This window comes from Luteimonas sp. A534, from assembly GCF_054072805.1.
On the sequence record NZ_JBSVRR010000004.1, the window covers coordinates 169668 to 224961 of the forward strand.

A 55294-nucleotide genomic window follows, 5' to 3' on the forward strand; every position below is an offset into this window, starting at 1 on the left:
TCGCGGGGTCGCCCAGCGCGAAACCGAGTTCGGCACCGACCTTGAAGTTGTCGGCCACCAGCCGCGTGCCTTCGGGCATGCCCTCGCGCACCTCGCGCACGCCATCGGCCAGCACGTCCCAGCCTGCGAAGTTCGACGGGTACCACTTCAGCGATGCGGTCCGTGCGCGCAGCTCGGGCACCGAGACCAGCGCGTAGTAACCGAGGACGGCTGCCAGCCCGGCGCCGGCGGTGGCCCAGGCCAGCACGCGCAGCCAGCGCGGCCAGCGCAGCAGCAAGGCGGGCAGCAACGGCAACAGCGCCACCAGGCCCGGCAGCGGCCAATGGAAGCTCACCCGCTCCGTGTCGGCGAAGAAGCCGAGCACGAAGAAACCGAGCACCACCAAGCCACCTGACAGCGCGATGAAGCGCACCGGCTCGGACTTCGCGAAGGCGCCGCGCCAGCCGGCCCACAGCAGGCCCGCGAACAGCAGCGGCGTGGCCAGCAGCGTCTGGATGGCGATGAACCAGGCGCCATCGGCCTGCCATGCCCAGGGGTGGCGATCAACCAGTTGGAAGCGCAGGCCGGCCTCCGCGTTCTCGAAGTTCCAGGCCAGCAGCGGGGTCCATGCCGCGGCACCGAAGGCGATGGCGATCCACAGCCGTGGATCACGCAGGGCCTGCCGCCCCTGCGGCAGTATCAACAGCGCAAGCGCGCCCACGCCGATCACCGCCGCGAAGCGATAGTGGCTGAGCGCGCCGATGGCCAGGCCCATGGCGAGCTGCAGCGCGGCGCCATAGCCGACCTTGCGCAGCAAACGCGTGCCGGCATCCAGGCACAACAGAGTGGCCACGACCATGGGCGCGTCCGGGAGCGCCATCAGCCCGAGCGTGCCCGACAACGGCAGCAGCAGTGCGGCGATGCCCGCCAGCCAGCCCATCCGCTCGCCGTACTCGCGCGCGGTGATGCGCACCACGAGCCACGGCACGAGCGACGCCAGCAGCAGGAACGGCATGCGCAGCGCCAACGCGTCGTCGCCGAAGACCGAGGTGCCGATGCGGATCAGCCACGCCGTCAGCCCCGGCAGGTCGGAGTAGGCCCAGGCCAGGTGCCTGCTCTCCTGCCAGTAAAAGGCTTCGTCCACGAACAGTGGCAGGCGCGCCGCCACCACTGCCTTGAGCAGCAGCAGCGCGCACCACAGGGCGACGAAGGTCGCACGCGCGTCGATCTTTTCCCGCATCCGGCAACGACCTCGTTACACTTCGATGGACCCTCACGGAGCACGGCATGACAGCCCAGTCCGCAAACCCGGACATGCTACCCGACACCCTGCGCAATGCCCTGCATGATGCGCAGGACCAGGTGAACTCACTGGTACTGGGCAAGGCGCAGGCGGTCCGGTTCGCCTTCACGGCGCTGCTCTCGGACGGCCACCTGTTGATCGAGGACCTGCCCGGACTGGGCAAGACCACGCTGGCGCATGCGCTGGCCGCGACGCTGGGCCTTGGCTTCCAGCGCGTGCAGTTCACATCCGACCTGCTGCCCTCCGACATCGTCGGCGTCTCGGTGTACGACGCGCAGGCCGCGCGCTTCACCTTCCATCCCGGCCCGGTGTTCGCGCACGTGCTGCTGGCCGACGAGATCAACCGCGCGCCGCCGCGCACGCAGAGCGCGCTGCTCGAAGCCATGGCCGAACACCAGGTCACCGTCGACGGCACCACGCACGCGCTGCCCGATCCGTTCTTCGTCATCGCCACCCAGAACCCGGTCGATCTTGCCGGCACCTATCCATTGCCCGACTCACAGCTCGACCGGTTCCTGCTCCGGCTGCAGCTGGGCTATCCGGACGCGGATGCCGAGCGCGCCCTGCTGGCCGGCATCGACCGCCGCGACCTGATCGCGCGCGCGATGCCGGTGCTTGGCGCCGACGAGGTGCTGCGCCTGCGCGAGGCGGTGATGGCAGTGCATGCCAGCGACGCGCTCGTGCGCTACGTGCAGGCGCTGCTCGAGCGCAGCCGCCACCACGCCGGGATCCGCGTCGGCCTGTCGCCGCGCGCCGGCATCGCCCTGCTGCGTGCGGCGCGTGCGCACGCGTTGCTGCTCGGGCGCGGCCACGTGCTGCCCGATGACGTGCAGACGCTGTTCGCCGCGGTCGCCGCGCATCGCCTCGTGGCCGATGCCGACGCCGGCGACGAAGCCGGACTGGCGCAGGCGATCCTGCACGCCGTCGCGGTCGACTGAACATGGTGCTCGGGTGGCTGGCCGGCCTGCGCGCGCGCCTGGGGTCGTTCGCTCGCCCGCGGCGCCCGGAGTCGCTGCCGGTCACCTTCGACCGCCGCCGCATCTACGTCCTGCCGACCGCCTTCGGCGCGTTCTTCGTCGCCCTGCTGGCGGTGATGCTGCTGGGCGCGCTGAACTACAACAACAACCCCGCCCTGCTGCTGGCCCTGCTGCTGGCCGGTGCCGGCAATACCAGTCTGTTTGCCGCGCACCTGCAGCTGTCCGCGCTGCGCGTGGTTGCCGTCGACGCCGAGCCGGTACCGGCGGGTGCGCCGTTGACGCTGCGCGTGCACCTGCGTGCGGATCCGGCGCGCGCGCGGCGCGGCCTGCGCGTGGCGGTGGGCGGCGTGGAGACCTTCGCCTCGCTGGTCGACGGCGCCGGCGAGGCGCGCCTGGCGCTGCCCACCCGGCAGCGCGGCTGGCTGCGGCCGGGACGCATCACGATCTCGACGACGCGACCGCTCGGCATCGCCCGCGCCTGGGCCTATGCCTGGCCCGTGGAACCGCTGCTGGTGTATCCGCGACCCGAGGCGGAGGCGCCGCCGCTGCCGCACGGTGCCGGGGATGCGCCCCAGGCGCGGCTGCATCCGGCGGGGGATGATGTGCACCACCTGCGCGCCTACCGCCGCGGCGACTCGCGGCGTGCGATCGCCTGGAAGCCGTCCGCGCGGCGCGGGGCATTGCTGGTGCGCGAGTACGAGCAGCCCCAGGGCGCCGACGTCGTGCTGGACTGGTCGCAGCTCACGCTTGCATACGAAGAACGCATCCGCCGCCTGGCGCGCTGGGTCGACGACGCCGAGCGCGAAGGTCGCCGTTATCGGCTGAAGCTGCCGCGGCAGGCCATCGGCCCCGGTCGCGGTGCCGCGCATCGCCACGCCTGCCTGCGCGCGCTGGCGCTGTTGCCCACAGCGACTGACTCGGAGCCCGGCCGTGGCTGAGGCACGCCGCAGCATGGCGCTGGATCCGCAGGCGCGGGCGTGGACCCTGGGCGCGGCCGCGACCTGCCTCCTGTCCCTGCTGCTGCAGTTGCCGGGGCCGCTGGCCGCCGGCCTCGCCGCGGTCGCAGTGCTGGTCGGCGCGCTGTCGTGGCGGCGACGCCTTCCCGGTGCGCTGCGCCTGGTGCTTTCGGTGGCGCTGGTCGCGCTGGTGCTGGTCCAGTCGGGTTTCGGTTTCGGCCGCGACACCGGCTGCGCGCTGCTGGCGGCCATGCTCGCGCTCAAGCCGATGGAGCTCAGCACGCTGCGCGACGGACGCAGCCTGCTCGGCTTTGCACTGTTCGCGCCGTTCGCGACCTTCCTGCTCGACCAGGGGCCGCTGAGCCTGGTGCTGGGACTTGGCGGCGCACTGGCGGCGCTGGCCGCGATGCTGCGCCTGGCCGAACTGGAAAGCGACGAGACCCGCACCCTGCCCGCGCGCGAGCGCCTGCGTCGCGTCGCGGCCATGGCCGCCATCGGCCTGCCGCTGGCGCTGGCCGCATTCTGGCTGTTTCCGCGCATGGCGACGCCGCTGTGGGGCGTGCCCGAGCGCGTGATCTCGTTGCCCGGCCTCTCGGACAGCATGGCGCCCGGCCAGTGGCTCGACATGATGAACGACGACAGCCCGGCGCTGCGCGTCAGCTTCGACGGCCCTGTCCCTCCGACATCGGAGATGTACTGGCGCGGGCCGGTGCTGTGGAACTACGACGGCCGCGAGTGGACGACTTCGCGCTGGTTCAGCGCGCTGCCGGCCGCCACCGTCGAGCACGGCGCGCGACGCTACAGCTACGAGGTCGAGGTCGAACCCACGGAGCGCCGCATGCTGGTCGCACTCGAGCTTCCGGTCGACGTGCCCGACGGGGTCGAGCGGACGTACGAACAGGTCCTGTCCACGCGACGCCCGCTGTCATCGGTCACGCGCTGGCGGATGACCTCGGCCGCGCCGGTCGTGTTCGAGCCCGAACTCCGGCCGTTCCTGCGCAGCGCGGCGCTGCGCCTGCCCGACGGCTTCAATCCACGCACGCTGGCCCTGGCGCAGGTCTGGCGCGCCGAGGCCGGCGAAGGCGCGGCAGCGGACGCGGCCATCGCCAACCGCGCGCTGGCGTGGATCCGCGCCGAGTTCGGCTACACGCTGGGCACGCCCCTGCCCGGGCGCCACGCCGTGGACGAATTCCTGTTCGACCAGAAGCAGGGCTTCTGCGAGCACTTCAGCCAGGCCTTCGTGGTGCTGATGCGCGCGTCCGGGATTCCGGCGCGCGTAGCCACCGGCTACGTCGGCGGCTACCGCAATCCGGTCGGCGACTACTGGATCGTGCGCAACTCCGACGCCCACGCCTGGGCCGAGATCTGGCTGCCGGAGCGCGGCTGGGTGCGCGTCGACCCGACCGCGGCCGTGGCGCCCGAGCGCATCTACGACACCCTCGCCGACCGCACCGGGCGCAGCCCGGCCGGTCTCCGGGCGCTGGCCCCGATGATGGACATCGGCGACTGGATGCGGCGCGGCTGGAACGACATGGTGCTGGGCTTCGATGCCGATCGCCAGCAAAGCATCCTGCACGCAGTGACCGGCCGCGACCTCGACGGCGTCCAGCTGGCGCTGCTGTTCGCACTCGTGGCATGCGTGGCCCTGGCCGGCATGCTCTGGCTGGTCGCGCGCGGCGAACGCGAACGCGATCCGGTGCTGCGCGCCTGGCACCGGCTCGGGGCGCGCTACCGGCGCCTCGGCCTGGGGCGGCAGCCGCACGAGACCGCGACCGCATGGGCGGCGCGCGTGGTGGAGCTGCGACCCCGGTCCGCCGCGCTCACGCCCCTCACCGCGCGCTTCAGCGATTGGCGCTACGCTCCCAAGCAGGAGGACGAAGCACGCGCGCTCCTGCGCGACCTGCGCGCGCATCGCCCCTGACACCGGCACGCCGGCATCGCATCGGCACCCCATCCAACGGAGACCTCCATGCGCATCCGCACCCTGCTTGCACTGGCCGCCACCGCGCTGCTGGCGGCCTGCGCCACCCACCCGCAACCGCTGCAGGGCGACTACGCGCCACTCACCCCGCACGACGCCGCCGAGGTCGACGCCACCGGCAGCCTGGTGCGCTGGGGCGGACGCATTGTCCAGGTCGAGCCGCGCGCGGACAGCACCTGCTTCGAGATGGTCTCCACGCGCCTGGACCACTTCGGCCGCCCGTACTGGGCCGACAGCGACACCGGCGGCCGCTTCATCGCCTGTCGCTCCGGGTTCTACGATCCCGCGGTGTTCGAGGCCAATCGCGAGGTGACGTTCACCGGTCGCCTGAGCGGGCATGAGAGCCGCAGCATCGGCGGCTACAGCTATCGCTTCCCGCTGCTCGACGCCGACGTCGTGTACCTCTGGCCCGAGCGCCAGCGCGTGTTCTTCACGCGCCCGGCCCCGTGGCCATGGTGGGGCTACTGGTAGGCGTCAGGCAGGCGTCCCGAAGCGTCCCAGCGGTGCACCGGCGAGCAGGTGCAGGTGGATCTGGAACACGGTCTGGCCGCCGTCCTCGTTGCAGTTCATGACGATGCGGTAGCCGTCTTCGGCCAGGCCTTCGCGCTTGGCATACGCCGCCGCGGCCAGCGCCAGGCGGCCGACGGTTTCTGCCTGGTCGCCCGACAGGTCGTTGAGCGTGGCGACGTCCTCTTTCGGCACGAACAGCACGTGCACCGGCGCCTGCGGCGCGATGTCGCGGAAAGCGATGAGGTGCTCGTCCTCGTAGACGATGTCGGCGGGGATTTCGCGCCGGATGATCTTGTGGAAGATGGTGCTCATGGACTCTCCTAGGCCATCTCGCCGCGGCTGCCGAAGGCATGCGACAGGGTGCCGCGGTCGACGTATTCGAGTTCGCCGCCCAGCGGCAGGCCGTGCGCGGGGCGGCTGGGGCGCACGCCGTGCTGGCGCGCGAGCTGTGCCAGGTAGTGCGCAGTGGCCTCGCCCTCGACGGTGGGGTTGGTGGCGATGATCAGTTCCTGCACCTCGCCCTGCGCCAGGCGCTCGCCCAGCAGGTGCAGGCCGAGCTCGCGCGGGCCGATGCCGTCGAGCGGACTGAGCCGACCCTGCAGCACGAAGTACAGGCCGCGGTACCCGGTGGCCTGCTCGATCGCGAGGCGGTCGGCGGGCGACTCCACGGCGCACAGCAGCTGCGCGTCGCGCGAAGCGCTGGCGCAGGTCGCGCACAGGGGGGTTTCGCTGAAATCGCGGCAGCGCTCGCAGTGGCCGATCTTCTCCACCGCTTCGCCCAGCACCTCGGCCAACCGCCGGCCGCCATCGCGCCCACGCTCGAGCACGTGGTAGGCCATGCGCTGGGCAGTCTTCTGGCCAACGCCGGGAAGGACCCGGAAGGCCTCGACCAACTGTTCGAGCAGGGGAACGCTCACCGTGTGACGGACGCCGGGCGATGCCGGATCAGAACGGCATCTTCATGCCGGGCGGCAGCGGCATGCCGGCGGTGGCCGCACCCATCTTCGCCTGCGACTCGGCGTCGATCTTGTTGCTCGCGTCGTTGAAGGCGGCGGCGATCAAGTCCTCCGCCATCTCAGGATCCGACAGCACGCTCGGGTCGATGCGCACCTTGCGGCACTCCTTGCGGCCGGTCAGGGTGACTTCGACCATGCCGCCGCCGGCGCTGCCGGTCACTTCGAGGTTGGCCAGCTCGGCCTGCGCCTTCTGCAGGTTTTCCTGCATCTTCTGCGCCTGCTGCATCATCTGGGCGATATTTCCGCGCATGTCAGTGCTCCTGTTCCTGTATGGGTCTGATCGAATCCGGGACTACGCGCGCGCCCTGCTCCATCAGGCGCTGCACATGCGGATCCTTGTTGAAGGTGTTTTCGGCCGCGCTCTGGCGCTCGTCGCGCACGCGCTCGTTGCGCGCATGCAGGGTGTCGCTCACCGCGATGCCCGCTTCGAAACGGATCTGCGGCGGCGTGCCCCATGCCGTGCCCAGCGCGTCGGCGAACTGCTGCACCAGGAAGGGCGCGCGCAGATGGTCGTCGGACTCGGGCAGCGACAGGCGCAGCACGTCGCCGCCAAGCGCAACGAAGGCGCAGCTGGCCGCGAGCTCGCGCACCGGTCCGCGCAGCTCGAGTCCCGCGATGAAGTCCGGCCACGAGCCGGCATCAACATCGACTGGCGCCAGCACGCTGGTACGCGACGCCGGTGGCGGGGCGACCGGTCGCTCCGGGACAACAGGGGCCGGCACGGCGTCCTGGCGCCGTGCTTCGACGGGCGGCACGGGCATATCCATGTTCGGCGAGGGAGACTCGAGCCACGGCGGCGCGTCCTCCACCGCGGTGGTCACCGCGGGTGCCGTGGGCGCCATCATTCGAGGTGGTGCAGCCTCCTGCACTCGCTGCGGGGCCCGGGCCGGAGGCGGGGGCTGCGGCGCAGCGGTCGGCGGCACCGGTGCGGCTCCCTCCAGCGCCGCACGCGCCGCGGCCGCGGCCGAGCGGCCACCACCCTGGCCGGCAGCCGTGGTGCTCGTTCCGCCACCGCTTCCAGCCGCCGCCCGGCCCTCGCCGGGCCGGAACGCGAGCATGCGCAGCAGGCTCATCTCGAAGCCCACCCGCGCGCTTGGCGCGAGGTTGATGTCGCGGCGTCCACCCACCGCCATCTGGTACCAGAGCTGCACCAGCTCGGGCCGCAGCGTGGCGGCCAAGTCCGTGACGTCGATGCCGTCGGCCTCGGTCCCGGCGCCCGGCACCAGCTGCTTTACCTGGATGCGGTGCAGCGCTTCAGCCAGCGCGTCGAGCACACCGGCCCAGTCGGGCGAAAACCCCGCGAGCACCTCGATCGTGGCCATCAGCGCATCGCCGTCATCGTGCGCCAGCGCCGCCAGCAGCGCCGCGACCTGGGTCCGGTCCACCGAACCGAGCATGGTCGCCACCGCCTGGTCGGTCAGCGCGACATTCGCGCCGGCGCCGCTGTAGCCGATGGCCTGGTCGAGGAGCGACAGGCCATCGCGCATGCTGCCGTCGGCGGCCTTGGCCAGCTGGCGCACCGCGCCGGGCTCGGCCGAGATGCCTTCGGCAACAAGGATCTTCGCGATCTGGCCGCGGATCTGCTCTTCCTCCAGGCGCTTGAGGTTGAACTGCAGGCAGCGCGACAGCACGGTCACCAGCAGCTTCTGCGGATCGGTGGTCGCGAACAGGAACTTGACGTGCTCCGGCGGCTCCTCGAGCGTCTTCAGCAGCGCGTTGAACGCCGCCTTCGACAGCATGTGCACCTCGTCGATCAGGTACACCTTGTAGCGGCCGCGCGAGGGCATGTACTGCGCGTTGTCGATCAGGTCGCGGACATTGTCGACGCCGGTGTTGGAGGCGGCGTCGATCTCGAGCAGGTCGATGTAGCGGCCGGCGTCGATCGCCTGGCAGGTCTCGCACTCGCCGCAGGGATCGCTCGAAGCCCCGCGCTCGCAGTTGAGGCTCTTGGCGAAGATGCGCGCGATCGTGGTCTTGCCGACGCCGCGGGTGCCGGTGAACAGGAAAGCGTGGTGGACGCGGCCGGAATCGAGCGCGTTGACCAGCGCGCGAACCACGTGTTCCTGGCCCACCAACTCGGCGAACCGCTTGGGGCGCCACTTGCGGGCGAGGACGAGATAGGACATGGCGCCATTCTGCCACGTGAAGATGTGGGCGATGGCTGCGGAGGCGGAGGGCGCGCGGGGTACTCCGCCGGCGGCCTGCGGCACGGCGTCGCAAGGCGGGCTGGGGGGTGCGCAGTGGGCATAAAGGCCCGCGCAGCGGGACAGCCCACGGAGCACCCACCAGCCCGCCGTCCCGCGCGCCCACCCGCGCCCTCCCGCGCCCTCCCGCGCCCTCCCGACGCCCCCGACACCGATGTTCCTTGTCGACGCAACCACGGGAAGGCTAGAATTGCGGGTCCCGTGCGGCCGCGCCAAGGCAGGCATGACGCACGGGCAGGTGCGGAGAGGTGTCCGAGTGGTTGAAGGAGCACGCCTGGAAAGTGTGTAAGCGTCTAAACCGCGCTTCGGGGGTTCGAATCCCCCTCTCTCCGCCAGTTCCAAAGCGCGCCACGCAACGGGCCCGCTCGCAGGTTTCCATGGTGGCCCCGTCGGCCCCTCGCGACGCTAGATCGAAAACCCCGCCAGGGCCGGAAGGCAGCAACGGTATCGATCGACGCGGGTGCCGAGGCAAGTTGGCGGGGCTGCCTCCATTCAGGGCGACAGCGCCTGATGCGGCACCGGCTCGGCCAGCGCGAACGCCTCGCCGGGACGGGCCACGCGGTGCCCGCGCGCGCGCAGGGCGTCGCCGTCGGCCTCGCTGGCGTAGTGGTAGAGCACGCAGCGGGCCAGCAGCTCCGGCGTGTATTCGCGCTCCAGGTCGTCGATGCCGGTGTGCGAGGGGTTGCCGTGCAGGCCGCAGTCGTGGGCGATGAGTTCGCCCTGGTCGGCGGCTGCCGCCAGCACCTCGGGGATCGGGCGGGTGTCGCCGGTCCAGGCCAGGCTGCCCCGCAGCCGCAGCCCGAAGGCGGTGCGCGGCCAGTGATGGCGCGCTTCGAACACTTCCAGGCGCACGCCGTCGTGCCAGAAGGCATCGCCCACCGGCACCACGCGGAACGCATCCCAGAAATTGGCGCCGCCCTCGGCGAGCGCATTGGGATACGCGGCCACGCGCCGGTGCAGCAGCGGCAGCACGTCCACCGGCACGTACAGTGGCATGCGGCCGCGACGCGCGGGGTCGAAATAGTTCGCCACGAACAGGCGCTCGAAGCCGGCGACGTGGTCGAGATGGACGTGGGTGATGAACAGTGCCGGCGGCGGCGCGCCATAGCGTGCGAGATAGGCGGTCAGGCCTTCCGCGCCGCAGTCGATGGCAAGCCACGGCACGCCATCGCGCTCGATGGTGGCCATCGGGGAACCCAGCGACACCGCCGACGCGCTGCCCACCCCCTGGAACCGCAGCGCCCAGGCCATGCTCAGATACCCCGCTCCCAATGCTTGTCGTAGCCACGGCGCAGGCGGGCGAAATCCTCGCGCACCTCGGCCTCGCTGCGCGCGCCGCGGACCTTGAGCAGGGAGCGCTCCAGGCGCGACAGGTTGCGTGCACGCCAGCCGGTGGCCGGGATCTGCATGCGGCTGCGGTCGAAATCGATCAGCCAGCCGCGGCCGGCGTCGTCATAAAGGATGTTGTGCGCATTGAGGTCGGCATGGTCGAGCCCTTCGCGATGGAAGCGCGCGACCAGGCGTCCGGTGTCTTCCCACGGCACTGTGGCCGGATCGCCGGCCGCCATGTCCGCAAGCGAGCGCACATCCATGAGGCGCTGCATCAGGATCGCCGCGCGATAGGTCGGCCCCTCGCGCACATAGGAGGCCGCGATGGGCTGCGGCACCGGGAGTTTGCGCTTGCCGAGCTCACGCAGCAGCCGGAACTCGGCGAAGCTGCGCACGCGTTCGACGCCGCGCCACAGATGGCGGTCGCGACTCACCGCCGCGGCCATGCCGCCCCGCAGGTAATGGCGCAGCACGCAGGGCCCGTGGCTGGTGTCCTGGATGAACCAGGCGCCGCCGCGGCCGCTGCCCGACACCGGGACGGCACGCGGCCCCCAGGCGTCGGGGTCGAACCAGCGGGGGTCGGCTTGCCGCAGCTGCGTCTGGTCGAACAGAATCGAGCCGATACCGCGCCCGCCAGGTCCGGCGCGGAACGGCGTCAGGCTCTCGGTGGCGTCGAATTGTGCCATCCGCCGGAGTCTAGCAAGCTTGTCCAAGTCCGATAACGATCCACCGCGTGCCATCTGCCTGCTGCGCCTGTCCGCGCTCGGCGACGTGACCCATGTCCTGCCCCTGGTGCACACGCTGCAGCGGGCCTGGCCGGACGTCGCGCTGACCTGGATCATCGGCAAGGGCGAGCAGCGCCTGCTTGAAGGCCTGCCCGGCGTGGAGTTCGTGGTCTACGACAAGAAGACCGGGCGCGAGGGCATGGGGGCACTGCGCCGGGAGCTTGCCGGGCGCGACTTCGACGCCCTGCTGCTGATGCAGCTCGCGCTGCGCGCCAACCTGCTCTCACGCACGGTGCGGGCGCGGCGGCGCATCGGCTACGACCGCGCGCGCTCCAAGGAGCTGCACGGGCTGTTCGTCAACGAGCGCATTCCCGCCGATGCCGGGAGCCATGTGCTGGACGTGCTCGGCGCGTTCGTGCGACCGCTGGGCCTGCGCCAGGACCGCATCGAGTGGAACCTGCCCGTGCCCGCGGACGCCCGCGCATGGGCGCGCGCGCAATGGCCCGACGACGGCCAGCCGACGCTGGTGGTCTCGCCCTGCTCCAGCCACGCCCTGCGCAACTGGAGCCCGGAGCGCAACGCCGCGGTCGCCGCACATGCCGTGACGCAGGGCTGGCGCGTGGTGCTGTGCGGCGGCCGCAGCGAACTGGAGCGGAACACCGCCGACGCCATCCTCGCCGCGGCCGGGGTGCCGCTGCTCGACCTGGTGGGCAAGGACACGCTGAAGCAGCTGCCGGCCCTGCTCGAACGCGCCGACCTGGTGATGACGCCCGACTCCGGGCCCACCCATATCGCCAACGCCATGGGCACGAAGGTGCTGGGGCTGCATGCGGCGACCGACCCTGCCCGCAGCGGCCCGTACTCCGACCGCCGCTACTGCGTGGACCGTTACGACGACGCCGCGCGCCGCTTCCTGGGCAAGCCGTCGGCCCGGCTGCGCTGGGGCACGAAGATCGAGCGCGAAGGGGTGATGGACCTCATCACCGTGGATGAGGCGATCGGCGCGTTCGAACGCTACCGCGCCGAGCATCCGGGCTGAAGGGCACGGGCCGCGGCACGGTGGCCGCCAATGCTCAGCCGCCGGCGCCGTAGTCCTGGTACGACTTTTCCTCGACGTAGCTCGAGCCAAGCGCGAGGTTGATCGCCTTCTTGATCCGCGCGCGCTCGTCGTTTTCCAGGTAGACGCTGCGCGCCAGGCGGACGAAATCGTCGTCGAAGGCCTGGGCCTTCTCCTTCAGGCGGACGTCGTCCTCGATCTCCCAGAGCCGCTCGTTGACCGCCTTCAGGTCCGCGCGCAGGCGGGCGATGTCGTTGCCGGCGGCCGGGTGCGCCATCCAGGTGTTCTCCAGCGCCGTGAGTTCGCGGCGGACGTTGGCCAGCTTGGCTTCGTCGCTCATGCGCTCGGACTTGATCTGCAGGATCGAGATCTTGTCGAGCAGCTCGCCAAAGGAGACGGGAACGATGATCTCGGACATGGATGCGGCCGCGGCGTCTTCGGGGCCGCACAGTGTAGCGGCTCGTCTTGTGGGCCCCGCCCCATCGCCGTATCATTGCGCCCCCGGCCCTCGTGGCCGGGACCACCGGAGAGGTGGCAGAGCGGTTGAATGTACCTGACTCGAAATCAGGCAGGCGTTTATAGCGCCTCGGGGGTTCGAATCCCCCCCTCTCCGCCAGTTTATGACTTAACGTATTGATCTTAAAGGCCATTCTTCGGAGTGGCCTTTTCGTTACTTACTTTATTCCCAACGTCCCGCACCTCGCGCTTCTAAGCAAGCCACGATTCGAGCCAGCTTCCAATTTCTCCCGCTGGGGTGCCGAGACGGAGGAAGTCCCTCTTGTCCCGGTGATGACGCGCGGAGACCGCGCCGGGGTCGAAGATCAGGTCGTAAGCAGTCGTAAGCTGCGATCACCGTGACCATGACCGCTAGCATGGCTGTTGATCCAGCAGGGCCGCCGACGCTGGATGCTACAGCGCCGCTGCCACACAGCACGGTCAAGAATGAACCGCTTGTAGTAGTTCGCCTTGGCCAGGTAGCTAAGGGCGAAGTGGAGGTTGCCCCACTTCGCATCGTCACCGCGAGCAAACGTACCAGGCCCGCGCGCGTGCAGGACTTCTTCTGCAAATTGCAATTGAAGTACCTACCGTCGCCGCTGGTAACCGTTTCCTTCCAATACTCTCCGATAATCGTTCCTAGCGTTATATCCTGCCGCACCTTCTGCCCATCGAAGAACGCGGCAAGGTGGAGGTGGCAGCCCTTCTTCAATCCTGAAATTGCAACGTCAGGACGAATTTTCAGACCTTCCCTATATCAGATCGAGCGGTTTCACCATCAAGCGAAATTGCCGCGCTGTCCAATTATGGTGTAGAAAACGCATTCGGAAGTTCCACTGCCAAGGAGCATGGCATGAAATATCTAGTCACGACTGTTGCATTGTTGCTATTCACGATTCCACCGGTCGTCTCCGCAAGCGACTCGGGTCTAATTTACGCCTCGTCAGACCCCTCCAGCGAACAGTTGTACGTGGAAATGCAGGGAGGAGTGAGCCTGCTGATAGACAAGACGACTGACCGCATCTACTTGAATCGGCCTGGTGAACCTGAGGCTTCACTAACGTTCGAGGAAGCAATAGCTGGCACCTCAGATATCCCGCAGGTTCGCGCGGCAAATCTTGTTAAATTGAGGAGCACACTCTCAGATCCTGATTTCCTTTTCACCATAACAGCCCCACGGGTCGCAGTTGACGACAGCATTTGGCAATTGCCAGAGCCCGATATGTGCGGCGATTTCATTTGCATAAGTCCGGATTCCGCAAAGTGGCATGAGGCAGACATCGAAGCTGGCTTCAACCCGGGGAATGGCGTCGGCAAACGCATGTGCGAACACTATTTGTGTCCTGTTCTACCGATGCCGTGTGAACTCGGACCTTGCGGTGTCAGTTCGTGGGAAAGTAACCTGCTCTTCTACTCAGGCTGGGGTGCCGGGTGGGGTGGCTCGGAAGGTGGCGGGTCGATCACCCAGCAGGAGTTGATTGCCCATGATCGCCACAGCTTTGAGAGATCGCGCCTCGACGCATGCGACAGGGCTAATCTAGCCACCGCTTCCTCGGCACTGGCGGGGACTGGAATGGTGGCTGCATGTGCTACATCTCCAAGCGGGGTCGGGCTTGCCCTTTGTCTAGCCGCCGGCGCGAGTTTCGGGCTCGCCATGGGTGAGCTGTCATCGACCAGTAAACAATGCAAAGCCGAGTATCCTGGCTTGGATAATTGGTGATTCCATGAATTTCTGGGTCCTAGCAATCCCCGCTGGATTTATTATCGGGGGCATCATCGCGGCCTACGTGCGATTGAGACGACCGGACTGGGCATGGCCCATCGCCTACATTGTGTTCGGCATGGTTTCGGTGATACTAGTCCAGCAGCTTGTGCGGGTGATGTCCGGATGAACTTTCCAGCAGCGCGTGTTTCTGAATCGACGAACTTTCGATTCCAGTCACTGACCGAAACTGGATTCTTTTCGTCATAGCTCGTTAGCCTCATCCTGCATTCAACCCTGGCGCTCTCGGGCGGACTTGACCTTCGGTGTGGGCGGTTCCAATGCTTGCAGATCAACAAGCCAACGGTACCCCGACATGCCTTGTCGGGGTACCGCTGGCCTTCTAGCTATCCCCAACCCTTTTAGCAGTCTTGGCCAGCCTTGTGCCGGTAGTGAGGATGTTCCAGTGGCTTGGCTCCCCACTTCGCGTTAGTCTCGCGGCCGCAGCTTTAGGTAGGCGACATCCTTGCGCTCAGCCTCACGCCTACTTTCCCCCGGAACGCGATGCGCCAGATACGCAAAGGCCCCCGCAAGGGGGTTTTCGCGTATCTGGCGGAGAGGGGGGCAGCTCGATTCAACCCTCCGATTCGACCCGAAGGCGCGCAGCGCCGAAGGGCGCCCGGCCGAAGGCCGGACAATCCCCGCAAGACGCCCCGGGCACCCACATGACCCCAGGGCTTTCCGCCATATCCACCCGACCAAAGGCCAATCCCCACACCCCCTCCACTCGCCGTATACCATCCTCTCCTCTCCTCGATCCGCGCAAAACATTCCACACCGCATGCCAGCTGACCTCTCCCGCCTGCCGCCTCCGTTCTCTCATGCAGCCCTTCTGGGAAACGCGGCAAGCGCATGATCGAGTTCGGCCATCTCACGCACGTCGGCCTGCGCCGCGAGCTCAACGAAGACACCTACTACGGCGACAGCGAGCTGGGCCTGTGGCTGGTGGCCGACGGCATGGGCGGTCATGAATATGGCGAGGTCGCCAGCGCGCTGGCGCGCGAGGCGATCGTGCGCGAGACCCGCCAGGGCACGTCGCTGGCGCAGGCGATCCGCATCGCCGACGAAGAGATCATCAGCGCCTCGCGCAAGCGCCAGGACGCCCTGCCCATGGGCACCACCGTGGTCGCCGCGCGCATCAGCGGCAACCGCTTCGAAGTGGCCTGGGTCGGCGACAGCCGCGTCTACATCTGGCGCGATGGCAAGCTGGCCCAGCTTTCGCAAGACCACAGCTACGTCCAAGAGCTCATTACCCAGGGCGCGATCAGCATCGACCAGGCCCGCAGCCACCCGCACCGCAACGTGGTGACCCAGGCGCTGGGCGTGACCGATCCCCAGGCGCTCAACGTCGAGACCATGTCCGGCGAGCTGGCGCCCGGGATGCAGCTGCTGCTGTGCAGCGACGGCCTGACCGAGGAAGTCGACGACCGCGGCATCGCCCGCGTGCTTGCGCACAACGAATGCAGCGCGCAGGAATGCGTCGACGGGCTGGTGGCCGCGGCACTCGACGGCGGCGGCTCTGACAACGTCACCGTGGTGCTGGTGCGCCGCCACTGAGCGCGGCGCGCTTCTGCCTCAGGCCGTGGTTGCGGCCTCCTCCACCGCCTCGTCCCACAAGGCCCGTCCCGCGCGGCTGCGGATCGCATCCACGCGTTCGCGGTGCGCCTCGAGTTCGGTCGCCGGCACCATCACGCGTGGGCGCGGACCGAGCGCCTCCGGACGCGGCCGGTCGAGTCGCGACGTGGCCGTTTCGGGCACGACAGGCCCGGCGAGGCCGAGCTCCGTCTGCCCGGCCGTCAGCGCCAGATAGACCTCGGCCAGCAGCTGGGCGTCGAGCAGCGCGCCGTGCAGCTGGCGGTGCGCGTTGTCCACACCCAGCCGGCGACACAGGGCATCCAGCGAGTTGCGCTGGCCCGGGTAGCGCTGGCGCGCCATTTCAAGCGAGTCGAGCACCGACGCGTGGTCGCGGATCTTGCCGGGACTGACGGGCAGCAGCGAAAACTCGTTGTCGAGGAAACCGACGTCGAAGGCCGCGTTGTGGATCACCAGTTCGGCGCCGGCGATGAACTCCAGGAACTCGTCGGCGATCGCCGCGAACTTCGGCTTGTCGGCGAGGAAGTCCAGCGTCAGGCCGGTGACCTCCTGCGCGCCGGGTTCGAACTCGCGCTCGGGATGGATATAGCGCTGCCAGGTCCGGCCGGTGGGCCGGCGCTCGACCAGTTCGACGCAGCCGATCTCGACGACGCGGTTGCCCTTGCGCCATTCCAGGCCGGTGGTTTCGGTGTCGAGGACGATCTGGCGCATCTGCATCTCTGGGGTGGCGTGACGGGGCGTAGCGGTCGGGAACGGGCTCAGCGGGCGGCGGCCTTGAACTTGATGGCTTCGTTGCGCGCGAGCTCGTCGACGCGCTCGTTGTCGGGGTCGCCGGAATGCCCCTTCACCCAGCGCCAGTCGATGACGTGGCGGCCGGTGGCGGCATGCAGGCGCTCCCAGAGGTCGCGGTTCTTCACCGGGTCGCCGCCGCTGGTCTTCCAGCCGCGCCTGACCCAGTTGCGCATCCATTCGGTGATGCCCTGGCGGACGTACTGCGAGTCGGTGTGCAGGGTGACCTCGCACGCCTCGGTCAGCGTCTCCAGCGCCACGATCGCCGCCATCAGCTCCATGCGGTTGTTGGTGCTCAGCGCTTCGCCGCCGACCAGCTCGCGCTCGCGCACGCCATAGCGCAGCAGCGCCGCCCAGCCGCCGGGACCGGGGTTGCCGAGACAGGCCCCGTCGGTATGCACCTCCACCGCCTTCATGCGGGAGCCGCTCCCGTCGCCACCGGCAGCAGGCGGTGCTGCCGCACCGGCGTCAGGGGCTGGCTGCGCCGCTCGGCGCGCACCAGGTAGGCGGCGCGCAGGCCGGTCCCATGCTGCAGTCGCGGATCGAGCACCGGTTCCCATCGCGGGCCCATGCCTTCCGACACCGCGTCGGGTTCCAGGCCCGCCCGGCGCAGCAGGCGACGCCAGGACAGGGGTTCAGCCGCACTCAGGCCGTGGCCCCGCCAGCGCCAGCGATAGGGAGACAGCGGATTGAGCGCGAACAGCAGGACGCGCCCGCCGGGCACCAGCACGCGCCCGACCTCGTCGAGCAGCTCGGCGCCGCGGGCGTCGGGGGTGGCCACGTGCTGCAGCACCACGGTGCCGAAGGCGCCGCTGGGCAGGGGCAGGGGCAGCCCACAGGCCACCTCGCCGGCGAAGCGTTCGCCACGCGCGTACAGGGCCAGGCCGCGGCCGCCCTCGGGGCGCGCCTGGGGCAGTGGCGCAAGCCACAGCCAGGGCTGCGCAGGGCGCTCCAGGAGCGCGTGCTCGACGACCTCGCGCTCGCTGCCGAGCAGCACTGCGCCTTCGCTGGACGCGAACCAGGCCTGGGCTGCGTCGGGTTGACCGGGGCGGGAACGGAGCGGCATGGTCGCCATTCTAGACGCCCAGCCCCCGACCGGGGTCCCGCATATGACCCCGACCCTGCTTGCACTGCCCGCATTCGCCGACAACTACATCTGGGTGCTGCCGCCCGGGGACGGGCGTGGCGCAATCGTGGTCGACCCCGGCGACGCGGCACCGGTGCTGGCCGCCGCCGACGCCGGCGGCTGGCGGCCGCATGCGGTGCTGCTCACCCACCACCACGACGACCACATCGGCGGCGTGGCCGCGCTGCGCACGCGCTGGCCGGACCTGGTCGTGGTCGCGCCCGGCGATGAACGGATCCCGCTGGCGAGCCGGCGGGTCGGGGATGGCGACCGGTTCGAAGTCGCCGGCCATGCGTTCGAAGTCCTCGCCGTGCCCGGCCATACCGTGAGCCACATCGCATTCCACGGCCATGGCCTCTTGTTTTGCGGCGACACCCTCTTCAGTCTCGGCTGCGGCCGCCTGTTCGAAGGCACGCCGGCGCAAATGCTGGCGTCGCTGGACCGGCTCGCGGCCCTGCCCGGCGACACCCTGGTGTGCTGCGGGCACGAGTACACGCAGTCCAACGCCGCCTTCGCTCGGGCGGTCGACCCCGACAACCCGGCGCTGGCGCGCCGCAGCGAAGAGGTGGCCGCCTTGCGCGACGATTCCCTGCCCACGCTTCCCGTCACGCTCGACCTCGAGCGTGCCTGCAATCCCTTCCTGCGCGTGGACGCGCCCGCGATACGCGTGGCGGTCGCCGCGTGGTCGGGTGACGACGGCCTCTCCCGGGTCGGCACCTTCGCCGCACTGCGGCGCTGGAAGAACGGATTCCGCGCATGAGGGCGCACACGTTTGCGACGGCGCTGGCGCTGCTGCTGGCGATCTTCGCGGGGCCGGCTGCCGCGGGCGAAACCGGGGAGGTCGCCGTCGACGAAGCCAGCGCTCCTGCCTCCGGAAGCCCGACCGAACCGCTCGCCATCGAGGCGGCCGGAGCTACGCCAACGCCAACGCCAACGCCAACCCCGACCGCGCCCGTGCAATCCGCGGTCGTACCCGCACCCGCCCGCGCCACGAACGGCGTGACGATCTACGAACGCTTCGTCGACGGCCTCGCGCAGCCCGGCTGCACGGACGCCAGCCCGCGCTGGCGGCAGCACTTCGCGCACGTCCCCGGCCAGCTCGTCGCCGGCGACAGCGAGGTCCTGCCGCTGTTCGGCTACGTGGTCGAGGCGCTGCGCAGCGCCCACCTGCCAACCGAATACGCGCTGATCCCTTTCGTCGAAAGCGGCTATCGCCCCGGCGCGCGCAGCAGCAGCGGACCTGCAGGCCTGTGGCAGTTCATCGCGGTCACCGCGCGCAACCACAAGATCCCGATGCGCGGCGGCTACGACGGACGCCTTTCACCCGTCGACGCCACCCGTGCGGCGGTGCGCTATCTCAAGACCCTGCACGGCATGTTCGCCGGCGACTGGCGGCTCGCGGTGATGGCCTTCAACGCAGGCGAGTACCGCGTGCTCGGCGCCCTGCGGCGCCATGACCAGCGCGCGGCCGCCGCGGATCCGGAGGCCCTTGAAAGCCTTTCCGGCATCACCCGCGCCTATGTGCGCAAGCTGCATGCACTGTCGTGCCTGATGGTGGAGGCCGGTGAAAACGAGGATTGGCGGCAGGCGCTGGACCGGCCGATCGCGCCCCTCGTGGCGATCGACCTTGCCGAGGAGCCCGCCGGCCTGGACGGCTACGCCCGTCGCACGGGCATCGATCCCGCGCGCCTCCGGCGCCTCAATCCGGCGCACGGCTCCGCAGGCGGCACGGCTGGTCGCCAGGTGCTGGTGCCGGCGGCCGCGGCCCCTTCGGTGGCGCCCGTGGCAAACTAGCCAGCTCCCTTCCATAGAGTCGAACACACCATGGGATTCCTGCAGGGCAAGCGCGCACTGATCACCGGCATCGCCAGCCAGCGCTCCATCGCCAACGGCATCGCCGAAGCGATGCATCGCGAAGGCGCCGAGCTGGCCTTCACCTACCAGAACGAAAAGCTCAAGTCGCGAGTCGAAGACGTGGCCGGGCGCCTGGGCGGCGGTCCGGTCTTCCCGCTGGATGTCTCCGACGACGCCCAGATCGACGCCCTGTTCGCCGACCTCGGCACGCACTGGCCGGACGGCTTCGACATCCTGATCCACGCCATCGCGTTCGCCCCGCGCGAGGCTATCGCCGGCCAGTTCCTGGACGGCCTGTCGCGTGAAGCATTCTCGATTTCGCAGGACATCTCCGCCTACTCGCTCGCAGCGCTCGCCAAGGGCGCGCGGCCGCTGATGCAAGGACGCAAGGGCGCCGTGCTGACGCTGAGCTACCTGGGCGCCGTGCGCACCCTGCCCAGCTACAACGTGATGGGCGTGGCCAAGGCCAGCCTGGAAGCCACCATGCGCTACCTGGCTTACAACCTGGGGCCTGAAGGCATCCGCGTGAACGCGATCTCGGCCGGGCCGATCAAGACCCTGGCCGCGGCGGGCATCGGTGGCTTCCGGAAGATCCTCGGCCACGTCGAATCGCATGCGCCGCTGCGGCGCACGGTCAGCATCGAGGACGTCGGCAACGTCGCCGCGTTCCTGTGCTCGGACCTCGCTTCGGGCATCACCGGCGAAGTCACCTACGTCGATGCCGGCTACAACATCGTCAGCATGACCGGGCTGGAAGAGCCCGCAGGCGACGCCGCCGACTGAGCGGCACTGGCGGAAGCCTGCGCGGATGCCGTGCAGGCGCCCCGAACGGAAGAAGCCCGGCATGGCCGGGCTTCTTTGTTTCCAGCGATTGCGTCGGCCGCCCCCCGTTACAGGCGCGCCTCGATCGTGGTCACGCGCACCTGCTTGCGCAGGGCGCGCAGCAGGGCCATCGCGTCCTCGTCGCCTGCCAGGCGCGCGAGCTGGCCCGCGATCATGTTGCGCTCCTCGGCGCTGGCTTCGGCCACGTCACCCGGCACCACCCTGGTCACGGCATAGACGACGATGCTGCCGTCGTCCTGCACCACTCGACCGGCGGACACGCCGCCTTCCGCCGGCTCCGGGGCGGCAAAGATGCCCTCGTTGGCTTCCGCGGACGGCATCGGCATGCCGCGGCGCATGCCCGGCAGTGCCATGTGCTGCCAGCCGCTTGCCTCGGAGAGTTCGGCAAGCGCCTTGCCACCTGCAATCTCGGCCACGGCCGCGTCGGCCTCGGCCAGCGCTGCCTGGCGGGCACGGTCGACGCGGATCGAGGCGACGACCTGGTCGCGGACTTCGGCCAGCGGCCGCTCGCGCTCGGGCTGGTGCTCGGTCACACGGATCAGCACGCTGTGGTTGGTACCGAGCTCGATCGGATCGCTGACGGTGCCGTCCTGCACCAGCGCGTCGGAGAACGCGGCGCGCTGCACCGCCGGATTGGCAGCGACGCCTTCACCGCCGCCGCGGACGAAGGGACCCGCCTTCTGCACCGGCAGGCCTGCCTCGCGAGCCGCCGGCCCCAGCGAGCTGGGGTTGCGGTAGACCTGGTCCACCAGGCGGCCGATCAGCTCGTTGAAGCCGCGCTCGCGGTCGGAGACGGCCTGGGCTGCGGCAAGTTCCTCGCGTGCGTCCTCGAACGGCACGTCCCTGCCCTCGCGGACGTCGCGCACCAGCAGCACATGCCAGCCGAAGTCGGTCAGCACCGGATCGCTTGCGACGCCGGGCTGTGCCGCCTTCACTGCGCTGTCGAAGGTCTCGCCCATGATCCCCTGCTCAAGCCAGCCGAGGTCGCCACCACCGGCCTTGGAGCCTTCGTCGTCGGATTCCGCGCGCGCGATGGCCGCGAAGTCTGCGCCGTCGGCGCGCGCCTGGGCCGCGAGGCCCTCCGCACGCACCTTGGCTGCATCGCGCGTGGCGGCATCGGCGCCGTCGGGCACGCGCACCAGGAGGTGCGACACCAGGTGCTGCGACGGCTCGACGAAGCGTGCCTTCTCCTGCTCGTAGCGCGTCCGCAGCGTGGCTTCGTCGGCCGCGGCCGGCTCGGGCACCGCGTCGCCGAGGATCTCGACGAACTCGATCGACACTTCTTCCGGCGCGCGGTAATCGGCGCGGTGGCTGTCGTACCAGGCCTGGATGTCGGCGGCGGCGATCGCACCGGCGTCCGGCGTGGGCGCCGGGATCATCGCCATGTCGACGTCGCGCTGCTGGCCGAGGAGCTGCATGGTGCGCTCGACCTGGCCGGGGCTCGCGAATGCGGTGCCGGCCACGCGGCTGGGCAGCAGCAGCATCTGCAGGCGCTCGCGGATCTCTTCCTGGTGCTGGAGCGGCGACTGCGCGGGCACGCGGGACTGCAGCAGCATCTGGTAGCGCTGCGGATCGAAGCGCCCGTCGACCTGGAACTCGGGCATCGACGCCACGACCTCGGCCACGCGGGCATTGCCCACCGCGACGCCGGCGCTGCGCGCGGCCAAGGCCAGCACGCTGCGGTCGACCACCTGGTCGAGCACGCGCAGCTTGTTTTCCGTCTGCTCGAACGCGCGCGCATCGAAGGCGTCGCCCTCGGTGGCCCGCGCCTGCTGGCGCGCGAGCTCGAACTCCGAGCGGAACTCGTCGACGGTGATCTCCTGCGACACCCAGAACGCCTTGCGCACCGGCCAGATGTCCGGCGCGGAGCGCCACCACGACGGCGGTGCCTCGACCTTGGCGGCGTAGTTCGCCGAGTTCTGGAACAGGTATTGCTCCATGCCGAAGAAGGCAAAGGGAATCGCCAGGATGATGACGATGACCAGTGCGATCCAGCCGGAGGTTTTTTCTCGGAGTGCTTGCAGCATGTCAGGGCACGCGTTGGACGTAGCGCGGCAGTTTAGCGCATGCCCGGCAGGCGCGGCCCCGTAGGGCCCAAAAGAAGAAAGGCGCCCTTGCGGGCGCCTTCCTGGTGTGACTGGCGGAGTGGACGGGACTCGAACCCGCGACCTCCGGCGTGACAGGCCAGCATTCTAACCAACTGAACTACCACTCCGCGTCGTCGAACCTGTTGCGAACGTCAGCCCTGACTGGTGGGTGCTGAGGGGATCGAACCCACGACCCTCTCCGTGTAAAGGAGACGCTCTACCGCTGAGCTAAGCACCCAAGCGGGCCGCTTAGTTTACAGCATCCTTCAGCGCCTTGCCAGCCTTGAAGACAGGATTCTTCGAGGCGGCGATCGCGATCTCTTCGCCGGTGCGCGGATTGCGGCCCGTGCGGGCGGCGCGCTCCTTGACCTGGAAGGTGCCGAAGCCGACGAGGGCCACGGTGTCGCCCTGCTGCAGGGCCTTGCCCACCGAGGACAGCACGGCATCGACGGCACGTGCGGCATCGGCCTTGGACAGGTTGGCCTCTTCGGCAACGGCCGAGACCAGATCGTTCTTGTTCATGTATTCGGTGCTCCTGCGCGACCGACGGGTCGCTCGAATTGGTGGCGGGCCAGCGGGCGGCGTGACCGCCGCGGCTCCGGGATCGCGTGCGGCCCCAGGCCGTGATGCGAGCGCGAATTTATACCAGCGCCCCCGGTGGCACGCAAGAAAAACGCTGCGCCATCAGTGCTTGACATCCGCCCGCGGTGACGTCTTGCGCGACGGGCGACGCGCCACGTTCTCCACCGGGACAGGCGCCGGCAGAGGCGGAAGCGGCCGCTCGAGCGCCAGGTCGAGCACCTCGTCGATCCACTTCACGGGAACGATTTTCAGGCCCTGGGTCACGTTCTTCGGGATGTCGGCGAGGTCCTTCCGGTTCTCCTCCGGGATGATCACGGTGGTCACGCCGCCACGCAGCGCGGCCAGCAGCTTTTCCTTGAGGCCGCCGATCGCGGTGACCTTGCCGCGCAGGGTGATCTCGCCGGTCATCGCCACTTCGGCGCGCACCGGGATCCGGGTCAGCGTGGACACCAACGACGTCGCCATCGCGATGCCGGCGCTCGGGCCGTCCTTCGGCGTGGCGCCATCAGGCACGTGCACGTGGATGTCGCGCTTCTGCAGGAAGTCGAGCTCGAGGCCCAGTCGCTCGGCGCGCGCGCGCACCACCGACAACGCAGCCGATGCCGACTCCTTCATCACGTCGCCAAGCTGGCCGGTCAGCGTGAGTTGGCCCTTGCCCGGCACCAGCGTCGATTCGATCTGCAGCAGGTCGCCACCGACCTCGGTCCATGCCAACCCCGTGACCAGGCCGATCTCGTTGTCCTGTTCGGCGCGCCCGAAATCATAGCGGCGCACGCCCAGGTACTTGTCGAGGTTCTTCGCGTTGACGTTCAGCGCGCGCGCCTTCTTGGCCTGCGGCCCGGCCAGCGCGACCTCCTTGACCACCTTGCGGCAGATCTTGGCGATCTCGCGTTCGAGGTTGCGCACGCCGGACTCGCGCGTGTAGTAGCGCACGATGTCCTGGATCGCGCCCTCTGCGATCTTCAGCTCGCCGTCGCGCAGGCCGTTGGCCTTGATCTGCTTGGGCAGCAGGTAGCGCATGGCGATGTTGATCTTCTCTTCCTCGGTGTAGCCGGGGATGCGGATCACTTCCATGCGGTCGAGCAACGGCCCGGGGATGCGGAGCGAGTTCGAGGTCGCGACGAACATCACCTCCGACAGGTCGAGGTCGACCTCGAGGTAGTGGTCGTTGAAGGCGTTGTTCTGCTCGGGATCGAGCACTTCAAGCAGCGCCGAAGACGGGTCGCCCCGGAAGTCCATCGACATCTTGTCGATCTCGTCGAGCACGAACAGCGGGTTCTTCGTGCCTGCCTTGGTAAGGTTCTGCACGATGCGCCCCGGCATCGAGCCGACATAGGTCCGGCGGTGGCCGCGGATCTCGGCCTCGTCGCGCACGCCGCCCAGCGACATGCGCACGAACTTGCGGTTGGTGGCCTTGGCGATCGACTGCCCGAGCGAGGTCTTGCCCACGCCCGGCGGCCCGACCAGGCACAGGATCGGGCCCTTCATCTTCGACACCCGCGTCTGCACGGCGAGGTATTCGAGGATGCGGTCCTTCACTTTCTCCAGGCCGTAGTGGTCGGCGTCGAGCGTTTCCTGCGCGGCCTTGAGGTCCTTGCGGACTTTGCTGCGCTTCTTCCACGGCACGCCCAGCAGCCAGTCGAGGTAGTTGCGCACCACCGAGGCTTCGGCCGCCATCGGCGACATCTGCTTGAGCTTGTTGAGCTCGGACTTGGCCTTCGTCTCCACGGGCTTGGGCATGCCGGCGGCCGCGATCTTGCGCGCGAGCTCCTCGAGGTCGTTGGGCGCGTCGTCCATGTCGCCCAGTTCCTTCTGGATCGCCTTCATCTGCTCGTTGAGGTAGTACTCGCGCTGCGACTTCTCCATCTGCGACTTCACGCGGCCGCGGATGCGCTTCTCCATCTGTTGCACGTCGATCTCGCCGTCGACCAGACCGACGAGCATCTCCAGGCGCCCGGCGATGCCGAAGGTTTCCAGGAGACGCTGCTTTTCGCCCAGGCGCACGCCCAGGTGCGCGGCGACGGTGTCGGCCAGGCGCGAGGGCTCGTCGATACCGGCAAGCGTCTGCAACAGCTCGGGCGGCAGCTTGCGGTTGGTCTTCACGTACTGCTCGAACAGGCCCATCAGCGAACGTGCGACGGCCTCGACTTCGCGCGGCTCGCGGTCCTCGACCGGCTCGACCACGCTGCAGATGCCGGCCAGGGTGCCGTCGACTTCGCGCACCGCGTCGACCGTCGCGCGGGAAACGCCTTCAACCAGCACCTTGATGGTGCCATCGGGCAGCTTCAACAGCTGCAGCACCTGCGCCACCGTGCCCACGGGATGCAGGTCCTCGACGCCCGGGTCATCGGTCTCGGCGGATTTCTGCGCGACCAGCAGCACCTGCTTGGCGCCCTCCATCGCCAGGTCGAGGGCGCGGATGGACTTGTCGCGGCCCACGAACAGGGGGATGACCATGTGCGGAAACACCACCACGTCGCGCAGGGGCAGGACCGGCAGGTCGAAGGTGGCGGGCTGGGGGGTGCTCATCGGAACTCCTGGACATGGCGGGCGGCAGGTTGGGCGCCGCATGGGCAGGTTATGGGGTTCCGCGGCGGTGGATGCAAGCACTGGAACGGGGCGGCCGCAGGATGCTGCGGCGCGTGCTGCGTTCAGGCGGGAGCAAGGCCGCGATGCGGCCTGTCCGGGAAAGTGTCCAGGCCCGCGAGGGGCCCGGAGCGCGCCTTGGCTCAGTCGCCCGAGGCGGCCTTCGCTGGCGCGGCGGGAGCCGATTCGTAGATCAGGTAGGGCTCGGACTTGTGTTCGATCACCGACTCGTCGACCACGACCTTGCTCACGTTTTCCTGCGACGGCAGGTCGTACATGGTGTCGAGCAGCACCGATTCGACGATGGTGCGCAGGCCGCGCGCGCCGGTCTTGCGCTTGAGCGCCTTGCGCGCGATGGCAGCCAGCGCGTCGGGGCGGAACTCCAGCTCCACGCCCTCCATCTCGAACAGCTTGCGGAACTGCTTCGTGATGGCGTTCTTGGGCTCGGACAGGATCTTCACCAGGGCCGCTTCGTCGAGCTCCTCGAGCGTCGCGACCACCGGCAGGCGGCCGACGAACTCGGGGATCAGGCCGAACTTGATCAGGTCCTCGGGCTCGACTTCGGCCAGCACCTTGCCGACTTCGGCCTTGCGCTCGCTGCTCTTGAGCTTGGCGCCGAAGCCGATGCCGCCGGCCTCGGTGGACCGGGCCTGGATGATCTTGTCCAGGCCGGCGAACGCGCCGCCGACGATAAACAGGATGTTGCGGGTGTCGACCTGCAGGAACTCCTGCTGCGGGTGCTTGCGGCCGCCCTGCGGCGGCACGCTGGCGACGGTGCCTTCGATGAGCTTCAGCAGCGCCTGTTGCACGCCCTCGCCCGACACGTCGCGCGTGATCGACGGGTTCTCGCTCTTGCGCGAGATCTTGTCGATCTCGTCGATGTAGACGATGCCCTGCTGCGCCTTCTCGACGTCGTAGTCGCACTTCTGCAGCAGCTTCTGGATGATGTTCTCAACGTCCTCGCCCACGTAACCGGCTTCGGTCAGCGTGGTGGCGTCGGCCATCGTGAACGGCACGTTGAGCATCCGCGCCAGGGTCTCGGCGAGCAGCGTCTTGCCCGAACCGGTGGGGCCGACCAGGAGGATGTTCGATTTGGCCAGCTCGACCTCGTCGTTCTTCTGCCGGCTCTCGATGCGCTTGTAGTGGTTGTACACCGCCACGGCGAGGGTCTTCTTGGCGCGCGACTGCCCGATGACGTACTGATCCAGGACGTCGAGGATTTCCTTCGGCTTGGGCAGCGAGCTGCGGGCGCTCTGCGCCTTCTCCTCCAGCTCTTCGCGGATGATGTCGTTGCACAGCTCGACGCATTCATCGCAGATGAACACGCTCGGGCCCGCGATCAGCTTGCGGACCTCATGCTGGCTCTTCCCGCAAAACGAGCAGTACAGGATCTTGCTGCTGTCGCCGGAACGGCCTTGTCTATCTTCGGTCATGCGTTCGCCAATCGGTGTATCGGGGGGTCGGGGTCGAGAATAGCACCCGGGCCCCGGGTCGCAAGGGCGACGGGCCCGGACTGCCGCGGCCATGGAGCCGCGGGCGGGGGAATCCGGCGATGCCGGCCTGTTCAGGCAGGCTGGATGGACTCTTCCGGACGGCGCTCGAGGACTTCGTCGATCAGGCCGTACTCGCGCGCGGCTTCCGCGCTCTTGAAGTTGTCGCGCTCGGTGTCGTGGGCGACCGTTTCAATCGCCTGGCCGGTGTGGCGGGCCAGGATGGCGTTCAGGTTGTGCTTCATCGAGAGGATCTCGCGGGCGTGGATCTCGATGTCGGTCGCTTGGCCCTGGAAGCCGCCCAGGGGCTGGTGGATCATCACCCGCGAATTCGGCAGCGCGTAGCGCTTGCCGGCCGCGCCGGATGCCAGCAGCAGCGCGCCCATGCTGGCCGCCTGGCCGACGCAGATGGTGCTGACGTCGGGCTTGATGAACTGCATGGTGTCGTAGATCGCCATGCCCGCCGTGACGATGCCGCCCGGCGAGTTGATGTACAGGTTGATGTCCTTCTCGGGGTTTTCGGCCTCGAGGAACAGCATCTGCGCCACGATCACGTTGGCCACGTGGTCGTCGATGCCGCCGACCAGGAAGATCACCCGCTCCTTCAACAGGCGCGAATAGATGTCGTACGCGCGCTCGCCGCGGCTGGTCTGTTCGACCACCATCGGCACGAGGTTCAGGGCCTTGGTCTGGATGCTCATTTCAATCCCGTGTCAGCGGAGGCGTCACGCCTGCGGCGCGATCGCTTCCTGGAAGGTCAGCTGCGTGTCTGTGTGGTCGGCGCGCTCGGCGATCCAGTCGATCACCTGCTCCTCCATCACCCGGTTCTGCAGTCCACTCATAAGCTGGGGATCGTTGCGATACAAGTCAATGACCTGCTGCGGCTCCTCGTAGGTCGAGGCGATCAGGCGCAGGGTCTCGTCCAGGCGCTTGCGGTCCAGCATCAGCTGGTGCTTGCTGGCCACCTCGCCTACGAGCAGGCCCACCAGCACGCGCTTGCGCGCGGGCTCCATGAAGTTCTTGTGCGCATCCGCCGGCGGCTGTGCCGGACGGCCCTGGCGGCGCGCCTGCTCCGCCACCTGGGCGACCAGTGCGTGCGCTTCCTGTTCGACGAGGTTCGGCGGCAGTTCGACGTGGGCATACGCCTCGACCAGCTGCTCGCCGACGGCGCGGCGCAGGCGATTCATCAGCGCGGACTTGAGCTCGCGCTCCAGGTTGGTGCGGATGTCGGAGCGGAACTGCTCCATCTCGCCGCTCTTCACGCCGAAGCTGCGGATGAACGCGGCGTCCGCCTCGGGCAGCACCTCTTCCGAGACCTGCTCGGCGCGCAGATGGACGTTCACGGTCTTGCCGGCGAGCTGCGGCACGCGCCAGCCGTCCGGGAAGGTGACCTCGACCGCCTTCTCGTCGCCCTTGGACATGCCGACCAGCGCCGTCTCGATGTCGGCGAACATCGCGCCCGAGCCGATCACCGACACGCCACGCTCCGCGCCTTCCGCGGGCAGCCGCTGGCCGTCGACCTCGGACCAGGTCTCGACGTCGACCGCGTCGCCCACCTTCGCCGGGCGCGTCACCGCGCTCCAGCTGCGGCGCTGTTGGCGCAGGTTTTCGATCATCCGGTCGATGTCTTCCTCGGTCACCTCGGCCACCGGGCGCTCGACCTTGAGGCCGGTCACGTCGATCTCGCCGAAGTCCGGCACCACTTCGAAGGTGGCCACGTAGGCGAGATCGTCGGAACCGTCCTTGTCGGCGGGCTCGATGTGCGGGCGGCCAGCGATGCGCAGCGCGTTCTCGCGCACGGCGCTGTCGAAGCCTTCGCGCAGCAGGCCGTCGAGCACTTCGCCGCGGACCTGCGGGCCGAAGCGCTGCTCGATCACCTTCGCCGGCACCTTGCCCGGGCGGAAACCCTTGATGCGCGCGGTGCGCGCGATCTCGCGCAGGCGGCCACCCACCTGGTCCTGCAGGCGGTCGGCCGGCAGGCGGAAGGTCATCTTGCGTCCGAGGTTGCCGACGGTCTCGACTGAAGCTTGCATACCCACTCCTGCAACCGCGGCCAGGGCCGCGGGCGTTGGTTGTCTGGTTTGGCCGGCCTGCCGGGCAGAGCCCGCGTCCGGCGACGGAACGGAGCATTTTGACGGAATACCGCCGCTGCCGCCAGCGCCCCTGCGTTGACACCGCCGGAGGCGGTCCCGACAATGCCCGCGCCGACCCGTCGCGACACCGCGGGCCGCCGCAGTCGGGGTATAGCGCAGTCTGGTAGCGCGCCTGCTTTGGGAGCAGGATGTCGGGGGTTCGAATCCCTCTACCCCGACCAGTCCCAGCGCCCGTAGCTCAACCGGATAGAGCACCGGCCTTCTAAGCCGGTGGTTGCAGGTTCGAGTCCTGCCGGGCGCGCCAGCCCCGCCGCGGACACGTCGCACTATCGTCCCGACCGCGCTACAATGCGCGCCCCACCGGCCCAGGCCGGCGCGGAACCCCCAATGGTGGATGTAGCTCAGTTGGTTAGAGCACCGGATTGTGATTCCGGGGGTCGCGGGTTCAAATCCCGTCTTCCACCCCAGCTTCCCGCGTGGCATGCAAGTGTTGATCCGCAGGCCCTCGCTTTGCTAAGATTTCCCGCTCGGGGCCGTTAGCTCAGTTGGTAGAGCAGTTGACTCTTAATCAATAGGTCCAAGGTTCGAATCCTTGACGGCCCACCAAACCCGAAGCGCCCGGCCCCGCCGGGCGTTTTTTGTTGCAGGATCGGGTGCGTGGCAATGCGAAAGTGGCGGAACTGGTAGACGCCCCGGCTTTAGGTGCCGGTGCCGCAAGGCGTGCGGGTTCGAGTCCCGCCTTTCGCACCATCCCCGCACGCGCGCGTCGCGTGCCGCCGTGTATCCTCCCTCGCTGGCACACGCACACCGACCCTTGGGGGGAATCCATGCGCAGCGGCAACCCGGTCCTGTCCGAATCCACCTTCCTCGACCTTGGGAGCGGCACCGTCGTGTCCCGCGACGCCGGGGCGATGACCATCAACGGCACGGTCAACAAGACCGCCTTCCTGCTGTTCCTGACCGTCCTCACCGCCGCCTTCGCCTGGAGCCGGGCCTTCACGCCGGCCGGCGAGATCGCACCCGGCTTCTCCGTGTACATGTGGGGCGGCCTGATCGGCGGCTTCATCCTCGCCATGGTCACGGTGTTCAAGAAGGAATGGGCGCCGGTCACCGCGCCGCTCTACGCACTGGTCGAGGGCTTCTTCCTCGGCGCGATCTCGGCGCTGTACAGCCACATGTACGAGGGCATCGTGGTCCACGCGGTGATGCTGACCTTCGCCACCCTGTTCGCGATGCTGTTCGCCTACCGCTCGGGCTGGATCCGGGCCACCGAGAAGTTCAAGCTCGGCGTGGTCGCGGCCACCGGCGGCATCTTCCTGGTGTACTTGGCGACCATGGTGTTGGGCTTCTTCGGCATCAACATCCCGATGATCCACGACAACGGCATCATCGGCATCGGCTTCAGCCTGTTCGTGATCGTGATCGCGGCGCTGAACCTGGTGCTCGACTTCGACTTCATCCAGGCCGGCTCCGAGCAGGGCGCGCCGAAGTACATGGAGTGGTACGGCGCCTTCGGCCTGATGGTCACCCTGGTCTGGCTGTACATCGAGTTCCTGCGCCTGCTGTCCAAGCTGCAGTCACGCAACTGACGTTCGGTTCCACGCGGCACGCATCAAGAAGGGCGCCCCACGGGGCGCCCTTCGCGCATGTGGCGTTCGTGGCAGCCAGGCCAAGAGCTTTTTTTGCCACGGATTCGCACGGATTCGCACGGATTCGCACGGATTCACGCGGATAGAGCAAATGCAGGGAGAAAGCGGAAGCTTCAGTCCCGCCACGTCCCATCCCCGCCCCTGTTCTATCCGCGTCCATCCGCGTAAATCCGTGGCACAAAAGCCGTGGCCCTATCCGCGTGAATCCGCGGCAAATCCGTGTGTATCCGTGGCAAAGGCTTCTGCTTTTTCGCAGCTATAGCTGCTCCTGCAGTTCCATCGCTACGGCGCGCGGGAGCCGGCCGGCTCCGCCGCAAGCGCGGGGGCACGCCGCGGCCAGGCCATGAAGCCGATCGCCACCAGTGCCAGGATCCAGCAATAGAACACGGTGCCCGACAGCGACAGTGGCGACACCGATGCCAGTCCCGCGGCCAGCAGGATCTGCGCGCCATAGGGCAACAGCCCCTGCGGCACGCAGGCGAAGATGTCGAGCACGCTGGCCGCGCGCCGCGGGCTGATGTCGTGGCGCTGCGCGATGTCACGCGCGACATCGCCGCTGACCAGGATCGCCACGGTGTTGTTGGCGGTGAAGACGTCGGCGGTCGCCGACAGCGCCGCGATGCTGAACTCACCGGTACGCCGGCCCTGGTGGCCGCGCGCGACGCGGGCGATCGTGCGGGCCAGCCACTCCAGCCCGCCGGCGGCCTTCATCAATGCGCCCACGCCGCCGATCAGCAGCGACAGCAGCAGGATCTCGGTCATGCCCTCGAAGCCGGTCCAGATGTCCCCGGCGTACTGCACCAGGTCGTAGTCGGGCGAAAGCGCCAGGCCGAAACCGCCCGCCAGCGCCAGCCCGATCCCGAGCACCAGGATCACGTCGAGCCCGCTCAGCGCCAGCGCCAGGACCAGCACATACGGCAGCACCAGCCAGGCCGAGACCGCCTCATCGGTGGTCACCGGCGCCGGATCACCCAGGAAGGCCAGCAGCACCATCGTCGCCAGCGCGGCCGGCAACGCGATCTTGAAGTTCTCCCGGAACTTGTCGCGCATCTCGGCGCCTTGGCTGCGGGTCGCGGCGATGGTGGTGTCCGAGATCACCGAGAGGTTGTCGCCGAACATCGCACCGCCGATCACCGCGCCGATCACCAGCGCGCGGTCGAGGCCCGAGGCATCTGCCACGCCAAGCGCGATCGGCACCACGGCCGCGATCGTCCCCATCGAGGTACCGATGGCCAGCGAGATCAGTGACGCGACGACGAACAGCCCGGGCAGCAGCAGGCTGGACGGCACCGCACCGATGCCAAGCGCCACCACCGCATCGACCGCGCCGATCGCCTGCGAGACATAGGCAAAGGCCCCTGCCAGCAGGAAGATCAGGCACATGGTCATGATGTTCGGGTCGCCCATGCCGCGCAGCAGCACCTCGCCGGGCTTCACGCCGCGCCGGTACGCGATCCACGCGGCCAGCGCCAGCGCCGGCAGGATCGCCACCGGTGCGCGCAGCTGGTAGAAGCCCATCTCTTCGCCCTGCAGGGTGAAGTACAGGCCGCTGCCGAAGAACAGCGCCAGGAACAGCAGCAGCGGTGTCAGCGCCAAGGCGCTCGGACGGGAATCCATCGCTTTATCCGCATGAAAGGATCAGCGATTGTGGGGCCCGCTCCGGGTGCTGTCGAGCGCACCGTCCGAAACAGCAATGTTCCAGAAACAAAACGGGCGCCGAAGCGCCCGTCAGTCGAGTACCGCCCGGCTCAGGCCGCCAAGCGGCTCGCAATGGCCCGGGCGAAGCCCATCGTGGTGCCGTTGCCGCCGAGGTCGGGGGTCAGCGAGTCCTTCGCCTCCAGGGTGGCGACGATGGCGGCGCGCAGCTGCGTGGCCTTGTCCGCCATGCCGATGTGCTCGAGCATCTGCGCCGCGCCCAGCAGCAGCGCGCAGGGATTGGCCACGCCCTTGCCGGCGATGTCCGGCGCCGAGCCGTGCACGGCCTCGAAGATCGCCGCGTCCTTGCCGATGTTGGCACCCGGGATCAGCCCCAGGCCACCGATCAGGCCGGCGCACAGGTCGGAGATGATGTCGCCGAACAGGTTGGTGGTCACGATCACGTCGAACTGCTCGGGGCGCATCACCAGCTGCATGCAGGTGTTGTCCACGATCATCTCGTTGCACTCGATGTCCGGATATTCCTTGGCGACGTCGCGGGCGGCGTTGAGGAACAGGCCCGAGGTCGACTTCAGGATGTTGGCCTTGTGCACCACGGTGACCTTCTTGCGCCCGGCCTTGCGTGCGAGTTCGAAGGCGTAGCGCACGATGCGCTCGGAACCCTTGCGGGTGTTGCGGGTGACCGAGACCGCCCAGCTGCCGTCGGGCGCCGTTTCCTGGCCCTCGGCGCTGTAGGCGCCCTCGGTGTTCTCGCGCACGGTAATCACGTCCACGCCCTCGGTGAAGCGCGAGCGGGTATTGGGGAACGAAGCCGCTGGACGCACGTTGGCGTAGAGGTCGAAATGACGGCGCAGCTGCACGTTGATCGACGAGAAGCCGCCGCCGACCGGCGTGGTCAGGGGGCTCTTGAGCGCGATCTTGTTGCGGCTGATCGAATCCAGGGTGGCCTGCGGCAGCAGCTCACCGTGCTTCTCGAGCGCCACGAGTCCGGCGTCGGCCTCTTCGTAGACGAGTCCGGCGCCCAGGGCGTCGAGCACGTGCAGGGTGGCGTCCATGATCTCCGGGCCGATACCATCGCCGCGGATGACCGTGATTGTCTGGGTCATTGTGTGGGGTCCATGCTGGGGGTGACGCCGGGCGCGTACGCGGGGCGTCTGGGGGGACGGGACAGCGGCCAATTATGCCAAACGCCGCCCTTTCCTGCCCGGACCCGAGGATGAACGCTGCGATCCTCGCCCTCAGTCGTGCGCGTGCTCCGCGGGGGCCGGCGCCCCGGCCTCGAGCTGGTCCAGGAAGTCCACGGCGCGCCGCAGGTGCGGAATCACGATGCTGCCGCCAACCACCAGCCCGATCGAGAACGCCTCGAACATGGCATCGCGGCCCACGCCGGCCTCGCGGCAGCGGGCAACGTGGTAGCTGATGCAGTCATCGCAGCGCAGCACCAGGGAGGCCACCAGTCCCAGCAACTCCTTGGTGGCCACGTCCAGCACGCCGGCCTGGTAGGCCTGGGTGTCGAGCGCGAAGAAGCGGCGCACGACCTGGTTGGGCTCGGCGAGGATGCGCTCGTTCATGCGCTCGCGGAACTCCGTGAAGTCCCGGATGCGGTCGCCGCCCTCGCCGCTGCCTGCGGCGCTCATGCGCCCCGGCCCGACAGCAGCGGCTCGAAGCCACCGGCGCGATGCAGCGCCATCAGGTCGTCATAGCCGCCGACATGGACATCGCCCACGAAGATCTGCGGCACCGACGTCCTGCGCGCCAGTGCGACCATGCGCTCGCGCTCGGCGGGGTCGGTATCGATGCGCACCTCGGTCCACTCCAGGCCCTTGCTGCGCAGGAAGTTCTTGGTCGCCACGCAGTACCCGCAAACGGCGCTGGTATACATGGTGATCTGGGGGGTGGCTTGCTCGTTCAATGCGGTCTCCGGAAACTCTTGCGGCCTGAGGCTGTCAATTGTGGGGGTCCGGCACACCGATTTCAGCAGGCATGATCGACCCGCTGCGTTCGACTGGTCGGATTAACGCGGTATTCACGCCCTTGGCACCCGCCACCCCCATGCTGTTCATGCGCGCCCGCGCCCCGGACCGATTGGATTTCCAGCCCCGAATGCGACTGCTTCCCGCCATCCTTGCCCTCGCCCTTGCCGTGGCCATTGCTCCGGCACCGGCGCAACAGCGGCTGCCGGATATCGGCTCGTCCGCAGACACCCTGCTGGGTCCGAGCCAGCAGCGCGAGTACGGTCAGATGCTGCTGGCCCAGCTGCGGCATTACGACTACGTGCTCGACGATCCGCTGGTCGATGCCTGGCTGCGCGGGCTGGGCAACCGCTTGGCCGCGGCCAGCGACCAGCCCGAGCAACCGTTCACCTTCTTCATGCTGAAGGACCGCTCGATCAATGCCTTCGCCACCCTGGGCGGTTACATCGGGACCAACGCCGGGCTGGTCCTCGCTGCCGAGAGCGAGGACGAAGTAGCGGGCGTGCTCGCCCATGAAGTCGCGCACGTCACCCAGGCCCACGTGCTGCGGGGCGCCGAACGTGCCCAACGCGACAGCGTCCCGATCCTGCTGGCGATGCTGGGCGCCGTGGCGGTGGCGTCGCAGACCGACAGCAGGTCCGCAGGCAACGCGGCCCTGGCCGCGATCACCAGCGCGCAGGGCCTGATGATCCAGCGCCAGATCGACTACACCCGTTCCAACGAGTCCGAGGCCGACCGGCTGGGCATGCGCACGCTCGCGCGCAGTGGTTACGACGCAGGCGCGATGGCAAGGATGTTCGAACGCATGCAGGCCATGTCGCGTACCAACCAGGGCGGCGAACGCGAACGCATGCCCGACTACATGAGCACGCATCCGGTCACCACCACGCGCATCGGCGAGACCCGCCAGCTCGCCGAGCAGTACGCCGGTGGCCAGGGCAACGCATTCGCCACCACCGGGCTCGCCGGCAACAACCCCCTGCTCCCGCCCGGGTTGCGCCCCGACGGCCTGGGCGCCGGTGCCAGCGGGACGCAGTTCGGCTGGGCGCGCGAACGTTTGCGCGCGCTCAGCGCGGACACCCCCACCCAGGCCATCACCGAGTACGGCCGCCTCGCCCGCATCGCGCCCCTGGACGATGCACAGCGTTACGGCCTGGCGGTGGCCCAGCTGGAGGCAGGCAACGGGGCCGCGGCCGCGCGCGGTTTCGAGGCGCTGCTCGATACCCACCCCGGCGACATGTGGCTGCAGCTCGGCTTCGCCCAGGCCGAGGCCCGCCGGGGCCGCCACGCGGCCGCCGACGCCGCCTTCGAAGATTTGGTCCGGCGCATGCCCCGCAACCGCGCGGTGGTGCTGGGCTATGCCGAGGCCCTGGTCGAACGCAAGGATGCCGACGCGGCGCGGCGTGCCCAGAACATCCTGCGTCCGTTGATGGCCGGCTCCACGGAAGACCCCGTCTTCCACCGCACCTTCGCCCGCGCCAGCGAGATCGCCGGCGACACGGTCCGTGCCGGTGAAGCCTGGGCGGAGACCGCCTTCCTCAACGGCCGCGCGGAACAGGCGCTGGTGCAGCTCAACACCCTGCGCAAGCGCGACGACGTCGATTATTACGCCCGCGCCCGCATCGACGCCCGCATCGCCGCGATCACGCCGACCGTGCTCGAACTCCGCCGCCAAGGCATCCGCGATCCGGACCTGCGCAAGTAGCCTCTTGGCGCGTGGGCGTTCGGTGACACTGTCACCAAAACGTCACCAAACCGTCGTCTAATGGCTGCGGTACCCCGGAACGAGCGCTGAAAGCGTGCAGAAACGCATCCTGATCGTCGACGATGAACCCGCGATCCGCGACATGGTGGCATTCGCCGTGCGCAAGGGCGATTACGAGGCGGTCCACGCCGGCGACGCCCGCCAGGCGCAGGAAGCCATCGCCGACCGCGTCCCCGACCTGATCCTGCTGGACTGGATGCTGCCCGGCACCAGCGGCATCGAACTCGCCCGCCGCTGGCGCCGGGAAGCGCTGACCCGCGACATCCCGATCATCATGCTGACCGCGCGCGGCGAGGAGAACGACCGCGTCGGCGGCCTCGAGGCCGGGGTCGACGACTATGTGGTCAAGCCCTTCTCTTCGCGCGAACTGCTGGCCCGGATCCGCGCGGTCATGCGCCGCTCGCGCGATGACGACGAGGACGGCAGCGTGACCCAGGGCGACCTGCGCATCGATGGCGCGGCGCACCGCGTGTTCGCCGGCGACGAGCCGGTTTCGATCGGGCCCACCGAGTACCGGCTGCTGCACTTTTTCATGACCCATGCCGACCGCGTGTACTCGCGCTCGCAGCTGCTCGACCACGTCTGGGGCGGCAGCGTCTACGTCGAGGAACGCACGGTCGACGTGCACATCCGCCGCCTGCGCAAGACCCTCGAACCCTTCGGGCTCGACGGCATGGTGCAGACGGTGCGCGGCGCCGGTTACCGATTCTCGGCCTCGGTCTAGACTGGCGGCATGCCGCCGACTCCCAAGACTTCATGGCAGCGGACCCTGGCCACGCTGGCCGCGGTCCTTGTCCTGGCCTTGCTGGCCGGCCTCGCCGTGGGCCAGCCCTGGCCGGCCCTCGCACTGGCGTCCCTCGCCCTGCTTGCAGCGCACCTGCTGCGCCTGCGCCGGATCATGGGCATGGTCGACGCCCGCATGCGTCTGCCACCACCGCCCGCGGGCGGCGGCGCCTGGGCAGGCATGGAACGCCTCCTGCATCGCGGCCGCAACGAGGTCCGCGGCCGCGAACGGCGGCTGGTGGAGATGATGCGCGCCTACCGCGCGGTCGCCACAGCCCTGCCCGACGCCCTGGTGGTCGTCGATCGCAACACCCAGCGGGTGATCTGGTGCAACGCCGCGGCCGACAGGCTGCTCGGCCTGAACTATCCGCGCGACAAGGGCGCGAGCCTCTGCGAGCGCCTGCAGCCGTTGCCCATCGCCCACTGGCTGAGCGCCGGCCGCCATGCCGAACCGATCGTGGATGCCGCGTCACCCGCTGATCCGGCGATCCGCATCAGCCTGCGCCTGATCCCCTATTCCGACGCGCTGTGGCTGATGGTCGCCCGCGACGTCGGCAAGCTGATGCGACTGGAGAAGATGCGCCGCGACTTCGTCGCCAACGTGTCGCACGAGCTGCGCACGCCGCTGACCGTGATCCACGGCTACCTCGACATGCTCGAGCCCGAAGAAGACACGGAGTGGGAGCCGATCATCGGCGAGATGCGCCGCCAGTCGCAGCGCATGACCCAGCTGGTGGAAGATCTGCTGACCCTGTCCCGGCTCGAGGCCCAGGACACCATCGAAGAAGACGACGTGGCGATGGCACCGATGCTCGCCACCCTGCGCCGCGAGGCCGAAGCGCTGAGCCAGCAGCGCCACGAGGTCACCGTGGAAGACACGGCCGGCGTCGACCTCCGCGGCTCCACGCGCGAGCTGCACAGTGCGTTCTCGAACCTGGTCGCCAATTCGGTCCGCTACACGCCGAGCGGCGGCCGCATCACGGTGCGCTTCGCACCCGGCGAAGGCGGCGGCGCGGTGCTGTCGGTCGAGGACAGCGGCTACGGCATCCCCGAGCCGCACCTCGTACGCCTGACCGAACGCTTCTACCGCGTGTCGAGCAGTCGCACGCGCGAAACCGGTGGCACCGGCCTCGGCCTTGCCATCGTCAAACACGTACTGCAGTTGCACCAGGCGCGGCTGGACATCGCCAGCGAGGTCGGCCGCGGCAGTACCTTCTCCTGCATTTTCGGGGCGGAGCGCATCATCGAGCGCCTGGCCGACCCGCATGAAGAGCCACATGACCAGACGCACACCGGCGAAACCGCCTGAGACCCCGGCTCCGCGCAAGGCCGCGGCACGGGCAGGCACGCGCGTAGCCGCCACCTCCGACGCCGCGGGGGAATCGCTCAGCGACCCCGGGTTGTACCTCAACCGCGAGCTGTCCCAGCTCGACTTCAACTTCCGCGTGCTGGCGCAGGCGCAGGACGCGACCGTGCCGCTGCTCGAGCGGCTGCGCTACCTGTGCATCTCCTGCACCAACCTCGACGAGTTCTTCGAGATCCGGGCCGCCACCGTGCGCCATGCCCAGGACTTCGATGTGCCCCTGCCGCCCGACGGCCTGTCGCCGGGCACCGTGCTGCGCCGCATCCACGAGCGCACCGCCGAACTGGTCCAGGGGCAGTACGCGTGCTGGAACGACATCCTGCGCCCCGCACTGGCCGACGCCGGCGTCCGGGTGATGGGCCGCGAGACCTGGAACACGCGCCAGCGCCGCTGGCTGCGCGCCCTCTTCCGCGAGGACATCCTGCCGGTGCTGTCGCCGCTGGGCCTGGACCCCTCGCATCCGTTCCCGAAGATCCTCAACAAGTCGCTCAACCTCGTGGTCGTGCTGAAGGGCAAGGACGCGTTCGGCCGCAGCGGCCACCTTGCGATCGTCCGCGCGCCGCGCTCGCTGCCGCGCATCATCCGCTTGCCGCCGCGGGTCTCCGGCGGCGAGCACGACTTCGTCTTCCTCTCGGCGATGCTGTCCGAATTCGTGGAGGACCTGTTCCCGGGCATGCAGGTCGAGGGCGCGTACCAGTTCCGCGTCACCCGCAACTCCGAGCTGATCCTCGACGAGGACGAAGTCGAGAACCTGGCCCTTGCCCTGCGCGACGAGCTGCTGGGCCGCGGCTACCTGCGCGCGATGCGGCTGGAGATCGCTGCCGACTGTCCGGAGCCGATCGTGCGCGGCCTGCTGCGCAACTTCGACCTGCCGGAGAACGCGGTCTATCGCATCAACGGGCCGGTCAATCTCAACCGCGTCATCCACGTCTACAACGAAGTCGATCGCCCCGAACTGAAGTTTCCGCCGTTCCAGCCGCGCCAGCTGCCTGGGAGCGACGCGATGTTCGACCGCATCGCCGCCGCCGACGTGCTGCTGCATCATCCCTTCGACAGCTTCAGCCCGGTGCTCGAGCTGCTCAAGCAGGCCGCGACCGACCCCGGCGTGCTGGCGATCAAGCAGACGCTGTACCGCACCGGGCGCGATTCGCCGATCGTCGAGCACCTGGTGCAGGCCGCGCGCAACGGCAAGGACGTCACCGTGGTGGTGGAGCTGCGCGCGCGCTTCGACGAGGAAGCCAACCTCGGCCTCGCCGACCGCCTGCAGGACGCCGGCGTGCAGGTGGTCTACGGCGTGGTCGGCTACAAGACCCACGCCAAGATGCTGCTGGTGGTACGGCGCGAAGGTCGGCGCCTGCGCCGCTACGTGCACATGGGCACCGGCAACTATCACAACGGCACCGCGCGCGCCTACACCGATCTCGGCCTGATGACAGCCGATCCGGACATCGGCAGCGACGTGCACCAGATCTTCCAGCAGATCTCGGGACTGGCGCCGGCGATCCGCCTCAAGCGCCTGCTGCAGTCGCCGTTCACCCTGCACGCCGGGGTGCTGTCGCGCATCCGCCGCGAGGCGCAGTTCGCGGCGGCCGGCCGACCCGCGCGGATCATCGCCAAGATGAACGCGCTCAACGAACCCCAGGTGGTGCGCGCGCTGTACGCGGCCTCGCAGGCCGGCGTGCAGATCGACCTCATCGTGCGCGGCGCCTGCACCCTGCGTCCCGGTGTCCCCGGTGTGTCCGACAACATCCGCGTGCGCTCGATCGTCGGGCGCTTCCTCGAACACACGCGCGTGTACTGGTTCGCCAACGACGGCGCGCCCGAAACCTGGTGCGCCAGCGCGGACTGGCTGGAACGCAACCTGCTGCGCCGGGTTGAAACCTGCTTCCCGATCCTGGATCCGGTGGTGGCCGCGCGCGTGCGCGACGAAGCGCTGGAGACCTATCTCGCCGACAACTGCAACGCGTGGGAACTGCAGCCGGACGGCAGCTATCGCGAACTTGCCCCGGCCGCGGGCGAAACGGCGCATTCCGCGCAGTGCGCGCTGCTGGCCGGGATCTGCGGATGAGCCCGGTGCCTGCGCCCGCCGCGTCGCAGAGCCAGCCGTTGGTCGATGGCGACATGCTCGCCGCGGTCGACCTCGGCTCCAACAGCTATCACATGGTCGTCGCCCGATACACGCTGGGCCAACTGCGCGTGGTGGACCGCCTGCGCGAAACCGTGCGCATGGCCGAAGGCCTCGATGGGCGAGGCGGCCTGGATGCGGAGGTGCGCCAACGCGCACTGCGATGCCTGGCGCGTTTCGGCCAGCGCATCCGCGACATTCCGCCGCACCGCGTGCGCGCCGTCGCCACCAACACCGTGCGCCGACTGACCGCGCCGCAGGCGTTCCTGATGCCGGCCGAGACCGCGCTCGGCCATGCCATCGAGATCGTGTCCGGGCGCGAGGAGGCGCGCCTGGTGTACCTGGGCGTGGCCCACGCGCAGCCGCCCAGGGGTGGCCAGCGCCGGCTCGTGGTCGACATCGGCGGCGGCTCCACCGAATGCATCATCGGCCGCGGCTTCGAAACACTTGAACGCGACAGCGTGCAGCTCGGCGCGGTCGCCGGCACCCTGCGCTACTTCGGCAACGGCAGGCTGTCGCGGCGGAAGTGGCGCGAAGCGCTGATCGAGGCCTCGGTCGAGTTCCAGCAGTTCGCGGCAACGTATCGCAGCCTCGGCTGGCAGGAAGTCATCGGCGCCTCGGGCACCAACAAGGCCATCGGCGAGATCTGCGCCGAGATGAAGCTCACCAAGGGTGCGATCACCGCCGAAGCGCTGCCGGTGGTGCGCGATCAACTGCTGCGCGCCAGCAGCATCGACGACATCAAGCTGCCCGGCCTTTCCGACGACCGCCGCCCGATCATCGCCGGCGGCCTGCTGGTGCTGGAGGCTGCATTCGCAAGCCTGGACCTGCAGCGGATGATGGTCAGCAAGGCTGCACTGCGCGAAGGCGTGTTGTACGACATGCTCGGCCGCGCCGGCGACCAGGATCCGCGCGACACCTCGGTCGACGCCCTTGGCCAGCGCTACGGCATCGACCGCGCGCAGGCGCTTCGCGTCGAAGCGACCGCCTGCCGCCTGTTCGACCAGGTGGCCACCGCGTGGCAGCTGTCGCAGGACGACCGTGTGATGCTGTCATGGGCCGCGCAGCTGCATGAGCTCGGACTGACGATCGCGCACAGCCAGTACCAGGTGCACGGCGCCTACATCCTCGCGCAGTCGGACATCGCAGGCTTCTCGCGCCAGGAGCAGCAGTTCCTCGCCGCCCTGGTGCGCGCGCATCGGCGCAAGGTGCCCAAGAGCGTGTTCGAGGCGCTGCCCGACCGCCTGCTGCCGGCCGCGCGGCGGCTGTCGATCCTGCTGCGGCTGGCGGTGGTGCTGCACCGCGGCCATGACGATCCCGACATTCCCGGCCTGGAGGCGCGCGCCGATGGCGACGCGCTCGCGCTGCGGCTCCCGCCGCGCTGGATGGACGAACGCCCGCTGCTGCAGGCCGATCTGGTCGGCGAGCCTGCGGAGACCGGGGCTCTTGGCATCACGCTGCACTTCGACTAGAAGGCAGGCGGGTCGCCGGAGCGGCCCGCCTCGGGTTCAGGGCGTGCCGATTTCTTCGGAGAAGATCACGCGCGAATCGTTGATCGGACGCCCGGCGCAAGTGCACAGGAAACGCTGAAAAGTCCAGTGGGGAAAAGGGCCGGAGCGCCCGGGAAACCGACCGCATTCCACCGCATGACATTCTGGGCCCCGGAGGCGGGCAACAGCACCGACTTGACGATGTAATGAGTTGCGCCCGTACCGGTCTGGAAGCCGCTGACGCCGGTACAGGAGAGCTCCACAGCTTCCGAGGCGTTGTTGAACCACATCTCCACTGCGCTCGGGTTCCTGGGGTCGGCAGCCCAAGCGCCCTGCGAGGTGAATGAACACGTGACGAAGGCGTTCGACGTTCCTTCGTTCTGCACGGCCAGCGGACGCTTGCGGTCGCGGTTTCAAACCAGGCAGCGCGCCCTGGCACATGCCCACCGGATCGCATACGCACCCTGGCGGGTGCGGAACAGCTGGGCGATTCGAATCCACCTCTCCCGATCCAGCAACGGCTACGCTGGCCTCAAGCGGCCACGCGCCGGATCAGGAACCCGCGACGACACCGCCGGAAGCGACTACCCCTTCGCGCGGTTGGAGTAGATCCGGACCTCGGTGCCGCCGCCCGGCTTGGGCACGAACACCATCTGCGTCTGCGACAGCACGTTGCCGCCGGCAGCGGTGATGTAGAACAGGCCCCAGTCCTGGGCATCACCCATGCGCTCGAAGCTGCCCACGATGCGGCAGCTCGACTGCTTGCAGGCGATGTCGACATTGCTCGGGCGCAGCCCGGTGCCGGCCATCGTCTCGCCGGAAATGGTCTCGACAAGAAGGTTCTCGGTGTCCGGGCCGGACACGGGATCGGGCACGTCGCTGGCGAAGCGCGCTTCGAGTTCACGCAGTTGCCGGTCACGGGCCGCGGCGATCTGCTCCGGGGTCTGAGGCTCGCCGAGCGCGCTCCGCGAATCGCCGTCCGCGCCGCCACCAGCGCCAGCGTCGAACGGGCGAGCCGCCATCGCCCGCCCGCGCGGCTGCACGGGTGCTGCTTCGATGGCGTCCAGGCGCTCGGTCAGCCGGACCAGCGCCTCGTCGGCCGCGGCATCCTCGGCCTTCCTGTCCCACGCCAGGTTCGCCACCAGGGCCACCACGGCGATCGCCGCGATCGTCCATGGCAGGCGTTCCCTGAATCCCTTCCCGTTCTGACTGGCGCTCATTTCGACTCCATGGATACTGATGACAGCACTGTAAACGCTATCCGGCGACGATCCACGCCATGCAGACCAGACCATCCGCCACCGTATCGAGCGATGCTATGCTCGACCGAACCTGATGGGAGGCAGCAATGGGTCGTCGAATCCTCACACTTGTGGCCATGGTAACGGTCGTTCTGGTCGCCGCGTGCTCGAGCGGTCCGGTCCGCAGGATCTCGGAGCCCGCCGCCAGCATCCAGGAGCTCGCCGTGCAGGCCGATGGCAGCTGGCTGGTCAGCCTGCGATTGCAGAACTACAGCAGCATCCCCATGCGCTTCGAAGCGGTCGACATCAAGGTGACGGTCGGCGGACAGGCGGCCGGCGCGCTGCAGCATCGTCCGGGCCTGGAGATCGGGCCGGAGTCGGCCGACGTGGTGTCGATGGAGATGCAGCCCGAGTCGAGCGCACGCATGTTGATGGCCGATGCCCTCGCCGGCGGCCGTCGCGTGGACTACGCGTTCGACGGCACCATCGATGCCGCGCCAAGCGACCGTGGCGCGTCGCGCAGCTACAAGGTGGAGCGCAAGAGCGCACTCAGCCCGACGCCCGGCCTTCCCGGCGTGCTGCGCTGAACCCCGTACGCGCACCCGTCCCAATGCAGGAGCAGCCACGGCTGCGACCGCACAGCATCGGCAAACCCAAAGGACACGTTCCCGCACATGAGCCAGTACACCGCCCCGCTCGATGACATCCGCTTCATCCTCGACGACGTGCTCGACGCGCAGTCGCAGTTCGCGCGCCTTGGCTACACCGACGCCACGCCTGACGTGGTCGACGCCGTGCTCGATGAGGCCGCGCGCTTCGCCGGCAGCGTGCTCGCCCCCCTCAATGCGGTCGGCGACCAGCAGGGCTGCCGCCACGACCCCGCCACCGGCGACGTCACCACGCCGGAAGGATTCAAGGCCGCCTACGCGCAGTTCGTCGAGGGTGGCTGGCCCGGCCTGACCGCCGACCCGGAGTTCGGCGGGCAGGGGCTGCCGCACCTGGTCGGACTGTCGATGAGCGAGATGATCAACGCCGCCAACCTCGCCTGGGGCAATTTCCCGCTGCTGTCGCACGGCGCGGTCGAGGCGCTGATCCAGCACGGCGAGGACTGGCAGCGCGAGGTCTTCCTGCCGCCGCTGGTCGAGGGCCGCTGGACCGGCACCATGTGCCTGACCGAACCGCACTGCGGCACCGACCTCGGCCTGCTGCGCACGCGCGCCGAACCCGCGGACGACGGCAGCTACGCGATCACCGGCACCAAGATCTTCATCACCGCCGGCGAGCACGATTTCACCGACAACATCGTGCACCTGGTGCTGGCCAAGCTGCCCGACGCACCGCCCGGCGCCAAGGGCATCTCCCTGTTCGCGACGCCGAAGTTCAAGGTCGCCCGCGACGGCAGCGTCGGCGAGCGCAACGCGGTGCGCTGCGGTTCGATCGAACACAAGATGGGCATCAAGGGCTCGGCCACCTGCGTCATGAACTTCGACGGCGCCCAGGGCTACCTGGTCGGCGAGAAGCACGGCGGGCTCAAGGCGATGTTCACCATGATGAATTCCGCGCGCCTGGGCGTGGGCCTGCAGGGCCTGGGGCTGTCCGAGCGCGCCTGGCAGAACGCCCTGCGCTATTCGCGCGAACGCCTGCAATCGCGCGCGCTGACCGGCCCGAAGTTCCCCGACAAGCCGGCCGACCCGATCATCGTGCACCCCGACGTGCGCCGCATGCTCCTGTCGACCAAAGCCCTGACCGAAGGCATGCGAATGCTGGCGATGCACGCCGGGTACCTGCTCGACGACGCCGCGCGCGCCTCCCATCCCGCCGTGCGCGAGCGTGCCGAAATCCTTGTCAGCTTCCTCACGCCGATCTCCAAGGCCTGCCAGACCGAATGGGGCATCGAGAACACCTACAACGCCCTCCAGTGCTTCGGCGGCCACGGCTACATCGCCGAGCACGGCATGGAGCAGTTGGCGCGCGATGCCCGCATCACCACGCTGTACGAAGGCACCACCGGCATCCAGGCGATGGACCTGATCGGACGCAAGACGGCGTTCTCGAGGGGCGCGGGGCTGAAGCTGTTCCTGGCCGAGGTCGAGGCGTTCTGCGCGGCCCACGCCGATGACGCGGAGCTCGCCGCGGATGTGGCCACCCTGCGCGCCAAGTGCGTGGAATGGGGCGCGCTGACGACCGAAGTCCTGCAGGCGTCGGCCGCCAACCCCGACGAGCTCGGCGCCGCCGCCCACGACTACCTGTTCTATTCCGGCTATGTGGTGCTGGGCTACTGGTGGCTGCGCGCGAGCGTCGCCGCGCGCGCGTCATCGCGTCCAGCCGCATTCAAGGACGCCAAGCGCGAAACCTCACGCTTCTACTTCGCGCGCATCCTGCCCCGCACCCTGGCGCACGCCGCGGCGATCCGCGCCGGTGCCGGGTCACTGATGGACCTCGAGGCCGACCACTTCGGCGGCTGAGGCCGCGTCGCTACACAAGCCGTCATCGGGAGCGTATAAGCTGTTGTTCCCATGGAACCAGACAGAGCGCGGCTTCGCCTCGTCAGCGGCATGGAACCCCCGGCAGCGCCGGTGGACCGGCACGTGGCCGGCACGGGGGTCCCGGCGCTTGGGCGCGTGCGCCTGCTGGCCCTGGATGCCCACGGACGCGCACTGGACTGGATGAGCTGGCAGGAAGCGACCTGCCTGTACGTGCGCGGCGCGGTGGCCTGGACCCTCGGCGACCCCTGTCTCGCGGTCCGCGGTGGCACCAGCCGGGCCACCGGCCAGCGCAGCCTGGTCGAACTGCACCCCATCGTGGCCGCGCGCGGCCACGCCGACACGCGGGCCCTGGACCCGACACCGGCGCTGACCAATCCGGCGCTGTTCGCCCGCGACCGGCACCTGTGCATGTACTGCGGGCAATCGTTCCCGCGCCAGCGGCTGACCCGCGACCACGTGCAGCCGGTCTCCCGCGGTGGGGTCGACACCTGGGAAAACGTGGTCGCGGCCTGTTTCTCCTGCAATTCCCGCAAGGGCGGTCGCAACCCCGCGCAGGCATCGATGCCGCTGCTCGCGATCCCGTACCGGCCGAGCTGGATCGAACACCTGATCCTGTCCAACCGCAATATCCTCGCCGACCAGATGGCCTTCCTGTCCAGCCAGCTGCCCAAGCGGCGGCGTCACTGAGGCGGCGAAGCACCGGCAGCCATCGCAGGGCAAGCGCGACGGGCGTCACCAAACGCCTCGGGTAGTGACGCAGCGCAGCCGCAAGTGCCGTCCTGCGCGCGTTGACGGCAATGGCGCGCTCCGCAACACTCGGCGTCTTCACACGTCCGGAATGCTGCGCGATGTCGCTGACCCTCGGCCTGACCGGGATGGATCCCGCCACGGAAACCGCACTCAAGGCCGCGTTCGTCGCCGCCAACGCGCGCCTTGGCGCGCGCTGGTCGCTCGTGCACGATGCCGAGGCCGGACACGTCATCGTCGACATGGACAGCATGTACGGCCCGATGAGCTGGCTGCGCCTGCACGCCGCCGGCCGGCGCGTGATCGGCCTGACCTCGGCGCCTCGCACGCAGACCGACTACAGGCTCGGCCGTCCCTTCGATCCCGAACAGCTCATGGACCTGCTTGCCGAGGTTGCACGCGCCGAGGGCATCGAGCTGCAGGCGGACGTCGTGGAAGCGGCCGCCCCGACGCCTCTCCCGCGCGCGCCGGTGCCGGTGCCCGAACCCGTTGAAGCCGTGACGCCGCCTCCGGCAGCGCCTGTCGTGGATCCGGTCGCTGCCGCGGCGCTCGCGCCCGCCGCAGCAGCGCCGTCCGCTGCAGCGCTCCTTGTGACCGGGGATGCCAACACGCCTGTCGAAGAGGCAGCCGTCAAAGAGGATGTCGTCGAAGCGTCACCTGTCGCGGCCGCCGCGCCGACGCAATCCACCGTACCCGCAGCCATCCCGGGCAAGGACACCCTGGCTGCGTGGCTGCAGCCCGGCGCCCTGTCCGGCCGTGTGCGCTACCGCCGCAGCGCCGGCCCCACCCTGCTCATCGACGCGTCCGCGGAGACCTGGTTCGGTCCGACGCCGCTGAAGCCTATCGCGGGGTATTTCGAAGGCCGCGTCGCACGGTCCGACTTCGAACCCGTCGACCCCGAGGCCTGGGCGCGGGACACCGCATCCGCGGGTGCGCCCCAGCCACTGACGCGCCTGCGCTGGCTCGGCGGCCTGCTTGCCGGCAACGGCACGCTGCTGCCGGGGCTTGATCCGCAGGAGCACTTCCAGCTCCTCAAATGGCCGCAGACCGAGCGCGAGTATCCGCGCCACTTCCGCATCGCCACCCAGATGATGAAGGGCCCGGCGACCGTCGCCGAAATCGCCCAGGCCAGCGGCGTGCCCGAGCCCGACGTCACCGACTTCGTCAACGCCAACCTGGCCACCGGCTTCGCCACGCCGGCGGTGGAAACGCCTCCCCAGGCCGAGGAATCCGCCAAGCCGCGCGGCGGCCTGCTGGGGCGACTGCGCAGTCGCTGAACAGGGCCGCCGCGCGCGGCCCCTTGGTACATGCGCCGCGGTACGCCGTGGCGTCTTACAATGCGCGCATGATCGACTCCACGCGCTATCCGCGCCTATCGCGCATCGACACACCGGCCCGCCTGCGGGAATTCGACGAGGCCGAACTGCCGGCGATCGCCGACGAACTCCGTGCCTATCTCATCGAGTCGGTGGGCAAGAGCGGCGGCCACTTCGGCGCCGGCCTGGGCGTGGTCGAACTGACCGCCGCCCTGCATTACCTCTACGACACGCCGCGCGACCGCATCGTGTGGGACGTCGGGCACCAGGCCTACCCGCACAAGATCCTGACCGGCCGCCGCGACACCATCCACACGGTCAAGCAGAAGGACGGCGTCGCGCCGTTTCCCAAGCGCGAGGAAAGCGAGTACGACACCTTCGGCGTCGGCCATTCCTCCACCAGCATCTCGGCCGCGCTGGGCATGGCGGTGGCCGCCGCCCGCGCCGGCGACGACCGCAAGGTCGTGGCGGTGATCGGCGACGGTGCAATGACCGCGGGCATGGCATTCGAAGCGCTCAACCACGCCGGCGGCATGGAGCCCGAGCCCAACCTGCTGGTGGTCCTCAACGACAACCGGATGTCGATCAGCGAGAACGTCGGCGGCCTGACCAAGATGCTGGGACGCGCCACCGGCAGCCACACGCTCAACGCGCTGCGCGAGGGCGGCAAGAAGCTGCTGGGCGACAAGAAGAAGACGCCGGCGCGCTTCGTCCGGCGCTGGGAAGAGCACTGGAAGGGCATGTTCGTGCCCTCCACCCTGTTCGAGGAAATGGGTTTCCACTACACCGGCCCCATCGACGGCAACGACATCAGGGCGCTGGTCTCCGCGCTGAAGCTGGTGCGGACGCTGAAGGGCCCGCAGCTGCTGCACGTCATCACCACCAAGGGCAAGGGTTACGAGCGCGCCGAAGGCGACCAGATCGGCTACCACGCGGTGTCGCCCTTCGACCCCAACCAAGGCCTGGTGCCGAAGCCGGGCGCGGTGAAGAAGCCGACCTATACCGATATCTTCGGCGACTGGCTGTGCGACATGGCCGCCGCCGACGACACGCTGATGGGCATCACGCCGGCCATGCGCGAAGGCTCCGGCCTGGTGCGCTTCAGCAGGGAGTACCCGGAACGCTACTTCGACGTCGCCATCGCCGAGCAGCACGCGGTGACGCTGGCCGCCGGCATGGCCTGCGAGGGCGCCAAACCCGTGGTGGCGATCTACTCGACCTTCCTGCAGCGCGGCTACGACCAGCTCGTGCATGACGTCGCCCTGCAGGAACTCGACGTGCTGTTCGCGATCGACCGCGGCGGCGTGGTGGGGCCCGACGGCGCCACCCATGCGGGCAACCTCGACCTGAGCTACCTGCGCTGCGTGCCGAACATGGTGGTGATGGCACCGGCCGACGAAAACGAGTGCCGGCAGATGCTGAGCACCGGCTTCCGCCACCGGGGGCCTGCGGCGGTGCGTTACCCGCGCGGCAGTGGCTCAGGGGTCGCCGTGCAGCCCGCGCTCGATACCCTGCCCATCGGCAAGGCGCAGCTGCGCCGCCAGGGTGCGGGCATCGCGCTGCTGGCGTTCGGCGCCACCGTGCCGGCGGCCGAGGCCGTGGGCGCGGAGCTGGGTTTGACGGTGGTCAACATGCGCTTCGTGAAGCCGCTGGACCGCGACCTCGTGCTCGAGCTGGCACGCAGCCACGAAGGCTTCGTGACCATCGAGGACAACGTGGTGATGGGTGGCGCCGGTTCGGCTGTGTCCGAGTTGCTTGCCGCCGAGGGTGTCCTGCTGCAGGTACTGCACCTGGGGCTGCCCGACGCCTTCCAGCACCACGCAAGCCGCGAGGACCTGCTGGCCGAAGCGGGGATCGATGCCGCCGGCATCCGCGGCGCCGTGCTGGCGCGGTGGCCGCGGTTCGCACCGGAAGCGGCGACCGCCGCGCGCACTGCCGCGGGCTAGGAAGCCCGGGATAAACGTAGACGACGCCTATACTCACGCCAGGTCGGCATGCGCCAGCCTTGTCCGCACAGGGGGACACCAGCGTTGCAGGAACCAGGCACAGCCGACGCGCCGCGCGCGCATGTGACGATACTCGGCTCCGAGCGCGCGCGCGCCGCGCTGCCCGGGCGCATCTATCGCTATCGCATGCTCGGCATGGGACTGGGAGCGCTTGCGATGGCGATGGTGCTGCTCGAGATGCGCGCCGGCCCGGTGCGCTGGACGCTGTGCGTACTCACCGGCCTGGCCTGGCCCCAGCTCGCCTACCAGTTGGCCCGGCGCAGCGCGTCACCGTTCCATGCCGAGCAGCGCAACCTGATCGTGGATTCGGCGATCGCCGCGCTGTGGGTGCCGCTGCTGCACTTCAACCTGCTGCCGAGCATTCTGTTGCTGGCGCTTTCAGCCGCCGACAAGATCAACACCGACATCCCCGGGCTGTTCCGGCGCACCTTGCCGGTCTCGCTGGCCGCCCTGCTGGTGGGTGGCCTGGCCACGGGTTTCGCCTTCCAGCCCGAGTCGAGCACGGCGGTGATCCTGGCCTGCCTGCCGATGCTGCTGATCCACACGCTGGTGGTCGGCCTTGCACGCCTGCGGCTGGTGCGGAAGGTCATGGAGAAGAACCAAGAGCTTGACCGGCTCGGGCGCACCGACATGCTCACCGGGCTGGGCCTGCGCAGGCACTGGGAGCACCATGCCGCCGTCGCGCTGCACCAGGTCCATGCGGAGGCGCGTCCGGCGACGCTGGTGCTCATCGACATCGACCGCTTCAAGCAGACCAACGACCGCCACGGACACCTCGCCGGCGACGCCCTGCTGCGCGAGGCGGGCGCCGTACTTCGCGGCGTGCTGCGTCCCGGAGACATCGCCGGGCGTTACGGCGGCGACGAGTTCGCGGTGGTCTGCCCGGGCACGGGACTCGAAGATGCGCTGGCATTGGCGGAGGCCTACCGTGCGGCGGTCGAAGGCATCTCGCTGTCGCAGGCGCCGGGGCTCAGCTACTCGGTGAGCATCGGCATCGCTCCGGCGCAGGCGAACCACGCGCGTATCGAGGACTGGATCCACGCCGCCGATGCGGCGCTGTACGAAGCCAAGCGCCGCGGTCGCAACTGCCTGATGGTGGCTCAGGGCGACTCGATCGCGTAGCCGCGCGCGGCCAACGTCGCCAGCATCCCGTCATCGCCAAGCAGGTGGTGCATCGGCAGCAGCGCGAAGCTTGCGGGATGCTCGGCCAGGGCCTCCTCCACGTTCGACAGCCAGGCCTCCTTTGCGCGACGCGGCAGGTCGTCGATGCCCAACCTCTGCGCCAGCGCACTGCCGGTCACCGCGTCCTGGCAGGTCGCGTAATGGTTTTCCCAGGGCAGCGCACGCAGCCCCTCGATGTCCCCCACCGCCCAGGCATTGGCGCGTGCACGCATGTTGTCGAGGTCGGTTTCGATCCTGTCCAGGGTACCCGCGAAGCACTCGCGGTCGGCGAGGTCGCTTTCGTTGAGCTCCTTCAGCACGCCTTTCGGATCTTCCAACTTCAGGCGGACCGTGGTGTCGACCAGCGGCACGCCGGCGGCCTTCCGCGCCTTGGCCACCACGGGTCCCACCACGCCGCCCATACGTAGCCCGGACTTGCGCAGCGCCGCTTCGTACAGCTCCTGGGCCGCGAGCAGCGGGCGGCGCTTCTCGACGCCGCGGTCGCGGCCCATGTAGCGCGCCTTGAGCACCTCCCAGCGCGCGTACAGCTCCGGGGACACCATCTCGCGCAGCGGCCGCTTGCCCGGGTTGTTGCGCGCGCGCAGCATCGATGGCAGCAATGCCATGCCGCGGAAGATGCCGATGTCGGCATCCACCACCACCGCCGGCGACGAGATCACCACCCTGGCATCCGCGATCACGGCCTCGACATCGTCCGACATCCACTCCATGCGCCGCGGCAGCGGGGACACCGTGCCCAGGATGTAGAGCACGTTGTCGCCGCTGGAGACCTTCCACATGCCGGGACCGGGCTGTGCGCCGGAGACGACCATGGCTTCGAGGTCGACGATGCCGTCGTCGGCCTCGGCCGCGACGGGGACGGCTTCCGGTTCATCCATTCCAGCGGCGGCAGGAACAGCCACCAGCGCGGACAACAACAGCGTCGCAACGATTGATCGTGCCGGCTTTGCAAACATGCAGCGCCCTCCCTCGGGTACGCGGTGGATGATCCTTGGAGCGTGATGCGTGCGCTTTGTTCCCCTGTTGCGGAGAAGCGAAGCTGGCAACGGGTTTACCACCATTGCCGCAAGAAGAAGGCCCCCGGAATACGGGGGCCGCGAGTGGAGCAGACGGGGCCGTGACGTCAGGCCCCGTCGTCAACTACGGGGGCGCTATTCCTCTTCTTCACCGCCCTGGCCCTTTTGACCCGGCTGGTTCTGCTCGCGCTGGCCGCCTTGGCCTTGCTGGCCTTGCTGGCTCTGCTCGCGCTGGCTGCCTTGGCCCTGCTGGCCCTGCTTTTGATCGTTGTTGCCCATCTGAGCCTCTCCAATCCGACGATGTGTCGGGAGTAGGTTCAAGGTGCGCGCCGCGCCGTCAAGGTGATGTCACATATTGCTGAATGTGCACAACGAAAAAGCCCCGGTTTCCCGGGGCTCTTCGTCTGGATGATCTTGCACCATCCTGGTATTTGGTCGGGGTAGCCGGATTCGAACCGACGACCACTTGTCCCCCAGACAAGTGCGCTACCAGGCTGCGCTATACCCCGGTCGGAGAATTATAGCGGCAGCGGCCGCACTTGGGGAGGTTCAGCGCCGCAGCAGCTGCAGCACTTCTTCCAGCTCCATCCGCACCTGGCGGATGATCTGGCTGCTGAGCGCGGACTCATCCTTCGCGCCCTCGCCCTCCAGGCGCAGGCGGGCGCCGCCGATGGTGTAGCCCTGCTCGTACAGCAGGCCGCGGATCTGGCGCACCATCAGCACGTCGTGGCGCTGGTAATAGCGGCGGTTGCCGCGGCGCTTGACCGGACTGAGGCTCGGGAATTCGGTTTCCCAATAGCGCAGGACGTGCGGCTTCACGTCGCACAGCTCGCTCACCTCACCGATGGTGAAGTAGCGCTTGGCCGGGATCGGCGGCAGTTCGCGGTTGCTTCCGGGGTCAAGCACGGCTGACTCCTGCGTAGGCCTCGACGCGCTCCTTGAGCTTCTGCCCCGGGCGGAACGTGACCACGGTGCGTGCGGAGATCGGGATCTCCTCGCCGGTCTTGGGGTTGCGGCCGGGGCGCTGGTTCTTGCGGCGCAGGTCGAAGTTGCCGAAGCCCGAAAGCTTGACCTGGCGTCCACCCTGCAGCGCTTCGCGCAGCGCAGTGAAAAACGCATCGACGAATTCCTTCGCCTCGCGCTTGTTCAGGCCCACCTCTTCGTACAGCCGCTCTGCCATTTCCGCCTTCGTCAACGCCATGCCAGCCCCCTGGTCAGCTCCTGATCCGTGCGCCGTGCGCACCCGCGACCGCGTCGGTGACCGAGGCCACGACCGCATCCACATCGCGGTCTGTCAGCGTGCGCGAATCATCCTGCAGAATCAAGCCCATGGCGACACTCTTGAATCCCGTTTCCACGCCCTTTCCGGCGTAGACATCGAACAGGCGCAGGCTGCGCAGGAACGGTCCGGCGGCCGCGGAAGCGGTGGCTTCAAGCGCACGCCACGCGACGTTGTCGGCGACGATGAATGCGAGGTCCCGACGCACCGACGGAAATTTCGAAAGCGGCTGCGCACGCGGCAGGTCGCGCATGACCAGCGCGGCCAGGTCGAGCTCGAACGCCACCACGGCGTGATCCAGGCCAAGCGCCTGCTGCAGGCGCGGATGCAGCTCGGCGATCGCACCGACCACGACGCCGTCGCGCAGCACGTCGGCCGCGCGACCGGGGTGCGCCCAGGACGGCGCGGCCGGGCGGAACTCGAGCCGTGCACCGGACAGCGCAGCGAGCGCCTCGAGGTCACCCTTGAGATCGTGGAAGTCGACGCGCCGCGCGGCAATGCCCCACTGCTCGGCGACCACGTCGCCGCTGGCGACCGCGGCGATGCGCGGCGTCTCGCGCGGGGCGTCGCCGGCGGTGTCGGCCTTGGCGAACACCTTGCCGAGTTCGAACAGGCGCACGCGCCCCTGCTGCCGGGCGGCGTTGCGCGCCAGAGCGTCGACCAGCCCGGGCAGCAGCCGCGGCCGCATCACGCCCAGCTCGGCGCTCAGCGGATTGGCCAGCGGCACCAGGGCCTCGTCGGCCTGCCAGCGTTCGAGCAGGCCGGCATCGACGAAGGCGTAGTTGATCGCTTCCAGATAGCCGCGACCGGCCAGGGCGCGACGCAGGTCGTGCTCGGGCACCTTGCCTTCCGGCGGCGACACCAGGCGGGTGGACCCGCCCGGCAGCGTCGTGGGCACGGCGTCGTAGCCGTGGATGCGCGCGATCTCTTCGATCAGGTCTTCCTCGATCGCGAGGTCGAAGCGGCGGGTCGGCGCGGTCACCGTCCAGCCATCGGCGACGGCCTCCACGCCCAGGCCCAGCGCGCGCAGGATGCGCTCGACTTCGGTGTCATCGACCTGCACGCCCAGCACGCGCGCGAGGCGGTCGCGACGCAGCATGATAGCTGCAGGCACGGGCAGCGCGTCGGCCAGCACGGCCTCGGTGACGGGGCCTGGCGTACCGCCGGCGATGTCGAGGATGAGACGGGTCGCGCGTTCGATCGCGGTGCGCGGCAGTTCCGGGTCCACGCCGCGCTCGAAGCGGTGGCCGGCGTCGGTGTGCAGGCCAAGGCGGCGGCCGCGGCCGATGATCGCGGCCGGGGCGAAGTGCGCGGCTTCCAGGAACACGCTGCGCGTGGCGTCGGTGACGCGGGTATCGAAGCCGCCCATCAGGCCGGCCAGGCCCACCGGGCGATCGGCGTCGGTGATCACCAGGAAGCCGTCGTCGAGCGCGGCCTCGCGGCTATCGAGCAGCAGCAGGGATTCACCCTTGCGGCCGCGGCGCACGCCCACGGAACCCTTGAGCAGGTCGCGGTCGTAGGCATGCATCGGCTGGCCGAGTTCGAGCATCACATACTGGGTGACGTCGACCAGCAGCGACAGCGGCCGGATGCCGCTGCGGCGCAGGCACTCGGCCATCCACACCGGCGTGGCTCGGGTGGCGTCGATGCCCTCGATCACGCGACCGAGGTAGCGCGGCGCGTCGGCACCGGCACCGGCGTCGAGCATCACCTCCACGGTGGCATCGCTGGCGGCCGGCACCGGCGCGGCGTCCAGGTCGGCGACCGCGCCGCCGCAGGCCGCGGCGACGTCGTAGGCGATGCCACGCACGCTGAAGCAGTCGGCGCGGTTGGGGGTGAGCTTGAGCTCGAAGCTGGCGTCGGGCAGGCCGAGGTAAGCG

General features: G+C 69.1%; 50 protein-coding genes, 10 tRNA genes and 1 other RNA gene (2 of these 61 only partly in view). 30 read left to right on the forward strand and 31 right to left on the reverse strand.

The features are described 5' to 3' along the window. A protein-coding gene (locus ACW5F0_RS10970; protein WP_456999741.1) for a glycosyltransferase family 39 protein crosses the window boundary here: on the reverse strand, positions 1-1219 show its 5' portion. Its footprint begins 638 nt before the window's first position; the window shows 1219 of its 1857 coding nt (coding positions 1-1219); its start codon is at positions 1217-1219; the stop codon falls past the left edge of the window. A 47-nt stretch (positions 1220-1266) separates the two neighbouring features. On the opposite strand from ACW5F0_RS10970, the gene ACW5F0_RS10975 reads away from it, so the two are divergent. Genes ACW5F0_RS10975 through ACW5F0_RS10990 form a run of 4 tightly spaced genes read left to right on the forward strand, consistent with a single transcriptional unit; the run spans position 1267 to position 5667 of the window. Continuing rightward, positions 1267-2220, forward strand: a complete 954-nt coding sequence (locus ACW5F0_RS10975) for an AAA family ATPase (protein WP_456999742.1) — start codon at positions 1267-1269, stop codon at positions 2218-2220. A 2-nt stretch (positions 2221-2222) separates the two neighbouring features. Then, positions 2223-3197, forward strand: coding sequence for a DUF58 domain-containing protein (locus ACW5F0_RS10980; protein WP_456999743.1), 975 nt, complete (start codon positions 2223-2225; stop codon positions 3195-3197). A gap of 13 nt (positions 3198-3210) precedes the next feature. After that, positions 3211-5136, forward strand: coding sequence for a transglutaminase TgpA family protein (locus tag ACW5F0_RS10985; protein ID WP_456999795.1), 1926 nt, complete (start codon positions 3211-3213; stop codon positions 5134-5136). 48 nt (positions 5137-5184) lie between these two features. Further along, a complete protein-coding gene (locus tag ACW5F0_RS10990) occupies positions 5185-5667 on the forward strand; it encodes a Slp family lipoprotein (RefSeq protein WP_456965877.1) in 483 nt (160 codons plus the stop codon). Between the two features lie 3 nt (positions 5668-5670). Here ACW5F0_RS10990 and ACW5F0_RS10995 read toward each other — a convergent pair whose 3' ends face one another. The 4 genes from ACW5F0_RS10995 to dnaX are packed head-to-tail and all read right to left on the reverse strand — an operon-like array spanning position 5671 to position 8848. Beyond that, positions 5671-6018, reverse strand: a complete 348-nt coding sequence (locus tag ACW5F0_RS10995; RefSeq protein ID WP_456965876.1) for a histidine triad nucleotide-binding protein — start codon at positions 6016-6018, stop codon at positions 5671-5673. 8 nt (positions 6019-6026) lie between these two features. Further along, positions 6027-6623 carry a recombination mediator RecR gene (recR, locus tag ACW5F0_RS11000; RefSeq protein ID WP_456965875.1) on the reverse strand — a complete coding sequence of 199 codons (597 nt, stop codon included), beginning with the start codon at positions 6621-6623 and terminating at the stop codon, positions 6027-6029. A gap of 28 nt (positions 6624-6651) precedes the next feature. Beyond that, positions 6652-6972, reverse strand: a complete 321-nt coding sequence (locus ACW5F0_RS11005) for a YbaB/EbfC family nucleoid-associated protein (RefSeq protein WP_456999744.1) — start codon at positions 6970-6972, stop codon at positions 6652-6654. Position 6973: 1 nt separating this feature from the next. Then, entirely contained in the window at positions 6974-8848 is a 1875-nt protein-coding gene (dnaX, locus tag ACW5F0_RS11010) for a DNA polymerase III subunit gamma/tau (protein ID WP_456965873.1), read from the reverse strand. A gap of 320 nt (positions 8849-9168) precedes the next feature. On the opposite strand from dnaX, the gene ACW5F0_RS11015 reads away from it, so the two are divergent. Then, positions 9169-9261, forward strand: a tRNA-Ser gene (locus ACW5F0_RS11015). Positions 9262-9312: 51 nt separating this feature from the next. After that, positions 9313-9409: signal recognition particle sRNA small type (ffs, locus tag ACW5F0_RS11020), an RNA gene on the forward strand. 9 nt (positions 9410-9418) lie between these two features. On the opposite strand, the gene ACW5F0_RS11025 is transcribed toward ffs, so the two are convergent. Next, complete coding sequence (locus ACW5F0_RS11025; RefSeq protein ID WP_456965872.1) at positions 9419-10177, reverse strand: MBL fold metallo-hydrolase; 759 nt, start codon at positions 10175-10177, stop codon at positions 9419-9421. Between the two features lie 2 nt (positions 10178-10179). Further along, positions 10180-10941, reverse strand: coding sequence for a 3-deoxy-D-manno-octulosonic acid kinase (locus ACW5F0_RS11030; protein ID WP_456965871.1), 762 nt, complete (start codon positions 10939-10941; stop codon positions 10180-10182). Positions 10942-10960: 19 nt separating this feature from the next. On the opposite strand from ACW5F0_RS11030, the gene ACW5F0_RS11035 reads away from it, so the two are divergent. Then, positions 10961-12019, forward strand: coding sequence for a glycosyltransferase family 9 protein (locus tag ACW5F0_RS11035; protein ID WP_456965870.1), 1059 nt, complete (start codon positions 10961-10963; stop codon positions 12017-12019). 34 nt (positions 12020-12053) lie between these two features. Here ACW5F0_RS11035 and ACW5F0_RS11040 read toward each other — a convergent pair whose 3' ends face one another. Continuing rightward, the gene (locus ACW5F0_RS11040; RefSeq protein ID WP_456999745.1) at positions 12054-12455 is read right to left on the reverse strand and encodes a DUF6165 family protein; all 402 of its coding nucleotides are present in this window, start codon (positions 12453-12455) and stop codon (positions 12054-12056) included. 107 nt (positions 12456-12562) lie between these two features. Between ACW5F0_RS11040 and ACW5F0_RS11045 the strand changes: the two genes are divergently transcribed. The 3 genes from ACW5F0_RS11045 to ACW5F0_RS11055 all read left to right on the forward strand — a co-directional run bounded on the left by ACW5F0_RS11045 (position 12563) and on the right by ACW5F0_RS11055 (position 15851). Beyond that, positions 12563-12653 (forward strand) — tRNA-Ser (locus ACW5F0_RS11045). Positions 12654-13385: 732 nt separating this feature from the next. Then, positions 13386-14252, forward strand: coding sequence for a hypothetical protein (locus ACW5F0_RS11050; RefSeq protein WP_456965868.1), 867 nt, complete (start codon positions 13386-13388; stop codon positions 14250-14252). Between the two features lie 894 nt (positions 14253-15146). Next, positions 15147-15851 carry a PP2C family protein-serine/threonine phosphatase gene (locus ACW5F0_RS11055; protein WP_456965867.1) on the forward strand — a complete coding sequence of 235 codons (705 nt, stop codon included), beginning with the start codon at positions 15147-15149 and terminating at the stop codon, positions 15849-15851. A gap of 18 nt (positions 15852-15869) precedes the next feature. Here ACW5F0_RS11055 and dnaQ read toward each other — a convergent pair whose 3' ends face one another. From dnaQ to ACW5F0_RS11070, 3 genes are read right to left on the reverse strand one after another with little or no spacing between them, the layout of a single operon-like run. Further along, positions 15870-16598 (reverse strand): DNA polymerase III subunit epsilon, encoded by a 729-nt coding sequence (gene dnaQ, locus ACW5F0_RS11060; RefSeq protein WP_456999746.1) that lies wholly within the window; start codon positions 16596-16598, stop codon positions 15870-15872. 47 nt (positions 16599-16645) lie between these two features. Next, positions 16646-17092, reverse strand: a complete 447-nt coding sequence (rnhA, locus tag ACW5F0_RS11065) for a ribonuclease HI (protein ID WP_456965865.1) — start codon at positions 17090-17092, stop codon at positions 16646-16648. After that, positions 17089-17742, reverse strand: a complete 654-nt coding sequence (locus ACW5F0_RS11070) for a hypothetical protein (protein WP_456999747.1) — start codon at positions 17740-17742, stop codon at positions 17089-17091. The genes rnhA and ACW5F0_RS11070 overlap by 4 nt, the downstream gene beginning before the upstream one ends. Positions 17743-17785: 43 nt before the next feature. On the opposite strand from ACW5F0_RS11070, the gene gloB reads away from it, so the two are divergent. From gloB to ACW5F0_RS11085, 3 genes are read left to right on the forward strand one after another with little or no spacing between them, the layout of a single operon-like run. Then, a complete protein-coding gene (gene gloB / locus ACW5F0_RS11075; protein WP_456999748.1) occupies positions 17786-18562 on the forward strand; it encodes a hydroxyacylglutathione hydrolase in 777 nt (258 codons plus the stop codon). Next, entirely contained in the window at positions 18559-19596 is a 1038-nt protein-coding gene (locus tag ACW5F0_RS11080; RefSeq protein WP_456999749.1) for a lytic transglycosylase domain-containing protein, read from the forward strand. The genes gloB and ACW5F0_RS11080 overlap by 4 nt, the downstream gene beginning before the upstream one ends. Positions 19597-19626: 30 nt before the next feature. Next, positions 19627-20439 carry an enoyl-ACP reductase FabI gene (locus ACW5F0_RS11085; RefSeq protein ID WP_456965861.1) on the forward strand — a complete coding sequence of 271 codons (813 nt, stop codon included), beginning with the start codon at positions 19627-19629 and terminating at the stop codon, positions 20437-20439. A gap of 107 nt (positions 20440-20546) precedes the next feature. On the opposite strand, the gene ACW5F0_RS11090 is transcribed toward ACW5F0_RS11085, so the two are convergent. The 8 genes from ACW5F0_RS11090 to tig form a co-directional block, all read right to left on the reverse strand. After that, positions 20547-22526: a SurA N-terminal domain-containing protein gene (locus ACW5F0_RS11090; protein WP_456999750.1), complete on the reverse strand. Its 1980-nt coding sequence runs from the start codon at positions 22524-22526 to the stop codon at positions 20547-20549. A 111-nt stretch (positions 22527-22637) separates the two neighbouring features. Continuing rightward, positions 22638-22714 (reverse strand) — tRNA-Asp (locus ACW5F0_RS11095). A 35-nt stretch (positions 22715-22749) separates the two neighbouring features. Beyond that, positions 22750-22824: transfer RNA gene (locus ACW5F0_RS11100), tRNA-Val, on the reverse strand. An 11-nt stretch (positions 22825-22835) separates the two neighbouring features. Beyond that, positions 22836-23108, reverse strand: coding sequence for an HU family DNA-binding protein (locus ACW5F0_RS11105; RefSeq protein WP_456965859.1), 273 nt, complete (start codon positions 23106-23108; stop codon positions 22836-22838). A 162-nt stretch (positions 23109-23270) separates the two neighbouring features. After that, entirely contained in the window at positions 23271-25697 is a 2427-nt protein-coding gene (gene lon / locus ACW5F0_RS11110) for an endopeptidase La (RefSeq protein WP_456965858.1), read from the reverse strand. A 200-nt stretch (positions 25698-25897) separates the two neighbouring features. Next, complete coding sequence (gene clpX, locus ACW5F0_RS11115) at positions 25898-27187, reverse strand: ATP-dependent Clp protease ATP-binding subunit ClpX (protein ID WP_456965857.1); 1290 nt, start codon at positions 27185-27187, stop codon at positions 25898-25900. Between the two features lie 131 nt (positions 27188-27318). Further along, positions 27319-27945 carry an ATP-dependent Clp endopeptidase proteolytic subunit ClpP gene (gene clpP, locus ACW5F0_RS11120; protein ID WP_456965856.1) on the reverse strand — a complete coding sequence of 209 codons (627 nt, stop codon included), beginning with the start codon at positions 27943-27945 and terminating at the stop codon, positions 27319-27321. A gap of 24 nt (positions 27946-27969) precedes the next feature. Then, positions 27970-29277: a trigger factor gene (gene tig / locus ACW5F0_RS11125; RefSeq protein WP_456999751.1), complete on the reverse strand. Its 1308-nt coding sequence runs from the start codon at positions 29275-29277 to the stop codon at positions 27970-27972. 204 nt (positions 29278-29481) lie between these two features. On the opposite strand from tig, the gene ACW5F0_RS11130 reads away from it, so the two are divergent. The 6 genes from ACW5F0_RS11130 (at position 29482) to ACW5F0_RS11155 (ending at position 30926) form a co-directional block, all read left to right on the forward strand. Continuing rightward, positions 29482-29558: transfer RNA gene (locus ACW5F0_RS11130), tRNA-Pro, on the forward strand. A 6-nt stretch (positions 29559-29564) separates the two neighbouring features. Continuing rightward, positions 29565-29641: transfer RNA gene (locus ACW5F0_RS11135), tRNA-Arg, on the forward strand. Between the two features lie 86 nt (positions 29642-29727). Further along, a tRNA-His gene (locus tag ACW5F0_RS11140) sits at positions 29728-29804 on the forward strand. A 63-nt stretch (positions 29805-29867) separates the two neighbouring features. Further along, positions 29868-29943 (forward strand) — tRNA-Lys (locus tag ACW5F0_RS11145). A 59-nt stretch (positions 29944-30002) separates the two neighbouring features. Then, positions 30003-30087 (forward strand) — tRNA-Leu (locus ACW5F0_RS11150). Between the two features lie 77 nt (positions 30088-30164). Further along, entirely contained in the window at positions 30165-30926 is a 762-nt protein-coding gene (locus tag ACW5F0_RS11155; RefSeq protein ID WP_456965854.1) for a Bax inhibitor-1/YccA family protein, read from the forward strand. A gap of 342 nt (positions 30927-31268) precedes the next feature. Here the strand turns inward: ACW5F0_RS11155 and ACW5F0_RS11160 are convergent, their stop codons facing one another. From ACW5F0_RS11160 to grxC, 4 genes are all read right to left on the reverse strand, one after another. Next, positions 31269-32603: a Na+/H+ antiporter NhaC family protein gene (locus tag ACW5F0_RS11160; RefSeq protein WP_456965853.1), complete on the reverse strand. Its 1335-nt coding sequence runs from the start codon at positions 32601-32603 to the stop codon at positions 31269-31271. A gap of 131 nt (positions 32604-32734) precedes the next feature. After that, complete coding sequence (locus tag ACW5F0_RS11165) at positions 32735-33748, reverse strand: isocitrate dehydrogenase (RefSeq protein ID WP_456965852.1); 1014 nt, start codon at positions 33746-33748, stop codon at positions 32735-32737. 132 nt (positions 33749-33880) lie between these two features. Then, entirely contained in the window at positions 33881-34279 is a 399-nt protein-coding gene (locus ACW5F0_RS11170) for a carboxymuconolactone decarboxylase family protein (protein ID WP_456965851.1), read from the reverse strand. Beyond that, positions 34276-34524, reverse strand: a complete 249-nt coding sequence (grxC, locus tag ACW5F0_RS11175) for a glutaredoxin 3 (protein WP_456966018.1) — start codon at positions 34522-34524, stop codon at positions 34276-34278. The genes ACW5F0_RS11170 and grxC overlap by 4 nt, the downstream gene beginning before the upstream one ends. 221 nt (positions 34525-34745) lie before the next feature. Here grxC and ACW5F0_RS11180 point away from each other — a divergent pair, with 221 nt between their 5' ends. The 5 genes from ACW5F0_RS11180 to ACW5F0_RS11200 all read left to right on the forward strand — a co-directional run bounded on the left by ACW5F0_RS11180 (position 34746) and on the right by ACW5F0_RS11200 (position 42123). Further along, positions 34746-36320, forward strand: a complete 1575-nt coding sequence (locus ACW5F0_RS11180; RefSeq protein ID WP_456999752.1) for a M48 family metalloprotease — start codon at positions 34746-34748, stop codon at positions 36318-36320. Positions 36321-36414: 94 nt separating this feature from the next. Further along, positions 36415-37104 carry a phosphate regulon transcriptional regulator PhoB gene (gene phoB / locus ACW5F0_RS11185; RefSeq protein WP_456965849.1) on the forward strand — a complete coding sequence of 230 codons (690 nt, stop codon included), beginning with the start codon at positions 36415-36417 and terminating at the stop codon, positions 37102-37104. Between the two features lie 9 nt (positions 37105-37113). After that, entirely contained in the window at positions 37114-38472 is a 1359-nt protein-coding gene (phoR, locus tag ACW5F0_RS11190) for a phosphate regulon sensor histidine kinase PhoR (RefSeq protein ID WP_456965848.1), read from the forward strand. After that, positions 38441-40594: a polyphosphate kinase 1 gene (gene ppk1 / locus ACW5F0_RS11195; protein ID WP_456999753.1), complete on the forward strand. Its 2154-nt coding sequence runs from the start codon at positions 38441-38443 to the stop codon at positions 40592-40594. Before phoR ends, ppk1 begins: the two co-directional genes overlap by 32 nt. Positions 40595-40599: 5 nt before the next feature. Next, a complete protein-coding gene (locus tag ACW5F0_RS11200) occupies positions 40600-42123 on the forward strand; it encodes a Ppx/GppA phosphatase family protein (RefSeq protein WP_456999796.1) in 1524 nt (507 codons plus the stop codon). A 65-nt stretch (positions 42124-42188) separates the two neighbouring features. Here ACW5F0_RS11200 and ACW5F0_RS11205 read toward each other — a convergent pair whose 3' ends face one another. Both ACW5F0_RS11205 and ACW5F0_RS11210 read right to left on the reverse strand, forming a co-directional pair. Next, on the reverse strand, positions 42189-42527 hold the full coding sequence (locus ACW5F0_RS11205; RefSeq protein ID WP_456999754.1) for a hypothetical protein: 339 nt from the start codon (positions 42525-42527) through the stop codon (positions 42189-42191). A 198-nt stretch (positions 42528-42725) separates the two neighbouring features. Beyond that, positions 42726-43361, reverse strand: coding sequence for a hypothetical protein (locus tag ACW5F0_RS11210; protein WP_456965846.1), 636 nt, complete (start codon positions 43359-43361; stop codon positions 42726-42728). 128 nt (positions 43362-43489) lie between these two features. Between ACW5F0_RS11210 and ACW5F0_RS11215 the strand changes: the two genes are divergently transcribed. The 6 genes from ACW5F0_RS11215 to ACW5F0_RS11240 all read left to right on the forward strand — a co-directional run bounded on the left by ACW5F0_RS11215 (position 43490) and on the right by ACW5F0_RS11240 (position 51059). Further along, positions 43490-43969, forward strand: a complete 480-nt coding sequence (locus tag ACW5F0_RS11215; protein ID WP_456965845.1) for an NDR1/HIN1-like protein — start codon at positions 43490-43492, stop codon at positions 43967-43969. Between the two features lie 87 nt (positions 43970-44056). After that, a complete protein-coding gene (locus tag ACW5F0_RS11220) occupies positions 44057-45847 on the forward strand; it encodes an acyl-CoA dehydrogenase C-terminal domain-containing protein (RefSeq protein ID WP_456999755.1) in 1791 nt (596 codons plus the stop codon). A 90-nt stretch (positions 45848-45937) separates the two neighbouring features. Beyond that, on the forward strand, positions 45938-46555 hold the full coding sequence (locus ACW5F0_RS11225; RefSeq protein WP_456999797.1) for an HNH endonuclease: 618 nt from the start codon (positions 45938-45940) through the stop codon (positions 46553-46555). A 161-nt stretch (positions 46556-46716) separates the two neighbouring features. Further along, the gene (locus tag ACW5F0_RS11230; protein WP_456999756.1) at positions 46717-47892 is read left to right on the forward strand and encodes a hypothetical protein; all 1176 of its coding nucleotides are present in this window, start codon (positions 46717-46719) and stop codon (positions 47890-47892) included. 68 nt (positions 47893-47960) lie between these two features. Beyond that, on the forward strand, positions 47961-49877 hold the full coding sequence (dxs, locus tag ACW5F0_RS11235) for a 1-deoxy-D-xylulose-5-phosphate synthase (protein ID WP_456999757.1): 1917 nt from the start codon (positions 47961-47963) through the stop codon (positions 49875-49877). 123 nt (positions 49878-50000) lie between these two features. After that, positions 50001-51059: a diguanylate cyclase gene (locus ACW5F0_RS11240; protein WP_456999758.1), complete on the forward strand. Its 1059-nt coding sequence runs from the start codon at positions 50001-50003 to the stop codon at positions 51057-51059. On the opposite strand, the gene ACW5F0_RS11245 is transcribed toward ACW5F0_RS11240, so the two are convergent. The 6 genes from ACW5F0_RS11245 to pheT all read right to left on the reverse strand — a co-directional run. Next, a complete protein-coding gene (locus ACW5F0_RS11245) occupies positions 51038-52075 on the reverse strand; it encodes a TraB/GumN family protein (RefSeq protein WP_456999759.1) in 1038 nt (345 codons plus the stop codon). The two genes, ACW5F0_RS11240 and ACW5F0_RS11245, sit on opposite strands and share 22 nt — an antisense overlap. A gap of 195 nt (positions 52076-52270) precedes the next feature. After that, the gene (locus ACW5F0_RS11250) at positions 52271-52414 is read right to left on the reverse strand and encodes a hypothetical protein (RefSeq protein WP_456999760.1); all 144 of its coding nucleotides are present in this window, start codon (positions 52412-52414) and stop codon (positions 52271-52273) included. 153 nt (positions 52415-52567) lie between these two features. Then, positions 52568-52644, reverse strand: a tRNA-Pro gene (locus tag ACW5F0_RS11255). A 40-nt stretch (positions 52645-52684) separates the two neighbouring features. Continuing rightward, positions 52685-53041: a MerR family transcriptional regulator gene (locus tag ACW5F0_RS11260; RefSeq protein ID WP_456965838.1), complete on the reverse strand. Its 357-nt coding sequence runs from the start codon at positions 53039-53041 to the stop codon at positions 52685-52687. Continuing rightward, a complete protein-coding gene (gene ihfA / locus ACW5F0_RS11265; protein WP_456965837.1) occupies positions 53034-53336 on the reverse strand; it encodes an integration host factor subunit alpha in 303 nt (100 codons plus the stop codon). The genes ACW5F0_RS11260 and ihfA overlap by 8 nt, the downstream gene beginning before the upstream one ends. Before the next feature lie 13 nt (positions 53337-53349). Then, positions 53350-55294, reverse strand: partial view of a phenylalanine--tRNA ligase subunit beta gene (pheT, locus tag ACW5F0_RS11270; protein ID WP_456965836.1) — the 3' portion only. 440 nt of this gene lie beyond the right edge of the window; 1945 of the gene's 2385 nt are visible here — the last part of the coding sequence; its start codon lies off the right edge, out of view; its stop codon occupies positions 53350-53352.

What these genes read in the sequence shown, in the direction of transcription:
- ACW5F0_RS10975 (WP_456999742.1), top strand. Translation starts at nt 1,267, where the DNA reads ATGACAGCCCAGTCCGCAAACCCGGACATGCTACCCGACACCCTGCGC.
- ACW5F0_RS10980 (WP_456999743.1), top strand. Translation starts at nt 2,223, where the DNA reads ATGGTGCTCGGGTGGCTGGCCGGCCTGCGCGCGCGCCTGGGGTCGTTC.
- ACW5F0_RS10985 (WP_456999795.1), top strand. Translation starts at nt 3,211, where the DNA reads ATGGCGCTGGATCCGCAGGCGCGGGCGTGGACCCTGGGCGCGGCCGCG.
- ACW5F0_RS10990 (WP_456965877.1), top strand. Translation starts at nt 5,185, where the DNA reads ATGCGCATCCGCACCCTGCTTGCACTGGCCGCCACCGCGCTGCTGGCG.
- ACW5F0_RS10995 (WP_456965876.1), bottom strand. Translation starts at nt 6,018, where the DNA reads ATGAGCACCATCTTCCACAAGATCATCCGGCGCGAAATCCCCGCCGAC.
- ACW5F0_RS11005 (WP_456999744.1), bottom strand. Translation starts at nt 6,972, where the DNA reads ATGCGCGGAAATATCGCCCAGATGATGCAGCAGGCGCAGAAGATGCAG.
- dnaX (WP_456965873.1), bottom strand. Translation starts at nt 8,848, where the DNA reads ATGTCCTATCTCGTCCTCGCCCGCAAGTGGCGCCCCAAGCGGTTCGCC.
- ACW5F0_RS11025 (WP_456965872.1), bottom strand. Translation starts at nt 10,177, where the DNA reads ATGGCCTGGGCGCTGCGGTTCCAGGGGGTGGGCAGCGCGTCGGCGGTG.
- ACW5F0_RS11030 (WP_456965871.1), bottom strand. Translation starts at nt 10,941, where the DNA reads ATGGCACAATTCGACGCCACCGAGAGCCTGACGCCGTTCCGCGCCGGA.
- ACW5F0_RS11040 (WP_456999745.1), bottom strand. Translation starts at nt 12,455, where the DNA reads ATGTCCGAGATCATCGTTCCCGTCTCCTTTGGCGAGCTGCTCGACAAG.
- ACW5F0_RS11050 (WP_456965868.1), top strand. Translation starts at nt 13,386, where the DNA reads ATGAAATATCTAGTCACGACTGTTGCATTGTTGCTATTCACGATTCCA.
- ACW5F0_RS11055 (WP_456965867.1), top strand. Translation starts at nt 15,147, where the DNA reads ATGATCGAGTTCGGCCATCTCACGCACGTCGGCCTGCGCCGCGAGCTC.
- dnaQ (WP_456999746.1), bottom strand. Translation starts at nt 16,598, where the DNA reads ATGCGCCAGATCGTCCTCGACACCGAAACCACCGGCCTGGAATGGCGC.
- rnhA (WP_456965865.1), bottom strand. Translation starts at nt 17,092, where the DNA reads ATGAAGGCGGTGGAGGTGCATACCGACGGGGCCTGTCTCGGCAACCCC.
- ACW5F0_RS11070 (WP_456999747.1), bottom strand. Translation starts at nt 17,742, where the DNA reads ATGCCGCTCCGTTCCCGCCCCGGTCAACCCGACGCAGCCCAGGCCTGG.
- gloB (WP_456999748.1), top strand. Translation starts at nt 17,786, where the DNA reads ATGACCCCGACCCTGCTTGCACTGCCCGCATTCGCCGACAACTACATC.
- ACW5F0_RS11080 (WP_456999749.1), top strand. Translation starts at nt 18,559, where the DNA reads ATGAGGGCGCACACGTTTGCGACGGCGCTGGCGCTGCTGCTGGCGATC.
- ACW5F0_RS11085 (WP_456965861.1), top strand. Translation starts at nt 19,627, where the DNA reads ATGGGATTCCTGCAGGGCAAGCGCGCACTGATCACCGGCATCGCCAGC.
- ACW5F0_RS11090 (WP_456999750.1), bottom strand. Translation starts at nt 22,526, where the DNA reads ATGCTGCAAGCACTCCGAGAAAAAACCTCCGGCTGGATCGCACTGGTC.
- ACW5F0_RS11105 (WP_456965859.1), bottom strand. Translation starts at nt 23,108, where the DNA reads ATGAACAAGAACGATCTGGTCTCGGCCGTTGCCGAAGAGGCCAACCTG.
- lon (WP_456965858.1), bottom strand. Translation starts at nt 25,697, where the DNA reads ATGAGCACCCCCCAGCCCGCCACCTTCGACCTGCCGGTCCTGCCCCTG.
- clpX (WP_456965857.1), bottom strand. Translation starts at nt 27,187, where the DNA reads ATGACCGAAGATAGACAAGGCCGTTCCGGCGACAGCAGCAAGATCCTG.
- clpP (WP_456965856.1), bottom strand. Translation starts at nt 27,945, where the DNA reads ATGAGCATCCAGACCAAGGCCCTGAACCTCGTGCCGATGGTGGTCGAA.
- tig (WP_456999751.1), bottom strand. Translation starts at nt 29,277, where the DNA reads ATGCAAGCTTCAGTCGAGACCGTCGGCAACCTCGGACGCAAGATGACC.
- ACW5F0_RS11155 (WP_456965854.1), top strand. Translation starts at nt 30,165, where the DNA reads ATGCGCAGCGGCAACCCGGTCCTGTCCGAATCCACCTTCCTCGACCTT.
- ACW5F0_RS11160 (WP_456965853.1), bottom strand. Translation starts at nt 32,603, where the DNA reads ATGGATTCCCGTCCGAGCGCCTTGGCGCTGACACCGCTGCTGCTGTTC.
- ACW5F0_RS11165 (WP_456965852.1), bottom strand. Translation starts at nt 33,748, where the DNA reads ATGACCCAGACAATCACGGTCATCCGCGGCGATGGTATCGGCCCGGAG.
- ACW5F0_RS11170 (WP_456965851.1), bottom strand. Translation starts at nt 34,279, where the DNA reads ATGAGCGCCGCAGGCAGCGGCGAGGGCGGCGACCGCATCCGGGACTTC.
- grxC (WP_456966018.1), bottom strand. Translation starts at nt 34,524, where the DNA reads ATGTATACCAGCGCCGTTTGCGGGTACTGCGTGGCGACCAAGAACTTC.
- ACW5F0_RS11180 (WP_456999752.1), top strand. Translation starts at nt 34,746, where the DNA reads ATGCGACTGCTTCCCGCCATCCTTGCCCTCGCCCTTGCCGTGGCCATT.
- phoR (WP_456965848.1), top strand. Translation starts at nt 37,114, where the DNA reads ATGCCGCCGACTCCCAAGACTTCATGGCAGCGGACCCTGGCCACGCTG.
- ppk1 (WP_456999753.1), top strand. Translation starts at nt 38,441, where the DNA reads ATGACCAGACGCACACCGGCGAAACCGCCTGAGACCCCGGCTCCGCGC.
- ACW5F0_RS11210 (WP_456965846.1), bottom strand. Translation starts at nt 43,361, where the DNA reads ATGAGCGCCAGTCAGAACGGGAAGGGATTCAGGGAACGCCTGCCATGG.
- ACW5F0_RS11215 (WP_456965845.1), top strand. Translation starts at nt 43,490, where the DNA reads ATGGGTCGTCGAATCCTCACACTTGTGGCCATGGTAACGGTCGTTCTG.
- ACW5F0_RS11220 (WP_456999755.1), top strand. Translation starts at nt 44,057, where the DNA reads ATGAGCCAGTACACCGCCCCGCTCGATGACATCCGCTTCATCCTCGAC.
- ACW5F0_RS11225 (WP_456999797.1), top strand. Translation starts at nt 45,938, where the DNA reads ATGGAACCCCCGGCAGCGCCGGTGGACCGGCACGTGGCCGGCACGGGG.
- ACW5F0_RS11230 (WP_456999756.1), top strand. Translation starts at nt 46,717, where the DNA reads ATGTCGCTGACCCTCGGCCTGACCGGGATGGATCCCGCCACGGAAACC.
- dxs (WP_456999757.1), top strand. Translation starts at nt 47,961, where the DNA reads ATGATCGACTCCACGCGCTATCCGCGCCTATCGCGCATCGACACACCG.
- ACW5F0_RS11245 (WP_456999759.1), bottom strand. Translation starts at nt 52,075, where the DNA reads ATGTTTGCAAAGCCGGCACGATCAATCGTTGCGACGCTGTTGTTGTCC.
- ACW5F0_RS11250 (WP_456999760.1), bottom strand. Translation starts at nt 52,414, where the DNA reads ATGGGCAACAACGATCAAAAGCAGGGCCAGCAGGGCCAAGGCAGCCAG.
- ihfA (WP_456965837.1), bottom strand. Translation starts at nt 53,336, where the DNA reads ATGGCGTTGACGAAGGCGGAAATGGCAGAGCGGCTGTACGAAGAGGTG.